This is a genomic window from Bradyrhizobium sp. AZCC 2262, from assembly GCF_036924535.1.
In the GTDB taxonomy this organism is placed as follows: Bacteria; Pseudomonadota; Alphaproteobacteria; order Rhizobiales; family Xanthobacteraceae; genus Bradyrhizobium.
Genome location: NZ_JAZHRT010000001.1, coordinates 5,252,758 through 5,309,958, shown reverse-complemented (window position 1 = coordinate 5,309,958; position 57,201 = coordinate 5,252,758). Strand labels below are relative to the sequence as shown.

At 59.7% G+C, this 57,201-nt stretch carries 50 protein-coding genes, 1 tRNA gene and 2 pseudogenes (2 of these 53 cut by a window edge); 25 read left to right on the top strand and 28 right to left on the bottom strand.

Going from position 1 to position 57,201, the window contains the following annotated elements; genetic code table 11:
* The 6 genes from dxs to V1283_RS24985 all read right to left on the bottom strand — a co-directional run.
* Positions 1-1,683, bottom strand: partial view of a 1-deoxy-D-xylulose-5-phosphate synthase gene (gene dxs, locus V1283_RS25010; RefSeq protein WP_334389167.1) — the 5' portion only. Its footprint begins 243 nt before the window's first position; 1,683 of the gene's 1,926 nt are visible here — the first part of the coding sequence; the start codon lies at positions 1,681-1,683; the stop codon falls past the left edge of the window.
* Between the two features lie 351 nt (positions 1,684-2,034).
* Positions 2,035-3,321, bottom strand: coding sequence for a hypothetical protein (locus V1283_RS25005; RefSeq protein WP_334389165.1), 1,287 nt, complete (start codon positions 3,319-3,321; stop codon positions 2,035-2,037).
* A gap of 179 nt (positions 3,322-3,500) precedes the next feature.
* Positions 3,501-3,752 (bottom strand): exodeoxyribonuclease VII small subunit, encoded by a 252-nt coding sequence (locus V1283_RS25000; RefSeq protein ID WP_334389164.1) that lies wholly within the window; start codon positions 3,750-3,752, stop codon positions 3,501-3,503.
* 73 nt (positions 3,753-3,825) lie between these two features.
* Complete coding sequence (locus V1283_RS24995; RefSeq protein ID WP_334389163.1) at positions 3,826-4,752, bottom strand: histone deacetylase family protein; 927 nt, start codon at positions 4,750-4,752, stop codon at positions 3,826-3,828.
* 90 nt (positions 4,753-4,842) lie between these two features.
* Positions 4,843-6,504, bottom strand: coding sequence for a bifunctional metallophosphatase/5'-nucleotidase (locus V1283_RS24990; RefSeq protein ID WP_334393166.1), 1,662 nt, complete (start codon positions 6,502-6,504; stop codon positions 4,843-4,845).
* 197 nt (positions 6,505-6,701) lie between these two features.
* Complete coding sequence (locus tag V1283_RS24985; protein ID WP_334389162.1) at positions 6,702-7,466, bottom strand: crotonase/enoyl-CoA hydratase family protein; 765 nt, start codon at positions 7,464-7,466, stop codon at positions 6,702-6,704.
* Between the two features lie 130 nt (positions 7,467-7,596).
* On the opposite strand from V1283_RS24985, the gene V1283_RS24980 reads away from it, so the two are divergent.
* Entirely contained in the window at positions 7,597-8,550 is a 954-nt protein-coding gene (locus V1283_RS24980; protein ID WP_334389161.1) for a ring-cleaving dioxygenase, read from the top strand.
* A gap of 1,232 nt (positions 8,551-9,782) precedes the next feature.
* On the top strand, positions 9,783-9,947 hold the full coding sequence (locus V1283_RS24975) for a hypothetical protein (protein WP_334389160.1): 165 nt from the start codon (positions 9,783-9,785) through the stop codon (positions 9,945-9,947).
* A gap of 535 nt (positions 9,948-10,482) precedes the next feature.
* Here the strand turns inward: V1283_RS24975 and V1283_RS24970 are convergent.
* From V1283_RS24970 to V1283_RS24960, 3 genes are all read right to left on the bottom strand, one after another.
* Positions 10,483-11,868 carry a radical SAM protein gene (locus tag V1283_RS24970; protein WP_334389158.1) on the bottom strand — a complete coding sequence of 462 codons (1,386 nt, stop codon included), beginning with the start codon at positions 11,866-11,868 and terminating at the stop codon, positions 10,483-10,485.
* Between the two features lie 126 nt (positions 11,869-11,994).
* Positions 11,995-12,267, bottom strand: a complete 273-nt coding sequence (locus V1283_RS24965) for a hypothetical protein (protein WP_334389157.1) — start codon at positions 12,265-12,267, stop codon at positions 11,995-11,997.
* Between the two features lie 67 nt (positions 12,268-12,334).
* The gene (locus V1283_RS24960) at positions 12,335-12,643 is read right to left on the bottom strand and encodes a hypothetical protein (RefSeq protein WP_334389156.1); all 309 of its coding nucleotides are present in this window, start codon (positions 12,641-12,643) and stop codon (positions 12,335-12,337) included.
* Positions 12,644-12,959: 316 nt separating this feature from the next.
* On the opposite strand from V1283_RS24960, the gene V1283_RS24955 reads away from it, so the two are divergent.
* Positions 12,960-13,361: a helix-turn-helix domain-containing protein gene (locus V1283_RS24955; protein ID WP_334389155.1), complete on the top strand. Its 402-nt coding sequence runs from the start codon at positions 12,960-12,962 to the stop codon at positions 13,359-13,361.
* Positions 13,362-14,346: 985 nt separating this feature from the next.
* On the opposite strand, the gene V1283_RS24950 is transcribed toward V1283_RS24955, so the two are convergent.
* Entirely contained in the window at positions 14,347-14,562 is a 216-nt protein-coding gene (locus V1283_RS24950; RefSeq protein ID WP_334389154.1) for a hypothetical protein, read from the bottom strand.
* Between the two features lie 632 nt (positions 14,563-15,194).
* On the opposite strand from V1283_RS24950, the gene V1283_RS24945 reads away from it, so the two are divergent.
* The 3 genes from V1283_RS24945 to V1283_RS24935 all read left to right on the top strand — a co-directional run bounded on the left by V1283_RS24945 (position 15,195) and on the right by V1283_RS24935 (position 16,987).
* Positions 15,195-15,386, top strand: coding sequence for a hypothetical protein (locus tag V1283_RS24945; protein ID WP_213256063.1), 192 nt, complete (start codon positions 15,195-15,197; stop codon positions 15,384-15,386).
* The gene (locus V1283_RS24940; protein WP_334389153.1) at positions 15,383-16,567 is read left to right on the top strand and encodes a hypothetical protein; all 1,185 of its coding nucleotides are present in this window, start codon (positions 15,383-15,385) and stop codon (positions 16,565-16,567) included. Before V1283_RS24945 ends, V1283_RS24940 begins: the two co-directional genes overlap by 4 nt.
* 90 nt (positions 16,568-16,657) lie before the next feature.
* Entirely contained in the window at positions 16,658-16,987 is a 330-nt protein-coding gene (locus V1283_RS24935; protein WP_334389152.1) for a GcrA family cell cycle regulator, read from the top strand.
* 117 nt (positions 16,988-17,104) lie between these two features.
* On the opposite strand, the gene V1283_RS24930 is transcribed toward V1283_RS24935, so the two are convergent.
* From V1283_RS24930 to V1283_RS24920, 3 genes are all read right to left on the bottom strand, one after another.
* Positions 17,105-18,472 carry a hypothetical protein gene (locus V1283_RS24930; RefSeq protein ID WP_334389151.1) on the bottom strand — a complete coding sequence of 456 codons (1,368 nt, stop codon included), beginning with the start codon at positions 18,470-18,472 and terminating at the stop codon, positions 17,105-17,107.
* Between the two features lie 279 nt (positions 18,473-18,751).
* Positions 18,752-19,933: a MalY/PatB family protein gene (locus V1283_RS24925; protein ID WP_334389150.1), complete on the bottom strand. Its 1,182-nt coding sequence runs from the start codon at positions 19,931-19,933 to the stop codon at positions 18,752-18,754.
* A gap of 91 nt (positions 19,934-20,024) precedes the next feature.
* On the bottom strand, positions 20,025-21,806 hold the full coding sequence (locus V1283_RS24920; RefSeq protein ID WP_334389149.1) for an acyl-CoA dehydrogenase: 1,782 nt from the start codon (positions 21,804-21,806) through the stop codon (positions 20,025-20,027).
* 276 nt (positions 21,807-22,082) lie between these two features.
* On the opposite strand from V1283_RS24920, the gene V1283_RS24915 reads away from it, so the two are divergent.
* Positions 22,083-22,157: transfer RNA gene (locus V1283_RS24915), tRNA-Gln, on the top strand.
* A 426-nt stretch (positions 22,158-22,583) separates the two neighbouring features.
* Here V1283_RS24915 and V1283_RS24910 read toward each other — a convergent pair.
* Positions 22,584-23,294, bottom strand: coding sequence for a hypothetical protein (locus V1283_RS24910; protein ID WP_334389148.1), 711 nt, complete (start codon positions 23,292-23,294; stop codon positions 22,584-22,586).
* A gap of 900 nt (positions 23,295-24,194) precedes the next feature.
* Entirely contained in the window at positions 24,195-25,064 is an 870-nt protein-coding gene (locus tag V1283_RS24905; RefSeq protein ID WP_334389147.1) for a serine hydrolase domain-containing protein, read from the bottom strand.
* 645 nt (positions 25,065-25,709) lie between these two features.
* On the opposite strand from V1283_RS24905, the gene V1283_RS24900 reads away from it, so the two are divergent.
* Positions 25,710-26,936 carry a CaiB/BaiF CoA transferase family protein gene (locus V1283_RS24900; RefSeq protein ID WP_334389146.1) on the top strand — a complete coding sequence of 409 codons (1,227 nt, stop codon included), beginning with the start codon at positions 25,710-25,712 and terminating at the stop codon, positions 26,934-26,936.
* Positions 26,937-27,711: 775 nt separating this feature from the next.
* On the opposite strand, the gene V1283_RS24895 is transcribed toward V1283_RS24900, so the two are convergent.
* Together V1283_RS24895 and V1283_RS24890 are read right to left on the bottom strand one after the other, a co-directional pair.
* Positions 27,712-28,614 carry an AraC family transcriptional regulator gene (locus V1283_RS24895; protein WP_334389145.1) on the bottom strand — a complete coding sequence of 301 codons (903 nt, stop codon included), beginning with the start codon at positions 28,612-28,614 and terminating at the stop codon, positions 27,712-27,714.
* A gap of 715 nt (positions 28,615-29,329) precedes the next feature.
* A complete protein-coding gene (locus tag V1283_RS24890; protein ID WP_334389144.1) occupies positions 29,330-29,764 on the bottom strand; it encodes a hypothetical protein in 435 nt (144 codons plus the stop codon).
* A 73-nt stretch (positions 29,765-29,837) separates the two neighbouring features.
* Here V1283_RS24890 and V1283_RS24885 point away from each other — a divergent pair, with 73 nt between their 5' ends.
* Together V1283_RS24885 and V1283_RS24880 are read left to right on the top strand one after the other, a co-directional pair.
* Positions 29,838-31,217, top strand: a complete 1,380-nt coding sequence (locus V1283_RS24885; protein ID WP_334389142.1) for a sensor histidine kinase — start codon at positions 29,838-29,840, stop codon at positions 31,215-31,217.
* 164 nt (positions 31,218-31,381) lie between these two features.
* Positions 31,382-31,537 (top strand): hypothetical protein, encoded by a 156-nt coding sequence (locus tag V1283_RS24880; protein ID WP_334389141.1) that lies wholly within the window; start codon positions 31,382-31,384, stop codon positions 31,535-31,537.
* Positions 31,538-31,819: 282 nt separating this feature from the next.
* Here the strand turns inward: V1283_RS24880 and V1283_RS24875 are convergent, their stop codons facing one another.
* Positions 31,820-32,752: a LysR family transcriptional regulator gene (locus V1283_RS24875; protein ID WP_334393165.1), complete on the bottom strand. Its 933-nt coding sequence runs from the start codon at positions 32,750-32,752 to the stop codon at positions 31,820-31,822.
* A gap of 149 nt (positions 32,753-32,901) precedes the next feature.
* Between V1283_RS24875 and V1283_RS24870 the strand changes: the two genes are divergently transcribed.
* The 6 genes from V1283_RS24870 (at position 32,902) to V1283_RS24845 (ending at position 41,366) form a co-directional block, all read left to right on the top strand.
* A complete protein-coding gene (locus V1283_RS24870; RefSeq protein ID WP_334393164.1) occupies positions 32,902-33,747 on the top strand; it encodes an SDR family NAD(P)-dependent oxidoreductase in 846 nt (281 codons plus the stop codon).
* Entirely contained in the window at positions 33,744-35,096 is a 1,353-nt protein-coding gene (locus V1283_RS24865; RefSeq protein ID WP_334389139.1) for an NAD(P)-binding domain-containing protein, read from the top strand. The genes V1283_RS24870 and V1283_RS24865 overlap by 4 nt, the downstream gene beginning before the upstream one ends.
* A 252-nt stretch (positions 35,097-35,348) precedes the next feature.
* Positions 35,349-36,377 (top strand): IS110 family transposase, encoded by a 1,029-nt coding sequence (locus V1283_RS24860; RefSeq protein ID WP_334389138.1) that lies wholly within the window; start codon positions 35,349-35,351, stop codon positions 36,375-36,377.
* Between the two features lie 1,558 nt (positions 36,378-37,935).
* Positions 37,936-39,438 carry an ATP-binding protein gene (locus V1283_RS24855; RefSeq protein WP_334393163.1) on the top strand — a complete coding sequence of 501 codons (1,503 nt, stop codon included), beginning with the start codon at positions 37,936-37,938 and terminating at the stop codon, positions 39,436-39,438.
* Between the two features lie 205 nt (positions 39,439-39,643).
* Positions 39,644-40,111: an MAPEG family protein gene (locus tag V1283_RS24850; RefSeq protein ID WP_334389136.1), complete on the top strand. Its 468-nt coding sequence runs from the start codon at positions 39,644-39,646 to the stop codon at positions 40,109-40,111.
* A 289-nt stretch (positions 40,112-40,400) separates the two neighbouring features.
* Positions 40,401-41,366 carry a c-type cytochrome gene (locus tag V1283_RS24845; RefSeq protein WP_334389135.1) on the top strand — a complete coding sequence of 322 codons (966 nt, stop codon included), beginning with the start codon at positions 40,401-40,403 and terminating at the stop codon, positions 41,364-41,366.
* Positions 41,367-41,640: 274 nt separating this feature from the next.
* Here the strand turns inward: V1283_RS24845 and aroE are convergent, their stop codons facing one another.
* The 7 genes and pseudogenes from aroE to V1283_RS24815 all read right to left on the bottom strand — a co-directional run.
* Positions 41,641-42,465, bottom strand: coding sequence for a shikimate dehydrogenase (gene aroE / locus V1283_RS24840; RefSeq protein ID WP_334393162.1), 825 nt, complete (start codon positions 42,463-42,465; stop codon positions 41,641-41,643).
* A 218-nt stretch (positions 42,466-42,683) separates the two neighbouring features.
* Positions 42,684-42,869: pseudogene (locus V1283_RS24835) on the bottom strand (hypothetical protein); the annotation flags it as partial.
* Positions 42,870-42,915: 46 nt separating this feature from the next.
* Positions 42,916-43,221 (bottom strand): hypothetical protein, encoded by a 306-nt coding sequence (locus tag V1283_RS24830; protein WP_334389133.1) that lies wholly within the window; start codon positions 43,219-43,221, stop codon positions 42,916-42,918.
* On the bottom strand, positions 43,169-43,435 hold the full coding sequence (locus tag V1283_RS44785) for a DUF5681 domain-containing protein (protein ID WP_442895780.1): 267 nt from the start codon (positions 43,433-43,435) through the stop codon (positions 43,169-43,171). Before V1283_RS44785 ends, V1283_RS24830 begins: the two co-directional genes overlap by 53 nt.
* Positions 43,432-44,895: a site-specific DNA-methyltransferase gene (locus V1283_RS24825; protein ID WP_334389131.1), complete on the bottom strand. Its 1,464-nt coding sequence runs from the start codon at positions 44,893-44,895 to the stop codon at positions 43,432-43,434. Before V1283_RS24825 ends, V1283_RS44785 begins: the two co-directional genes overlap by 4 nt.
* Positions 44,896-44,920: 25 nt before the next feature.
* The gene (locus V1283_RS24820; protein WP_334389130.1) at positions 44,921-45,571 is read right to left on the bottom strand and encodes a hypothetical protein; all 651 of its coding nucleotides are present in this window, start codon (positions 45,569-45,571) and stop codon (positions 44,921-44,923) included.
* A gap of 540 nt (positions 45,572-46,111) precedes the next feature.
* A pseudogene (locus V1283_RS24815) lies at positions 46,112-46,549 on the bottom strand (Dps family protein); the annotation flags it as partial.
* Between the two features lie 670 nt (positions 46,550-47,219).
* Between V1283_RS24815 and V1283_RS24810 the strand changes: the two are divergent.
* Positions 47,220-47,552, top strand: coding sequence for a DUF3551 domain-containing protein (locus V1283_RS24810; protein ID WP_334389129.1), 333 nt, complete (start codon positions 47,220-47,222; stop codon positions 47,550-47,552).
* A 91-nt stretch (positions 47,553-47,643) separates the two neighbouring features.
* Here V1283_RS24810 and V1283_RS24805 read toward each other — a convergent pair whose 3' ends face one another.
* Together V1283_RS24805 and V1283_RS24800 are read right to left on the bottom strand one after the other, a co-directional pair.
* Positions 47,644-48,015: a response regulator transcription factor gene (locus tag V1283_RS24805; RefSeq protein WP_334389128.1), complete on the bottom strand. Its 372-nt coding sequence runs from the start codon at positions 48,013-48,015 to the stop codon at positions 47,644-47,646.
* A gap of 70 nt (positions 48,016-48,085) precedes the next feature.
* A complete protein-coding gene (locus V1283_RS24800) occupies positions 48,086-48,715 on the bottom strand; it encodes a response regulator transcription factor (protein WP_334389127.1) in 630 nt (209 codons plus the stop codon).
* Between the two features lie 279 nt (positions 48,716-48,994).
* Between V1283_RS24800 and V1283_RS24795 the strand changes: the two genes are divergently transcribed.
* Positions 48,995-49,420, top strand: coding sequence for an AraC family transcriptional regulator (locus V1283_RS24795; protein ID WP_334389126.1), 426 nt, complete (start codon positions 48,995-48,997; stop codon positions 49,418-49,420).
* On the opposite strand, the gene V1283_RS24790 is transcribed toward V1283_RS24795, so the two are convergent.
* Entirely contained in the window at positions 49,417-50,886 is a 1,470-nt protein-coding gene (locus V1283_RS24790; RefSeq protein ID WP_334389125.1) for an ATP-binding protein, read from the bottom strand. The genes V1283_RS24795 and V1283_RS24790 overlap by 4 nt on opposite strands.
* A gap of 270 nt (positions 50,887-51,156) precedes the next feature.
* Between V1283_RS24790 and V1283_RS24785 the strand changes: the two genes are divergently transcribed.
* The 7 genes from V1283_RS24785 to V1283_RS24760 all read left to right on the top strand — a co-directional run.
* Positions 51,157-51,957, top strand: coding sequence for an acetoacetate decarboxylase family protein (locus tag V1283_RS24785; RefSeq protein ID WP_334389124.1), 801 nt, complete (start codon positions 51,157-51,159; stop codon positions 51,955-51,957).
* A 139-nt stretch (positions 51,958-52,096) separates the two neighbouring features.
* A complete protein-coding gene (locus V1283_RS24780; protein ID WP_334389123.1) occupies positions 52,097-52,900 on the top strand; it encodes an acetoacetate decarboxylase family protein in 804 nt (267 codons plus the stop codon).
* 181 nt (positions 52,901-53,081) lie between these two features.
* Entirely contained in the window at positions 53,082-55,037 is a 1,956-nt protein-coding gene (locus V1283_RS24775; protein WP_334389121.1) for an FUSC family protein, read from the top strand.
* Entirely contained in the window at positions 55,034-55,987 is a 954-nt protein-coding gene (locus tag V1283_RS24770; RefSeq protein ID WP_334389120.1) for an HlyD family secretion protein, read from the top strand. Before V1283_RS24775 ends, V1283_RS24770 begins: the two co-directional genes overlap by 4 nt.
* 5 nt (positions 55,988-55,992) lie before the next feature.
* Entirely contained in the window at positions 55,993-56,196 is a 204-nt protein-coding gene (locus tag V1283_RS24765; protein WP_334389119.1) for a DUF1656 domain-containing protein, read from the top strand.
* A 145-nt stretch (positions 56,197-56,341) separates the two neighbouring features.
* Positions 56,342-56,917 (top strand): helix-turn-helix domain-containing protein, encoded by a 576-nt coding sequence (locus tag V1283_RS44780; RefSeq protein WP_442895779.1) that lies wholly within the window; start codon positions 56,342-56,344, stop codon positions 56,915-56,917.
* Between the two features lie 78 nt (positions 56,918-56,995).
* Positions 56,996-57,201, top strand: the 5' end (the start) of a protein-coding gene (locus tag V1283_RS24760; protein WP_334389118.1) for an ATP-binding protein. Its footprint extends 2,629 nt past the window's final position; only the first 206 of its 2,835 coding nucleotides appear in the window; the start codon lies at positions 56,996-56,998; its stop codon lies beyond the right edge, outside the window.

Genomic DNA, 57,201 nt, shown 5'->3' with positions numbered 1-57,201 from the left:
CAGCACCTCGTGGTCGCGCGCCAGCTTGAGTACCAGATCGACGTCGAGCGGCTTCATGAAGCGCGCGTCGGCAATGGTGGTGGAGAGGCCGTGGGCGGCGAGTTCATCGGCGGCCTTTTCGCATTCGGCCATGCGGGTGCCGAACGAGAGCAGGGCGATCTTGTTGCCCTGGCGGACGACGCGGCCCTTGCCGATTTCGAAGGGGATGCCGACCTCGGGCATTTCGACGCCGCGGCCTTCGCCGCGCGGATAGCGCACCGCGCTCGGGCGATCGTTGATCGCGACCTGCGTCGCAACCATGTGCACCAGTTCGGCCTCGTCGGACGCCGCCATGATGACGAAGTTCGGCAGGCAGCCGAGATAGGCGCAGTCGAACGAACCGGCATGGGTGGCGCCGTCGGCGCCGACCAGGCCGGCGCGGTCGATCGCAAAACGGACCGGCAGGCTCTGGATCGCGACGTCATGGACCACCTGGTCGTAGCCGCGCTGCAGGAAGGTCGAGTAGATCGCACAGAACGGCTTGTAGCCTTCGGTGGCGAGGCCGGCCGCAAAGGTCACGGCATGCTGCTCGGCGATGCCGACGTCGAAGGTCCGGTTGGGGAAGGCCTTGTTGAAGATATCGACGCCGGTGCCCGACGGCATCGCCGCGGTGATGGCGACGATCTTGTCGTCCTTCTCGGCTTCCTTGACGAGGCTCTGGCCGAACACGTTCTGGTAGGCCGGCGCATTCGGTTTTGCCTTGGCCTGCGCGCCGGTGGCGACGTCGAACTTGACCACGGCGTGATACTTGTCGGCGGAAGCCTCCGCCGGGCCGTAACCCTTGCCCTTCTGCGTCACGACGTGAACCAGGATCGGGCCGGTTTCCATGTCGCGGACGTTCTTCAGAACCGGCAGCAGATGGTCGAGGTTGTGGCCGTCGATCGGGCCGACGTAATAGAAGCCGAGTTCCTCGAACAGCGTGCCGCCGTCCATCATGAAGCCGCGGGAATATTCCTCGACGCGGTTGGCGCGGTTGGCGAGGATTTTTGGCAGACGCTTGTTGATCTGCTTGGCCGCCTCGCGCAGCGAACGGTAGGTCTTGCCGGAATAGAGGCGGGACAGATACGCGCTCATCGCGCCGACGGGCGGGGCGATCGACATGTCATTGTCGTTGAGAATCACGATCAGGCGCGAGTTCATCGCACCGGCATTGTTCATGGCTTCATAAGCCATGCCCGCGGACATCGAGCCGTCGCCAATCACGGCGATGACGTTGTTCTTGCCGCCGGAGAGGTCGCGCGCCACCGCCATGCCGAGGCCGGCGGAGATCGAGGTCGAGGAATGCGCGGCGCCGAACGGATCGTAGTCGCTCTCGGTGCGCTTGGTGAAGCCGGAGAGGCCGCCACCGGTGCGCAGCGTGCGGATGCGGTCGCGGCGTCCAGTCAGGATCTTGTGCGGGTAGGCCTGGTGGCCGACGTCCCAGATCAGGCGGTCGCGCGGCGTGTCGAAGATGTAGTGGATCGCGGTGGTGAGTTCGACGACGCCGAGGCCGGCGCCGAAGTGACCGCCGGTCACCGAAACGGCATCGATGGTTTCCTGGCGGAGTTCGTCCGCGACCTGACGCACCTGCTCGATCTTGAGCTTGCGAAGATCGTCGGGCGTGCGGATGGTATCGAGAAGTGGCGTTTTGCTATATGTGGTCACAGCGATATTCCAATTTTGCAGGTCAGGGCGAGTGGCCCGACGCGAGATGGGAAAGCGCGGTAACCGCGCCGTGAAAATCCAGACCCCGGTGCCATCGCGGCGGGCCGGTACCTGATTTGAAAGCCTAGATGCACTCCGATCTTAACCACGTGATATGCATCACGTTGGTAGCGTCTAACCCTTCCCGGTTCGTTTTCTTTAGCCATTTGAAGCACTTGCGGCGGCAAAAAGTCTGCCGGCAAGCTGCTCTCGCAGCCCATCGAACCGAAACCTTTACACCAAAGCCGCCGCCAAAGCCAACCCGCAGAGCCGATTCGGTTCCACGATGCGGGTCGGAAAAGGCCTGATTTTTCAACCGCTGCGGCGGGCAGATGGTTCCAATTTGCTCAAATCGGCGGCACTTGTGGCCGCTTCGATGCTTTTCCAGGCCCGATCGCGCGCTACGGAATCGCCGGTGGCGACTTCAAGCGCGGCGTCGGGCAGCGCCATGCGTTCACTGAGCGGGACCGGTCCACAGACAATCATGAAGAAGTCGTAGGCATTGGGCAGTTCGTTGGCCATCACGAACTGGAAATGCACGCGGAAGAACTGCCAGCGAAATTTTTCGTAGTGTTCGGGCCGGATGATGTCGCGGAAACGAACCGGCACGATCTTCGGATTGCGTCTGGCGGCGCCGACGTCGATGCCGTGGCCCGTGATCGGATCGAACTGGTAGAAATTCATCACGTCCTTGCGGGCCTGGCAGTCGATCCAGTCGATCGAAGGCTCGATGGCGAGCTGCCGCAGATGGTCGCGGAACTGTTTCGACACGGCGTGATAGCCGACGATCGGGAAATTGCCGCCGATGGTCAAAAGCACGATTCGCGGACCGTGGCGGCCGAGCGCGGGGTCGAGCTTCAGTGCGCGCGCCAGCATTTCCGTCGACAGGAACGATCCGGAGCTATGGCCGACGATGACGATTTCTTCGGCGTCGGTGCGCTTGGCTGTCTTGACCAGATGCTGCGCGAAGCGGTCGATGCGCTGGTCCCACTCGGAGCGTTCGCGGTGCGAGAACTCCCAGGTCCAGATCGTGTCGCACAGCAGATAGAGCACGTAAGTGGCGTTCTCGGTGTATTTCAGCACGATGCCGAGCAGGGCGACGAACAGGGCGGTCGCGATCGTGATGCTGAAAATGTCGGGAATGCCGAGTGCATTCAGCCCCTTCTCGAAGACAAAAGCGACGGCTGCGACGCACGCGGCTTCCAGCAGCAGCAGCAAATGCGGATAGGTGATGAACGTCGCGAAACGCCAGTTCGCACTTCCGAAGCGGGCGATGGTGCCGGCGAAGACCAGCCGCCAGTAGATCCACACCGCGCTGAAGACGGTGCGCCAGATCGGCGCCGCCAGGTCCTGCTGGATGAAATCCTCGAACCGGAGGAAATCGTAGGCCGTGCGGGTCTGCCAGTCGTCCGCCTTGGTATCGATGGTCCAGGACGCGATCTCGTCGTCGGCCGCGACCTTGGGGCGGCTGATGGTGGCCTGGAGCTGGTAAAGCCGGCTGAACTTGCGCAGTTCGGTCCGGAACATGCGGTAATATTGCGCCAGCCCGCGCGGATCGTAGCCCTGAATGTAGATGATATGGCGGTGCTGGACGCGCACGTACTGTCCCCGGATGATGGCCGACTATAACAGGCTGGGCAGGGCGCCAAGTACTAATTAGGCAACTATCGGCTACCAAATTGACCGGCGGTTCAGCCTTTCGGTGGGGAGGCGAGCGCCGAATTCGCCCGATCATGCCAGGCGCGGCTCTCGTGGTCCGATATTCTGGCCGTCCGGGATCACTGCACGTCGAGCGGCTCGGTCCCGGTGACCTGGCCGTTGGCGTCGGTGGTGATCTTGTCCACACGGGCCTCGGCCTGCCGCAAAAGTTCTTCGCAGCGGCGCTTCAGCGCCTCGCCGCGCTCATAGATCGCGACCGATTCTTCCAGCGGCACCTTGCCGTCCTCGAGCCGCTTCACGATCGATTCGAGCTCCTCCATCGCGCGCTCGAAGGAGAGTTTTTTGACGTCCGCTTGCGTATTTTCGGCCATATCAAGTTCCCGAATGCGCCCCTTAAGAGCGCAGAATCAAATAACAATTTTGAGCGCCTATTGTGGCGGGGATTTACGCGCCCATCAATGCGGTGACGTGCGCCGCAACCGACTCTTTCAGCCCCTGCAGGTCGTAGCCGCCCTCCAGCACCGAGACAACCCGGCCACCTGCGCTTGCCTCGGCCTGGTCCATCAGCTTGCGCGTGACCCAGTTGAAATCATCCGCCTTCACGTTGAGCGAGGCCAGCGGATCGCGGTAATGCGCGTCGAAGCCGGCGGAGATGATGACCAGTTCCGGCGCGAACTTCTGCAACTGCGGCAGGATCAGGTTTTCGAACGCGGCACGGAACTTGGCGCTGCCGTCCTCGGAAGCCAGCGGCGCATTGACGATGGTGTCATGCTCGCCGCGCTCGCCGCTGGCGCCGGTACCGGGAAACAACGGCATCTGGTGCGTCGAGCAATACATCACTGTCGGATCGTGCCAGAAGATATCCTGCGTGCCGTTGCCGTGATGAACGTCGAAATCGACGATCGCCGCGCGGCCGATGCCGTATTTGCGCTGGGCGTGACGGGCGGCAATGGCGACATTGTCGAAGAAGCAGAAGCCCATCGGCTTGGAGACCTCGGCATGGTGACCGGGCGGGCGCACCGCGACGAAGGCATTCTGATGCGTGCCGGACATCACCGCGTCGGTTGCCGCCACCGCGCCGCCGACGCCGCGCATCACCGCTTCCCAGGTGCCCGGCGACATCGAGGTGTCGCCGTCGATGTAGATCATGCCGCTCTGCGGGGCGATATGCCGGAGCTCGCCGATATAATGCTCGCCATGGCACAGCGTGACGGAATCCAGATTGCCTTCCGGCGCCTCGCTGCGCGTGAGCGGCTTGAAGCGATCTTCTCCCAGCACCTCGGCGACCGCGCGCAGCCGGTCGGGACGTTCCGGATGCCCCGGAGGCGTCACATGGTCGAGACAGGCGGGATGGGTCAGAAGGAGTGTCATGCAGGATCCTGGCGTAGAGGCGCGCGCCGGCAACGGGATCGGCTAATCTAGGCCGTTAGGAGCCGCTCGGAAAGGCCCACGGCATCAGGCTTAGTTGATCCTGATAATGCGATCGGCGGCGGTCGGGCTGACCGGGCTGTTCGCTCCAAAATAGGCATGCAGCGCGTCGGAATCATAGACGCCGATAAGCGCTGCGGTTCCCTGGGTGAGCACGGAAAAGCCGTCGCCGCCGACGACGAGGAAATTGTTGACGGTGACGCGATAGCTCGCCGCGGGATCGAGCGGTTGCCCGTTCAGCGACATCCGTTCCGCCAGCACGCGCTCGCCATCCGGCTTCGACCCGTCCCATGTATAGCCAAAACCTTTCGATACCTGCAGGATCCGCGGCCGCTTCGGATCGAGCCATTGCTGCTCCAGCATGTCCTTGATCTGTTTTCCGGTCAGCGTGATCGTCACCAGTTGATTGCGGAACGGCTGGCTGGCGAACAGGTCGGCATAGGTCACCGCGCCGTCCTCTCGGCGTGTTACGTCGGCGCGCACGCCGCCGGGATTGGTGAAGGCGATGACCGCAGCGCCTTTCGCCTTCGTGCTGGTCGCGGCGAGTTGCGCGTCCGCGATGATGTCGCCGAGCGGACTTTCGCCGGCATTGTTGGGCACGCGCGACAGCGTAGCCGTCACCGAACCCGCCGGACGGTTGGCGATCGGCGCAGCCAGCCTGTCGTAGGATTCGATCAGCGCGGTTTGCTCGGCGTTCTTCGCAAGCGTCGCTGATCGAACGATGCTGTTGTCTGCCTTGGCGCTGATGACGTCGCGCGTGACGGGATCGAGCTTGAGATCGATCGCGGTGACGAGCGTGCCGTATTTGTCGCCTGACGTGACGAGCCGCCCGTCGATCTCGCAGACATAAGCGCGATGGGTGTGGCCGGAGACCACGACGTCCACCGCGTGATCGAACTTCTTGACGATGTCGACGATCGGGCCCGAAATGCCCTTGCATTCATTGTAGTCGCCGGCCGGCAATCCGCCTTCATGGATCAGGACGACGATGGCCTCGACGCCGCGTGCCTTCAGTTCCGGGATCAGCGCGTTTACCGTTTCGGCTTCGTCGCGGAATTCGAGTCCGGCAACGCCGACCGGCGAGACGAGGCCCGGCGTACCCTTCAGCGTGAGGCCGATGAAGGCAACCTGAATGCCGTCGAAGCTGCGGATTTCGTAAGGAGGAAACACGGTCTTGCCGCTGCTCTTCTCGAACGTGCTGGCGGCGAGATAGCGAAACTTCGCACCCGTAAACGGATGCGGGCCCTGGCATTTATCGACCGGGTGGCAGCCGCCGTTCTGCATCCGCAGCAGCTCGTCCTTGCCCTCGTCGAATTCGTGATTGCCGACCGAGGAAATATTCAAGCCCATCATCGACAGCGCCTCGATCGTCGGCTCATCATGGAACATCGCCGACAGGAATGGGCTGGCGCCGATCAGATCGCCGGCCGCGACGAAGATCGTATTCTTGTGTCCCTCGCGAAGCTGGCCCACCAGCGTCGCCATGTGTTCGGCGCCGCCGGCAGGGACGGTGATCTTCCTGGTCTTGTCCTCGGGGTCAGTGATCGTAATGCCGCCCGGCGGCGCGCGCAGGTAGCCGTGAAAATCGTTGATCGCGAGAATGCGCAGGTCGACGGGGGCGGGCGTCTGGGCGAGCGACACGGCAGGCGCCAGCATGATCGCGAACGCAAGGACAGGACGGAAAAGAACTCTCATGGATACCGACATGGTAGCCCGCATGAGCGCAGCGACATGCGGGACCGGAGGGAGTTGAAAACCCCGGATGTCGCTGCGCTCATCCGGGCTACGATTCATGTTTCAGCGTCATTGCGAGGAGCGAAGCGACGAAGCAATCCATTCTTTCTTGATGTGGCGCGATGGATTGCTTCGCTGCGCTCGCAATGACGGTTGGGCTACCCCTTCTTCCGCGCAAAGAACGCCTCGAACGCGGCGACTGCTTCCTTGGAGTGCAACCGTTCGCCGAACAGGTGGCCTTCCTGGTCGATCCGGCGCGTCATGTCCTCCGGCGGCAGTCTGAGCAATTTGCGCGAGATCGCGACGGCTTCGGCCGGCAGCGCGCAAATCTCGCGGGCCACCTTGCGCGCCTCGGCTTCGGTGTGCCCGGGGGCCACCACCACGTTGACGAAGCCGGCCTCGCGCGCCTCCTCGGCAGAAAACTTGCGCCCCATCACCAGCATGGCGAAGGCGCGCTGGTGACCCATGGTGCGCGGCATCAACAGGCTGGAGGCGCCCTCCGGCACCAGTCCGAGATTGATGAACGGCGTCGAAAAGGTGGCGGTCGTGCTGGCCAGCACATAGTCGCAATGGAACAGCATCGTGGTGCCGATGCCGATCGCGACGCCGTCGACGGCGGCGATGATCGGCTTGACGTTATGCGCCAGCGAATAAAGCAGCTTTACGGCGTTGGAGGCGCCGCGTGGCACGTCGGTATTCGTGGTACTCTCCTTGAGAAAATCCTCGAGATCGTTGCCGGCGGTGAACACGCCCGAGCCGCCTGTGATGATGATGCAGCGAATATCTGGATTGTTCTGCGCCTTGTCGATCGCATCGCTCATCCCGCGATACATGTCCTGGGTGAATGCGTTCTTTTTCTCGGGCCGCCGCAGCTTGATCACGCGCGTCGCGTCTTCGTCGGATACTATGAGGTGCCCGGTCATCAACCTGTTCCTGGATCGCAGCCGGCAACGGTGCCGCTGGCCAATTATCCGGCCACATCCTACATGATCCGGCAAGGGACCAAACTGTTTCGGCCGATTTTTCCTCCCAAGGTAGTACGAGGATAACGCAATGCAGCTAGGCGGAATTCATCATCTGACCGCGGTCTCGGCGAAACCCCGGGATAATCTGGCCTTCTACACCGGCCTGCTTGGCATGCGGCTGGTCAAGAAGACCGTCAACCAGGACGACGTCAGCGCCTATCACCTGTTCTACGCCGACGGCAAAGCCAATCCCGGCACCGATCTTACCTTCTTCGATTTCCCGGCAGCCCCCGAACGGCGCGGAACCAATTCGATCTCGCGCACCGGCCTGCGCGTTGCGGGCGAAAAGACCCTCGGCTACTGGCGGGATCGCCTGAAACAGGCCGGCGCCGCGATCCGGGATATCGTCGAGGTCGACGGCCGGCTGACGCTGCCGTTCGAGGACGGCGAGGGCCAGCGCCTGGTGCTGATCGACGATGGCGGCGAGGGCGCGGCCTCGCCATGGGAGCGCAGCCCGGTTCCGGCAGAGCACCAGATCCGCGGCCTCGGCCCGATCGTGCTGACCGTGCACGAGCTGTCGCGGACGGCGTACGTGCTGACCGAGGTCATGAACATGCGCCGCGTGCGCGACTATGTGGCTCACGGTGCGCCGATTCATGTGTTCGCAATGGGCGAGGGTGGGGGAGAGAGTAGCCCCGCCGCCGAACTGCACGTGCTCGAAGACAAGGATTCGCCCGTCGCGCGCCAAGGCGCCGGCGGCGTCCACCACGTCGCGTTCCGCACGCCGGACGAAGCGCAGTATCACGCCTGGACCCAGCGCCTGAACGAGCTCCGCGTCCCCAACAGCGGCGAGATCGACCGCTTCTATTTCCGCAGCCTCTATTTCCGCGAGCCCAATGGCATTTTGTTCGAGATCGCGACGGATGGACCAGGCTTTGCGACGGATGAGCCGATGGAGACGCTGGGTGAGAAACTGGCGCTGCCGCCGTTTCTGGAACCGCGAAGGGCTGCGATCGAGGCGGGACTGAAGCCAATTTCGTAGGTTCGTAGAATGGGTATCGTTGCGCCCCACCCATCCTACCGGCACCGGTGGTAGACGGACATTATTAGCTCGGCGCGGCCGCCCATGAGCTTCCAGGAGGGTACAGGATCAACCGCGGCCCTCTGCCGACAACAGCCCAATGCTCTGTGCTGGAAAACCTGGTGCGGAGATTTTGACGGGTTAGCTCGAAGGTGGTGTTGTTACCCATGTCGCTGTGCCTCATCCCCAACATGAGCACGTTGTTGGTCAAAAGACGCTGGTGCTCCTTAAAGATCTGGAGGTCCGCAGGTGAGCCATAGTCCACCTAAACCAATGCATCGGTACCTTTCGGTCACTCTCTGCCTGATCTTGTCGCGGACTTATCCAATGATTGCTACAACTGGCTTTGGCGATGACCTCGATTACGTCGGCGAATGGTCCCGCTGCTATAGATGCAGAGGAAGGACGACGCTTCAACCGGTCGCACCCCCGCTAGCCGATGGCGCGCTTGAAACAGTTAGCTAAGGGCGTTACACTCTCAGAGTGTTATACTTGGAAATGCATCTGGTGCGATTGGAAACTTCGTGGGGTGTTGGCTCAACACAAAGCAGCGTGAGTAAGAATATGCTTTCCGCGGTGCAGGTCCCAATACGCGGCTGTGGCGCGCCCTAACGGCAACGGCTGCAATAATGGTTGGCTGATGCCTGAAATCGCAGCGCTCTGGGTGAGGAGGTAAGACTATGGCCGATAATTTAAGTATTGATGCTCTTCGCGGGTCAGGTACCCGCCTGCTGGCCAAGATGGCCTTGGGAATGATTAGCCGAGAGCTGAGCAGCGATCCCAAGGCACGGACTGCATTCATCCGGGACCCGACTGGATTCATCAGGCAATATTACGGTTCTGCGGCCAGCCCCAACGAAGAGCAGTTTTTCCGAAGCCTGGCTAAATTTTACGAGGTCGGAAACTGTTGCGGGAACCAGTGTTGCTGCTCACGCAACGCATGAAGCTCTTAAAGCTCGCCGCCGTCAGTTTCCGCCTGATACATGCGACATGTTTGACCTTGGGTTGAGTTCGGGTGTGTTGCCCGGCAAGAAATGCGATTCCAGGGCTTCCGCCTCGATGCTACTTGCGCGGGGGTTAGGCGCGATGTAACGGCAGTTCGTTGGAAATCAGCACCAACAGCGTGTCTTTTGTCCGTAGCTGGTCCGCGATCTGTGTCCAACCAGGAAGACCGACGAACACAGCGCACGCTAATGTCGCCCGCCCGCCAGATGTACTCGACGGCGTCGCCGAGGTCCAAGAACCAGATGCGCTATCCCAGCGAATACCGCGACTTCGTCGTCAGATCTGCGAGCGGCGCGGTGATCCTGCTCGACTCGATCGCGACCATCGAGCAGTCGACGCGCAACGGCCGCTAGGCGGCAATGGTTCAACCGACAGCCTGCATCTCCATGAGGCGTCAACGCGATCGAAACGGTAGACCGCATTCAGGCCCCGCTGCCGGAACTTAAGCGCCGGGCGACGCGACATCGCGCGGCTTATTCGTTCGCAACAGGCGGCTCGCGGAAGGGTGCAAGCCTCTCGCCCCATCGGTTCAATTCGGGGTTGCTTGAATCCTGATCTGGGCAGGTTTCCGAAGCCAGTCGTGCCTTGTGGGCGATGATGCAGCCGCAAAGTACGCACATTCGTGCGTCAGCGTCGCCACTGCTCGTGGCCCGGTAGATAAGTCGTTTTGGTACCTTCATCATATTGGGGCAGGCGAGGCAAACAGCGAGGCGTCTTTGGAAGACCTCGTCGTCGACTGTGGCGAATCCAGTCCTGCTCCATTTCCAGATCGCTTTGGCAGCCCGCTCCACCAAGTCTGAATTCGAAGGCTCTGAATCGTCCATGCGTCCTCAAATTACGTGCAGCCCTTGCGGCAATCTCGCCGATTTTCCTAGCTGTTGAAGAACCTTATTCCCCTGGTGCATCGACGTAGAGTTTGAACAGATTTAGGGCCATAGGAAGATACTTCCATTGGAGTTCGTCGGATTTCAAGTGCGCCAGCTCGACGACGGCCGCACTGACCATCGCTTCCACGAAGCGGACCTCGTCCTCCGCGACGACGCCGTGGTCGTCATTCTTAAAGTAGTTTCCACCGGCACAGCCTTGGAGAAAGCGCCAAGCCCACGACCTCGCTAAGGTTGGAATCGATTCGGGCCGCAGGCCTTCCACAAAGGACTTTTGCGCGGCATCTTCGAGGACTTCCGCACCGCGTTGGGTTACCGAGCCAAGGCGGAACTTCGATTTCCGGTAGAACATGAAGCACGGATAAACCGTACCATTGGAGTCGACAGCAATGGTACCATTGCCTGCAGGGCAAATGAATATTGACGGGTGCTCCGCGGGGTGGACTAGCGTGTCCACCATCTCGACCACCGCGCTCAGGAAGCAGAGCTTGTCGACGGGTTTGGTTACAACGTCGCGGATGGAACGTATAACCGCCGCTGCGTAGTATGAATTCACGATGTCGAAGTCTTCCGGTCGTACCGCCAGTGGATCATGCCGGTTTGATTTTCCCAAGACGTTGATCGGCATGTGCAGCAGATGAATTCCCAGCTCATTGAGAACATAGTCCATGACGTCAGCGACGCTGACACGTTCCTCAACGTGGAGTCGCGTGTAGGTGCCCTCAATTTGGCCGGGCTGGCCGGTCTCCTCTTTGAGAATGCGAATGTTTTCCGCAACACGTTGCGTTATGGGTTTTCCCGAACGCGCGATCCGAAGTCTGTCGTTAATCTCCGGTGGGCCATCGAGGCTAACCGTCATTTTTATTTCATAGCGCTTTATGAGGTCGATAATCTTGGGCGTCAGGATCGTCCCGTTTGAAATCATTGTGTAGACGGGCCGCATGCGTCCAAGCTCATCGGCTGTCGCCCAGCCGAACTCGCAGAGGCGTTCGATAACATCCGCGTTCAGCAGTGGTTCACCGCCAAAGAACATCACCCGCGATATTTGGTCGTAGGTCTCGTAGAACCGCTTGAACGCCGTTCTACCGACCTCAAAAGTCATCTTTTCCTGCGGGCCTCCATAGTCTCCCCCCTGCGCATAACAGTAAACGCAATCGAGATTGCAATAATTGGCGACGTTCAGTACCAGCCGGTCGAGCCAGCGGCCACGTTTCCAAGGGCGCGACTTTGCGCTCCCCGGCAGCCCGACTGCCCCCAAGTCACCGAATTGTGGGGAAAGGTGGTGCAATGCGTCGACCACCCCCGCCGCTTCCTCAATGGTCGAGATTGGCTCGAAGGCAAGGGTCCTCGGGTCAAACGATGCGCGGCGTTCCTGATAGGAAACGATCATGGGACAACTCCCTTGAGCATGAACCGACACGTACGTCTTTTGGCAGGGCAGAAGGTTCTGTCACGGTTGCGGCGCCTAGCGAGGCGTGCCTTTCGCTAGACCGGCAACGACCTCCGCCGACCCATGCTACATTTCGGCGCTGTGACCGCACCCGCAGCCGCCACCGCAGCAATTGCCATTCTCGTAAATCTTAGCCAAGCTTCGGAAAAACTGCTCTTCGTTGGGGCTGGCCGCAGAACCGTAATATTGCCTGATGAATCCAGTCGGGTCCCGGGTGAATGCAGCCCGTGCCTTGGGATCGCTGCTCAGCTCTTGGCTAATCATTCCCAGGGCCATCTTGGCCAGCAGGGGGGTACCTGACCCGCGTAGCGTATCTAAACTACTATAAGCTTCAGCCATGGCCGACCTCTTCGTTAGCCTCGAACTTTTTCAATTGGACGATGCTGTTCGCACGACGCCGCCAGCGTTATTCACGCTGCTGAATGCCCAGGCGGGCTGTGCATCCGGAACCTTGGCCGCCGCCGCCACAACCGCAACCGCCTCCGCAGCAGTTGCCGTCCTCGTACATCTTGGCCAAGCCCTGAAAAAACGCCTCTTCATTGGCTCCTGCAACGGTTCCATAGTTGGATTTGATGAAGCCGGAAGGATCGCTAATGAACGCAGCGCGTGCTTTGGGATCGCTGCTCAAATCCTGGCTGATCATTCCCAAAGCCATTTTGGCCAGTAACGGCGTACCTGAACCGCGCAGGGTATCAAAATTGAAGGTCTCCGCCATGGTGATATCTCCTTTTGAAACCTTTTGGCCGCTAGCACGAACACCTTAGCTTCCGGGAACCCAGTGTGGGTCTTGGGATGTGGCTCTGCCCTTAAGCAGTTTGAGCTAAGGGAGAGAATTGTGCCAGTCGCCCAAATTAGCTACCTCAGTTGCACGACATGATGTTGCAGCGTAAGGTTGGTCGGCTTTACCTTTGATTTGGTAACGCGTGTTCGATCGGCGCTTGAAGAATGATGAGCAATCATTCGATCGGTCTATCTCTTCAAGTCTTACAACGCTTTCGTTCTTTGTCCTCTCTTCCGCAGAGGAGTCGGTGATGGTCGCACCAGCCATCGAGAATGATTGGGGGCAAGACAAAGAGCAAGAGCTCGTCAATGAGCTGGTGCGTCGCCTCGTTGCTCTAGTCGCGGTCGACGACAGGTCCGAAGTTCATTCGCACCCGGATTCTGAGCAAATCATTTTGGATCTCAACGTGGACGGAGTTCATTATGTTTTGGTCAGGACGGCATCGTTGTCCTCGCCTCGGGATACTCTAACTTCGCGCGAACGAGAAATTGCGGGCATGGTCGCGAAGGGTTATCATAACAAGACCATTGCAGCCGCTCTGAAAATCAGCTCTTGGACAGTCTGTACCCATCTACGCCGAATCTTCGCAAAGCTCGGCGTTACGTCGCGCGCTGCCATGGTTGCCCGACTACTGGACGAACACAAAGTGTAAATTCGCGCGCAATAGCACGCCGCCGGCGCTCTTTGGGCGCCCGCCTGTCATCAGGCTTGCAATAGCCACGCCATGCGCCTTCCGGTCTCTTCAACCCACGCTTGACCGTTGCTCCAAAACACCAAATTCTCTAGCTAATTCAGCGTGATTTGCTCAGTCCAGTCCCTCCCGCAAAAACAATTCCCTTCGCGATCACCCCAAATCAGCACTATCAATTCCGCCGTCTCATCCCTCATGAGGGGCGGATCGCGAGTCGTCACGGACGCGGGGTGGGATGCGGTGGACGCAGCAGCGTCGGCGTGAAGCGTGTTCGCAGGGCGGCTTTGCCGTGAGTGAACAACAGCGCGCAGACGAACGACGCTTCCGCCTTCGCGAAAACTTCGACGGGCTTTACTTGAGTCCGGCGAAGCCTCTTGGCGAAGACGGATGTTGCGTACGGCAAAACCGTGTGGTCCTGGCATCCGTGGCTGATGCTAAGCCTTGCGGAGACGCGTCGGCCCAACCGGGCTTGGACAAGTCTTCAATCCGCGAGGCGACGGTGGCAAAAGGAATTCGTCGCCGGGGAGAGCGCGGCATAAGCCGTCAACCCATTGCGCAGGGAATGCCGGAGTGCTCCGGCTGTACCTGTATGCTCGTGTGCGCACTCTTACGCAAACATTGCACACGAGACCGCGGGTGCAGCAAGCACCCGGCATTCCCTGCTCCCTCTGTTTTGAGGGAAACGGCTCATGCAAACCTCGGGCGTAAGTCGCGCCGCGAGAAGGTGAAGTCATATTCAGTCGTCATCACCCGCGCATGCGGGTGATCCAGTATTCCAGAGATGTCAGTGATTGAAACGATAGGCCGCAGCGTACTGGATACCCCGCATTCGCGGAGTATGACAGCGTTGTGTGTGGCCGCCGACCTGCGCGGTAAATGCCTCCGCGACGAGCGGGGCCGGCGTGACGTAGCGCTGCGGATCCGCAGCAGCTTCGCGGCTAGTCGCTCAGGCTTCGTTCTTCGGAACGTATTTTCCGAGCACGCATTTGTAGCCCTGCAAATGCCATTCGCGATACGGCCCCTTGGCGAGCCAGTCGGCAATGCCGATCTGCGCGTTGACCGCGCAGGCGCTCATGGTGATGCCGGACTGGTCACTGGTGGTGACGACCTTTTCGAGACACAGCTGGCTGTTGCAGAGAACGGCGACGAGAGTGACGAGCATGGCGACCTTCGTTGATAAGGAATATCCAGTTCGTTCAGCCAATGCAGGGTTCATGCCAACATTGGTGCACGCCGTTTTTTTGGACGCTCCCTTACGCGAATTGCCCTGCAAAAATGCACTCTGCCGTAGCCGTGCTCTTTTTTGCGCGGGACGGATACCGGCAATGCCAGGGAATGCAAACTGCGCTGAGCCTAAGGGCGGGCGTGGACGATTCGCAAAGCGTAGAACTACGGGACCGCGGCGGAATGGCGATGACTGTCTTAACGCTGCAACAGTTCTGATTGCGCCGCCTGAGCCAGCGATGACGCCGGCAGCGGCAGAAATCGTATGCCCCGCAGCATGAGTAGAGCGACTTGTCCGCCTTCGCTCGGCACGGCTGTGAAGAACGAGGACGTAAACCAGCAAATTCGGATTGTCCGGTTGATTTCGTCCTCGACGCGTATTTCAGACTCAATCCGGACATCGCGCCATGTTCGTTTCGCGCTCCGCGTGCAGAGCGGTTCCCTCCCGCGAGCAGGATGAGACATTAGTGCAACAACCATCGTCCTAAATTTCGGAAGGCGCATCGTTAAGAAGCGGCGGCGCGCGCGTGGAGATATAATCGCGTCGACGAATCCGAAAAGGAGTTTTCGATGTCGAAGTTTGCGATTGGCGAGCAAGTCGAAAACGTTGCCAACGATCACGAGTCGGGCACGGTTGTCGCCGTGTTTCCGACCGTTGATGGAAGCTTTAGATATGCCGTCGATACGGAAGGTTACGGCACGCTCCAGTTCTTCGCCGAGGAGAAGCTGGCATTTGCCGTTACGAGGCAGGGGGCCACATGACAGGCCGTGCAACCACGCAAGCGATCTCCGCGACCGAACTGACGGAGGGCGACAGTGATGCTGTGCGCATCAGGCATCAGCTTGACGCCTGGGCCAATGCCTCAAATCGCACGCCCCGATTGGTGGCGGCGCCTGCGGAAGACGTAAGCGCGGAATCATCCGGCGAGGCGCCGTTGCCGGCGACGAAACGCAGCCGCGCCTCCCCGGCATCCGGTCGCACCAGGGCGGCCAAGGGCACCAAGTCCAAGGCAGCCAGGACGACCAAGGCCAAGACGACCGAGGCCAAGACGACCGAGGCCAGGACAGACGAGGCCGATGGCGAGCCGGAGGTGCCCAACGCGCCGCTCGAGCCGCTGACGGTTTCCGTCGTACCCGCCGTGCCGGAGGCCGTTCCCGCCACGCCGGAACGCGCCCGCACCAGCCGCGCCTTTGCCCTTGTTGCGGCGCTCGCCCTGGCGACGGTTGCTGCCTATTTTTCAGTCGCAGGCATGGCCGAGATATTTCCCGGCGCGCCGGTTGCGGTGATGGTGCTCGCCGCCACGATGGAAGCCGGCAAGCTCGTGATCGCCGGATGGCTGGCCGCGCATTGGCGCCGGACCAACTGGAAAATGCGCTCGGTCATGGCGGCCCTCGTTGCCGGCCTCGCGCTCATTAATGCCGCCGGGGTGTTCGGCAAGCTGGTCGAGGCGCATGTCAGCGTCGCGGCCTCGTCGCGTTCCGGCGTCACCGAGCGCCTTGAAGCGCTCGACGCCCGCGTGACGGCACAAACGGCTGTCGTTGCCGACCTCGACAGCCGCATTGCGCAAATCGACCGGGCCGTGGATGAATCGACGAAGCGCGGCCGGGTGACGCGGGCCATCAACATCGCCACGCAGCAGCGCGTGACGCGGGATGGCCTCGATACGCAGCGGCAGGCGGCGACCGCCACGCTGGTCGGCCTGCAGACGCAGCGCGCAGCGCTGGCCGGCGAACGTTCCCGCATCGAGGCATCCGCAGGCCCGATCCAGTATCTTGCGATGATGGTCGGCGCCGCGCCCGAAGTCGCGGTGCGATGGCTGATATTGTTGATGGTGCTCTGCTGCGATCCCGCAGCGATCGCCTTGACGGTCGCGGCGGCCGGCTCGCGCGCTCGCGACCCGAGGCGAGAGTCGATCGCGGTAGCCAATTCGCCGAGCTCTTGATGGCTGCGTTAACGACGAGATGAATCATCGGACGAGGCATCATCAGCAACGACTTTCCTGAATCCGATATTCGGTGTATAAGCATCTCCCATGAGTTGGGATGCGAAAGACGTAGCACTGCTCAAAGAACTCTGGGCCGCGGGCTACAGTGCCGGTCAGATCGCAAGTCGATTGGGCCATAGCCGCAACGCAGTGAGCGCCAAGCTGAAACGCATGGGCCACAAGCGGGGTCACAAGCCACCGACGGCCAACCCCAGGATCGTGGCGGTGCCGACGCGAAGACCAGCGCTCGCGGCAGCCTGCGAGCGGCCGGTGGACAGGGTGGTGTCCAAGCCCAAGCCGGTCGCGAAGCAGGCCAGGGAGCTCACCAAGCGTGAGCTTTACGCCATGCTGGCCAATGCGGTCAGGAATACGAGCTGACGGTTACTGCGGCGCTGTCTAGATCAGAGGGTATGATCGATCCGCTCCTGACCGGAGCGGAGGCAAGGCACGCTTGCAACCTTCCCGCCATGTGCGGGAAGGGCGTGCTCGAACCGGCTACATGGTTCTGCCCTTCGACAATCTTGCGGTTTTGGCGATTTTGGCCTGTGCGGTTTTGACCTTTGCGGCTTTGGCCTTTGCGGCTTTGGCCTGTTTCGCCTTGCTGCGGTCGTCCCGTGCCGCGAGCCGCTTGCCCTTCGTGACCACCTTTGCTTCCGCCTCTTGCGTTTTTTTTGCTCCGCCGCGGCGAGAAACATATTCCTGGCCGTCGATCGGCGCCACATGGGGCGGATCTCTATCGAGATAGGGACGCCCGACGCCAAACTCCTTGCCGCGCTCGTCGATCCATTTCCAGAGCTTTTCGGTGGAGACCCATCGCTGCGCCCGGGTCGCGCCCTTGACGCTCACGATGTCGGCCGCAAGCCCGCGGCCGTAGCCGCCGCGGTAACTGCCGCCATGGTAGGATCTGTCGGTTGCGGCCTTCAGGCCGGTTGCGATCGACTGACGGTAGTCGTCGCGGAACGCGCTGGTGATGCCGGGTTGCAGTCCGGCCTGCTCCGCCGCGTAGAGCGTATAAAAGAGTTTTAGCTTGAAACTCCGGTCCATGCCGCCGATCACATAGTCCATCATCGCCATGCCGACTTTGTCGGCCGCCTTCGGGTCCTTCCACCCAAACTCCTCGTCGACACGCCTGGTAAAGGTCCGGGTGACGGTCACCTTCTTGCCCCGTCGTTTGACCGTCACTTTCCTCCGTTCCTCCACCTTGATGGCGTCGATCTTGGGCGCCCGTTCGTAGAGCGCCCACAGGTATCGATCGATGCAGATCTCCGCGACCAGGCACTCCTCGTTGATTTCGATGGTGGTCACAGCCGGCAGGGCGGCGTCAGGCGCCGGCTCGGCCGTGGACAGCGCTTCGGGTGGAAACACCTGCGAGGAATCGGTCAGCGAGGCCACAACAAAAGATTTCTCGTCCACACTGGCCGTCGCGTCGGCGACTTTCTCCGGCACGGGATCAGGCGTGCTCGCCGTCGCGCTTTTGGCGGGCGGTGCTTCGGGCGGCAGCGCTTGCGACGAATCCGGCAACGACGCCACGACAGAAGGTTTCGGCTCATCCAGGCTTGCCGCCCTGTCGGTGGCTTTCTCTGGCGAGGATGGGGTGGCCATCGCCAGCTCGAGGTTGTCGACGGCGGCGCTTGCCACGACGATCGCCTGCGGCGTGGCCGTAGGCGCAGTGCTTGCGACGAGAGATGGTTCGCGGCGTTCCAGGATTGAGACCGCACGGGCGTTCTCGACGGAAGCGCTGACGTTTCCGACGGGGGCCGAACCGAAGCCTGCAAGCCACGCAAACACACAGCTCGCGAGGGCTGTGCCCGCGAGAAGGTTGATTCGACGCTGCGCCTTCGTCGCCAATCGCCATGGGTCCATGATCCGGCCTCCCAAGGCTCCGCATGAGCCTGATTGCACAAGCACGCGACCGCGCTCATTCTTCGGATTGCGAAATGAATGCGCAACGGCCGGAGACTAAGATCATCCATTTTTTCTAAGGTGTTGCTTCAATACCACGCGCTGCAGCATGGAACTTGCTGTGCCATTCTGTGACGGATGCAGTTGTCATCACCCGCCTTGTGCGCAATTGCGCACTGGAGCGGGTGATCCAGCATTCCAGAGACAGCAGTGAGCAGCCGCCAATACCGCGACCGGAATTTACGTTCGCAGTTCTCTAAAAGCGTCATCGAGGCGATCGAGCGCCTCCTCGAGAATCGGCCGCGGAGTGGCAAAGTTGAAGCGCAGCCAGGTTTCGCCGCCTGGCCCAAATTGCTCACCTGGGCTTGCGAAAATGCGTGCCCGATCCTTGACCCTTGTTGCAACGTCTTTGGCCGGCAATCCGGTGCCGGAGAAGTCGACCCACGCAAGATAGGTTGCATCGAGCCGCATCGACCGTGCGCCCGGCGCCGCGCGCTCGATCCTGTTGTCGAGGATATCGCGACTGCCGGCGAGATATGGCAGCAATGCATCGAGCCAGCTATCGCCGGTTCGCCAGGCCGCCTCGGTGGCGACCATGCCGAAGGCGTTGTAGGAGGCAAGCCCGCTCGCCGCGATCCGCGCGTCGAGCCGCTGTTTCAGCACCGGATTCGAAGTGAAGCATGCGCCGACGTGGGCGCCTGCGAGATTGAAGGTCTTGGTAGCGGCCACGCAGGTGATCAAGCGATCCGCGATCTCGGGAGCGGCTGACAGGGTCGGCGTATGCCTGGCGCCGCCCAGCAGGAGATCACAGTGGATTTCGTCGGAAACCAGAATCAGGTTGCGTTCGGCGCAGAAGAGGGCGAGCGCGCGGATCTCCTCGACCGACCAGACGGTCCCACCCGGATTATGCGGGCTGCAGAAAAACACGATTCTGGTTCGCGGCGTGAGTTTCGCGGCGAGTGCATCGAGGTCCATCGTGTAGCGACCCTGACGCAAGGACAGTTGCGCGTCGAGGATGCGTCGCTCATTGGCGAGAATGATCTTTCGGAAGGCATGATAGGCCGGTGGAAACACGACGACTTCATCGCCGGTCTCGGTGACGGCTTGAAGGATGAGGCCCAATCCCGAGACGACACCGGGCGTTGGGCTTACCCAGGCCGGGTCGATCGACAGGCCGTGACGGCGCATCATCCATTCGGCAAGCGAGATCGCCCAACTCCCGGTGTCGGCATAATAGCCATGGACGGCACGGGTCACGTCGGCGGTCAGTGCTTCCGTCACGCCTGGAGGCGCCGCAAAATCCATGTCGGCGACCCACATCGGGATCCCGTCCGCTGCCGCGATCCCTGAAAGCTTGGCCATCATGTCCCACTTCGACGCGTGCGTGCCGCGGCGGTCAATTACGCGATCGAAATCAAACATCGGGACGGTGGCTCCTGCGCTCACATGTGGCGCGTCAAATGCGCGTTGGATTCAAGAACTTGTTGGTCAGGTCAGGACAGCACGAGACGCGTTACCCCAGCAGCACCGTGTCCGCGCCGTTCACGGCGTCTGAGCTCTCGGTCACCGTCTTCTCCAGCGATCCCGCCTGCACGGTGATGTTCTCGGCAAAGAACCGCGCCACCGTCACGTAGCGCTGCGGATCGCCGGCATCGCCACTACCCTTGGCGGCCAGCGCTTCGCCGGCCAGCATGCAGCCGCCGAGCGTCGAGCCGAACAGGCGCAGATAGGGCGTGGCGCCGGCGAGCGCGTCGTTTGGCGCAGACGTCACGCGCTCCAGCAGCCACTTGCTGGCGCGCTCCAGCGAGCCGAGCGCATCGCGCAGTTTTGGTCCCGTGGTACCAAACGCCGGATCGTTCGAGGCTTCCACCTGCTTGACGATGCCGTTGAGCTCATCGAGCAGGGTCCACACCGACGCACCACCGCTCGCTGCGAGTTTACGCGTCACCAGGTCGATCGACTGAATGCCGTTGGTGCCCTCATAGATCGGGGTGATGCGGGCGTCGCGATAATGCTGCGCGGCGCCGGTTTCCTCGATGAATCCCATGCCGCCGTGAATCTGCACGCCGAGATACGCCACCTCGTTGCCGATATCGGTGGAGAACGCCTTTGCGATCGGCGTCAGCAGCGCGCCACGCGCGGCGGCATCGGCCCGCACTTTCGCATCCTTGGCGCGCACGGAGACATCCATCGCGACGGCGGTGGCGTAGCAGATCGAGCGCGCGGCTGCGGTCATCGCGCGCATCTGCAACAGCATGCGCTTGACGTCGGGATGCACGATGATCGGGTCGAGCCCGTCGCCCTTCTTGCCGACGGCGCGGCCCTGCTTGCGTTCCTGCGCGAAGGCCAGCGCCTGCTGATAGGCGCGGTCGGCAATGCCGACGCCCTCGAGGCCGACGCCGAGGCGGGCCTGGTTCATCATCGTGAACATGCAGAGCATGCCGCGATTTTCCTCGCCGATCAGGTAACCGATCGCGCCGCCATGATCGCCCATTGTCATGGTGCAGGTGGGGGAGGCGTGCATACCGAGTTTGTGCTCGACGCCGGACGGATAGATGTCGTTGCGCTGCCCCAGCGAGCCGTCGGCATTGACCATGAATTTCGGAATCAGGAACAGCGAAATGCCCTTGGTGCCCGCGGGCGCATCGGGCAGGCGTGCGAGAACGAAATGCACGATGTTATCGGTCATGTCGTGGTCGCCATAGGTGATGAAGATTTTCGTGCCCTTGATGCGGTAGGTGCCGTCGTCAGCGCGCTCGGCGCGGGTGCGCAGCGCGCCGACGTCGGAGCCGGCCTGCGGCTCGGTGAGCTGCATGGTGCCGGTCCATTCGCCGGAGACGAGCTTTTCCAGATAGATCTGCTTCAGTTCATCGCTGCCATGGGCATCGAGCGCCTCGATGGCGGAGAGCGTCAACAGCGGGCAGAGGCCGAAGGCGATGTTCGAGGCGCTCCAGATTTCGGTGCAGGCCGCGTTGATCGCCATCGGCAGGCCCTGGCCGCCAAAAGCTTCCGGGCCGGACACCGCGTTCCACCCGGCGGCGATCCAGCGCTGATAGGCATCGGGCCAGCCGGGCGCGGTCGTCACCTTGTCGTCGGCGAGCTTGATGCCGTGTTCGTCGCCCACCCGGTTCAGCGGAGCCAGCACGTCGCCGGCGAATTTGCCGGCTTCCTCCAGCACGGCCGAGGTGATGTCGCCGTCGAAGTCGCCGTAATGGCCGGCCTTCACGGCCGCCTGCAGCCCGGCGCCATGGTTGAGCGCGAGCAGGATGTCGGAGATCGGCGCGCGGTAAGTCATGTCGAAAATCTCGCTTTTTCGGATAGGCTGCTGTCGTCTTCCCACGAAACCGGAGTTCTCTCAACTCTCCGCTGGGCGGTATTAGTCCGCCCGGGGGCGCGCAAACCGGCCCGGCGGCATCCACAGCAATGACCCATTATATACAGGGACATGCCCACGGGCCCGATTTTGGGATGAAATTCGGCCCTGCGGCTGTTGAAATGACGTGACTCCCTCTATAGACCGGCGGTGCCGGAAGCGTCGCGCTGGTCGATCCCGTGTTCCGGCCCGGCCTGTTGGGGCGTAGCCAAGCGGTAAGGCAGCGGATTTTGATTCCGCCATTCGGAGGTTCGATCCCTCCCGCCCCAGCCAGGCACTCCTGCGGTCGGGCAGGCTCCACGAGAGACGCGCGAATGGGCCGGAAGTCCGGGCTTTTCGCGCATTCAATTTTGTCTCCGGACTCCCGGTTTGCAGATATCGAGGTGGAAATCGGCGAAAGTCTCCGGCCTTGTCCGGGAATATTCCCGTTTTGGGGAGACTATGGGCGGAGACCGGTTTGATCAGCACTGCCGCCCGACCGTGGCACTCCATTTTGGTCAATTCTCCCGTACCGACCGCGCGGATTCGGTAATCTCTCATTGGACGGCTACGCGACCATGGCACTCTAATGTAGGATAGCCAGACGCGCCGAAAGCCGCACGCGTGAGCAATACAGCGAGAACGGTTGCGAAACCGAGTGGAGATCCGCAAAATTCGGCGAGCGCGCAATAAATGCTGTCGTGTAACAAAGTACGCCGATTATGCAGCCCTACGACCAAGGCGAGCCGCTGCAACAGCCCGACCTAAGCTCGAAGATAGCCGACTGTCGAGGAGTTGAAGGTGACGAAGCGAGTCATGCAGATCATTGAGCGCTTGAGGAGGCGCGAGAAACGCTACGTTTTCAAGACGACCCGCAAGCGCCACCATAGCCTGATCACGGTCACAATTTGCGCTGGCGCATTCTACAAGTCTGCAAACGATATCAAGGGTAGACCCATCGACTGGTAATTCGCGCACTTTTTCCACGCAAAACTCAGCGACAGAATTAGCCAGTCCGACATCCCTTGTTTGAATCGCTACGAATGAAAGAACTTGGAGTACATACTGCGTATCATCGTCGTCCCAACGAATTGCGTCCTTCTGTAGTCGATTTACAATCGAATGGCAGGCACCAAGACTCTTCTCGGTCACACCAGCGGTATAAAAACCGGCGCCGCAACGTAAAAGGTTAGTCGTTGTAGGCTCCGCGACAAGCCTGTCGTAAGCGGGACGAAATATGTAAAGCTCGTCGTCGGATGGCATCTTTCGTGGAGCGCTCTCGCCAATCGCGGGAAGGACTGTAAATAACTCAACACCGTTTTTAGTGATCCACTCGCGGGCTTTTGCAAGCCGTTCAAGCCAGGCTTCAGGTTTCGACCCATCAGGGATCTTATTAATTGCGTTTTCAACGCGACCAAAGGCGTCGGCCACGAGATGTTTTCCAGTTAGCCAATCGGCTTTCCATCGTGGCTCCCGATCCATTTCGAGCAAGACTGAGAAAAGGAAAGCCTTACCAGAATGCTCCATCGTCCACTTAAAGAGAGTATCGGTATTACTAAACCCGCATGCTCGGAGGATTAGCGACGAATGAGCGGACGTGGTCACGCGTCTCCAGAATGTGGGCCTCAATGATAGAGTTGAGTGTTGTGCCAAACGAGCTGATGTCAATACAAAAGCGCTAGCATACGAGAGGCAGCGATGTCGCAACGTCTCCATGTCAAGAAGGCGATCCAACAATTTCAAACCCGCGACTTCAAGGTGCTCATCTTTTTCGAACGCCGATGCGCAAATTTCGAATGCGCCTACTTGGGCAAAATGATCTGGCAAAGAGGCCGCACTCTGTAGGATCTTCAAGAGCCCGGTTTTTGGGAGTGCTTTGAATCTGTCAATTGGAACCAGTGCCGGCGCGCAGAAAGACAAGGATATGGAACGAAAAGCACGAATGGGATCCCCAGCCCGCAAACGGGCTCTTTCAGCCTTACATTCAGTGGTCAGGAAGGTTTCAAGAGTCTGAGAATCAATTGGGGGGGCGACTAAGTTGTCCCAGTGGCGGAGGTCGTTCGGAAGAAGGTCTGAATTTGTCGACTCACGAGCGGCGAGTGCTGCTTTCACGGATTGAACGAAGCTCTCCTGCGATGTGAGAAGGACTTCGACGACGGATAGAAAATCTTCATCAGAAAATGCCGATTCCGAGCTATTTTCAGCCTAGCTGATCGACCATTGCCGACCATAGGGCCCATGGCTCGTCTCGATGTACCGGGTCCTCAATTGCAGTGTGCACCATGACGACCTTTGAGGCCGGATCAACGCAAATATACTGGCCCTTGTATCCTAACAACGCGAACTGCCGCCTCTCGCCGGGAAACAGCCACAAGAGATAACCGTAGCCAAATCTTTTCGTCGCCGCGCCCGGTAGCCATCCGAAGCTCGAACGGTTGTTGCATCGATCATCCATTGCGTCGGGACGATCTGCTTGCCATCCCATGCGCCATCATGCGCCAGCAAACGCCCAAGTCGGGCGTAATCGCGCAGAACGGCATTGAAGCCGAAGTGCCCCAGTTCAAATCCTTCTGCGTCTATCAACCAATTAGCATCGGCTTCCGCGCCGATCGGATCCCATACTTTCTCGCGCAGGTAGCCGGAGGCTGACTTGTTGACAGCACTGTGAAGCACCATGCCGAGCACGTCGGCTTCTATGCTGGCGTAGTAAAATCTCGTTCCCGATGGGGCGATACGCTGATTGAATTGCACGATGCTCTTAACCGTGCCCAACCTCCATTCCGGGAACGCGATCCCCATGCCGTTCCACAGGCGATTGAGGTCGCGTCCTCCGTCTCTCGTTTCACCGAAATCGACGCCTGAGGACATGTGCAGCAGATCGCGGATTGGCGTCCTGCCGTACTCGCTGCCCATAAAGCCCGGCACATAAGTTTCGGGGATATCATCGACCGACTTAATCGCACCTTCGGAGATGGCGATCCCGATCAACAGTTCGGTTATCGACTTGACCATCGACTGGGATACGAACCGATCTTGATCAGTTCGCGCGTACTGATAGCGCTCGAAGATAATCTGGTCGTCCTTGGCGATCAGCAGGCCAGTGACTGGATTGCGCGACATGTAGTCGAGGGGCGAAAACTTGCTTCCCTGAAAATTGTAGTAAACTTCTGCCCTTGAGCACTTGAACGTCCAAGGCGTCACAGCTCGCTCGATGAGCCGCGTTCGATAGATGTGATCGATATGGGTGAATGCGCCGACGCGGTATTTTGGCTCCTAAGGGTTGCCTTGCCTCCGCGCCTCTGTAATGTCGGGAAGAGGATAGCCATCTTTTGCGCCGTAAAGCTCGGCGTTTGGACCTGTTCCGGAGAAAATCGGACCGGCGCAGTCTTGCGTCTCGCCGGGGGAAACTGGTTCTGCGGTTGCGGGGATGGGGCCGGCCAACGCACAGGCGACCGTAGCAGCCAGCGATGAAACAGCCTTACGACGGGAATATTGCTGCGCCGACATGTAGTCCCCCAAGGGCTCCTGTAAGTAGAGACCAAATTGAGGGGAAACTTCAAGGCGTATGTCTCTTATTGGCACATCGCGTCACTTATTGCGGTGCAACGATATGTCCGAAGTTGGGGGTACACCGGAAGTGGTCGGCGCAAGGTCAAGCCGACGCGATTGACCCAAACCGGACGCGGTAGCACGAACATTCCAGTTACGACATTTTCATTCAATCTGGTGGTAGGTCTTCGCGGCACAATCGCGATCCGAGTTGATCGCCCCCGCGATGAGGCTCCTCGATGAGGCGATCAAAAAGCCGAGGACGCTGGTACGGGTGCGCATATTGAGGTGGTGACAATGCCGGACGACAACATCTTTTCCGGACTCAAGGTGGTGGATCTCGCGAGCTTTATCGCAGGCCCGAGTGCTGCCGTGATTCTGTCGGACTTCGGCGCCGACGTCATCAAGGTGGAGCCGCCGAACGGCGAGCTATTGCGAATTGCGAACCACGTGCCGCCGCAGCCGCTCTCCGAGGACGCTTACCCCTGGCACCTCGCGAATCGCAACAAGCGGGGTATGGAGCTTAATCTGAAAGCCCCGAGCGCGCAGCAAGTTCTCGAAAAGCTCGTCAAATGGGCCGACGTGCTCATCGTCAACACGCCGCACCCGGCGCGTGCGCGACTGAAACTTGAATATCAAGACGTGGTGCAGTGGAATCCACGGCTGGTCTACGCCGACATCACCGGCTTCGGCGACAAGGGGCCGGATGCGAATCTCCCCGGCTTTGACATAACGTCTTACTGGGCCCGCAGCGGATTGCTGTCGATGACGCGCGATGCCGGCTCGTCGCCAACCTGGCCGGTGGCCGGCAGCGGCGACAATGCAACCGCCGTCGGGCTCTATTCGGCGATCGTCACTGCCTTGTACCGTCGCGAGCGCACCGGCGAGGGGGCGCATGTCACGACCTCGTTGCTTGCAGAAGGCGTATGGTCCGCCAGCGTTTCGATCCAGGCCGCGTTGTGCGATGCTAAATTCTTCGGGCTGCACGATCGCAAGAATCCTGCGAATGCGGCCATGAACGTCTGGCGCACCAAGGATGACACCTGGTTCGTTCTCATCATCACGCCCGACAAGCTGGCACCCGTCGCCAAGGCCATCGGCCGCCCTGATCTTCTCACCGATCCGCGGTTCTCCAATCCGGCGAAGCTGATGGCGAATATGCCGCAGCTCACGGCAATCCTCGACGAGATCTTCTGTGCCGAGCCGATGGCGCATTGGTACGAGGTGTTCAATGGCGTTCACGTGACGTTCGGAGCGGTGCGCGGGCCGCAAGAGGTGATCAAGGATCCGCAGCTCCAGGCGAACGACATCATCGTTCCGCTCAATGGTGCCGGCGGCAAGCTGACGTCCACCATCTCTAGCCCGCTTCAGGTGCATGGCGTCGCCAAGGTACCCGCGAAGCGCGGCCCAAAGATTGGCGAACACAACGAGGAAGTTCTCCGGCAGCTGGGATTCAGCGCGACCGAAATCGATGGTTTGCGTGCGAGTGGTGCCATTCCGAAAGCAAAGGAACATGCCGCTTAACGCGACGAACTGTCGGGGGCGGTAGGGGTGGCCCCGACACCTCGACTTGCAGCGAGATTCACCAAAGGCAACAGGACTTCGACGATGGCTTATTGTTACCGAACATGCAGGAAGCGTTTTGCGGGGTCCAGTTTAACCGGCCGACAAAGCGAAATGCGATGACGTCAGCTATGTACGTGGCTCTCGCAGGCATCTTCAACGAGGCGGCGAATGACGAGAACACGCGCAAGCCGGCCGCAGCGCTGCGGCTCCACGCCAAGTCGGGGAACGCTCAAATTTTTTTTAGCTTCACACAGGGTAGACCCGATGCGGACATCAGCCTACGCGCCATAGGACGCCGCCCTCACACGGCAAAGGCGGAGCATTGGCCTACACTGAGGTCTAGCCTCTGATGGGTCTGTGGGTTCACACAGATTCGCCTGCTGATCGCGAAGCCGAGACCATGGTCCAGTTGGCGGAAAGCTAGCTGTTGCTGAACAATGCATCACCCGATCAAGCATCGATATTCAAGTTTTTTAGCTTCGACACAGGGTAAAGCCCGGGATGACCGCGAACTGATATTCTAAGTCCATGGTCATCGTCGAGTCGAACTGCTTCAATTGTGCCGGTGGTCCCGTCGGTAAAAATCGCTCCGATTCCGATGAGTTTGTGGGCCTCGAAAAAACGGTCGAGAATGGCTATAGCCAGCTGATGAGGATGATCCATCCCGCCTTGTTAGACGCCGCTGGCGTCTCCCTCTTGGAGCAACGTATCACGATTTGTGGATTCTGCGCCCTCAGTGCTGTCGCGCCCGACGCCATACACCCGGACTTACGCCAACCGTCTGTCTGAAAACTCGCGAGAGGTGACTCTGGTCGCTGAAGCCGCAGGCCGCGGCCACATCAGTCAGCGACATCCGACCATCGTGCAGCTTTTCCTTTGCTACCTCGATACGGCGCTTCATTAGCCATCGGTGCGGCGGCATTCCTACGGAACGGTGAAACGCGCGCGAAAAATGGGACATTGACAACCGGCATTCCCGCGCCAGCTCCTTTAGCCGTATATCACCGAGGTCGGCGGTGATCATCTCCTTCGCGCGTCGCTCCTGCCATGGCGCGAGCCCACCCTTGGGAAGGCGCGACATTGGCTGCATGCCTCCATAGGTCTGAGCGATATGCACCCCGACCGCCGACAGGACGTGGTCGACAAACAATCGGCGAGCTTGGTCGGGATGGTTGAGGGCGGGCAGCAGCAAACTCCCGAGTCGGGAAATCGCAACGTCGTTGACGCCTACTCCGGGCTTATAGCTCAGATCGCGAACTCTGGGCGCGTTAGCCTCGTCAGCGATCGCGTCCAGCGCCGCACGCGGCAGATAAAAAACCAGAGAGTGATAGGGCTTGTCGAGGCGGACGGTGGGGTCTCGCTTCAGGTCCTGGAGGCAAGTCTCGCCAGCACGCAAGTCGTACAGCGGCGTTCGTCGGCCACCCTCCCAATATTCGCGATTGGGAATATCGCGAAAGTGCAAAGTGAGGAGAAACGCATCCTCCAGCCGAATCGAATCGCTCATTTCCGACGACGGGCGATCACATCGAAGCTCGGTGACGGCTATCTCACCTTTGCAAAATGCTCGGGTGACCATCGCCGGTGCGTTTTCGACTCGGAATCGCTCGCCAAGCCGTTGTCCATAAGCCTCGGTCACGGTCCATCCTTTCTAGCGTGCGTGCTCCACGCCGTTCGCGGTGTATTGTTTCCCGCTGTACACGGTGGTCGCGGGGCCGACATGCGCGAGCTCTCGAGCATGCCGGATGTGGTCGACACGGCCGATGTCGCGCCTATTCCCTACCTACTGGTTATGCGACCCGGCAGACCGTCGCGCAAAATGTCGGTGGTTCGACCACCGTCGACGTGAACGCGTTCAATCCAGACGGCAGCCTCGCCAACGAGACCGTGTCCAGCACCAGCCTGTTGGGCTGGAAGTGACGATGGTCCGGTCCACCATGGAACCGCTGGCGTTGAGGTCGGTGACAGTTCGCATGTAGGCTCAATTCGAGTTTGAGGTAGGCACAATTCGCAGAATTTAACTATTTTTTCAAAATCGTGATCAGATTGGACAAGTTCAGCGATTTAAATGCTCGTCCCGCTGCCGGCGGCATTTTCATGATCTCAGCGGAACGCCCAATAGCCGACAGTTTCTTAAAAGAAGCGCGGCTCGTTCAATAGCGTGTCCAGCGATGACGGCGATGGCAGGCGGATGTGCGATAGTCCGCTTTGCACAGCGAGCAGTCGCATTTGGCAGGCCGGGTATTGGCACCTTTCGGACGAGCCGCGCCACGCTGACGATGACCGTTGATAGGGGCGAAAGCGGACCTTGCGGTTGGGCGCATCGAGGTACGGAAGTGACCCGGAGCGGACATCTATCCTTCCGGGACACCCGCCATGAGCATGCCGCGAATGATGCGCTTGCGCTTGGCGAGGAGCACCGGATTGTCGTTCGATGTCTGGCGAAAGCGGCGGATGGTGACGCAAAGCGAAATTCCTGCCTTCGCGGCGACCCTCGCCTCATCCAACGAACCGAGCTGCGCTAGTGCAGCGGCGTGCTCAAAATTCGTAAGGGGCGGTTGGCTTCGGTGCTGCGGCGAACCAATCGACTGCGCTATCGTCTTCTGCAACTTGGCGAAACCAACCAGCATCAGCCGGTGGCCATGTTTTCTATTGGAGCAAGCGGCTGCGATGCAGGCCGTGCAAATGAACCCAGACAGCGCAAAGCACGCAAGGAGGCTTGGCTTGCCAGCAAAAAAACTCGCCCTGGGAGATCGAGCCTTGACAAGTGGAATTTCTGGGCTGAACATGTGCTCATTCCGTGGGCATATACTCAAGCCCTGGGGCCAACAGCGCCGAGGCGTCATCCTAAGGGAGCGCGCGATGTCCACCGCCCAGTACGGCCTCGAAACGCTCGCCGGCGACGTCGCCGCGGTGAAAAGCAGTTCTAAGCCCGAGGAACTGCTCCGCATGAACGGGAGTATCCACGAAGAGAGGACCACGTCTGAGCCGCAAGATCGGGTGACCGAACTCATCGAGCAACAGACGGCCATCTCGGAAGTGTTGCACGCCATTGCGAACTCGCCGCACGACTTGCAGCCCATCTTCGACGCCATCCTTGATAGCGCCACACGTCTCTGTCGAGCAGACGCAGGCAGCCTGCGTCTCTCCGAAGAAAGCGGCCTCCGTCGCGTGGCGATGCGAGGGGACCCTCTTTTTATTGGTCGGGCGTTGTCATCAGTCCCAGTGCTCGCAGAAAAGGGGGGCTGTCTGGGTCGATTAGCCACAAGCAGGTTACCCACCCACATCCCCGACATGCCAGCACTTAAAGGCGATCCTCGGGATGATTTTTGGATCACGGCGGCGGCGAACACAGGTCTTCGAACGGTGCTGGTTGTGCCGTTGCTCAATGACAATGAAATAGTCGGGATAATTAGTCTGAGCCGCAAACAGGTGCAGCCGTTCACCGACAGGCAGACTTCCTTATTCAGGGATTTCGCTGCGCAAGCCACCATTGCCTTGGAGAGCACCCGTCGCGAGCGGCAATATCGCGAGATGCAGAGCGAGCTGGCGCATGCCAACCGCGTCGCTACCATGGGCCAGCTCACCGCCTCGATTGCTCATGAAACCAAGCAGCCCATTACGGCAGCGCGCACATACGCCGCTGCTGCACTGCGGTTTTTAGACAAAAGCCCACCCGATGTGGCGGAGGTGAGGGGGGCGCTCACCTGCATCGTGGACCAGACCGCTCGAGCCTGCGACGTCGTCGACCGCACCGGGTCTCTGATCAAAAAGGCGCCACCCCGGAAAGAGGTCGTCGACCTCAATGCGGCGATCCTGGAAGTGACCGCCCTAACCCGCAGCGAAGCGATCAAAACCGGTGTCACGATGGGTACGCAACTGGCGGACGAGTTGCCACGCATCCAATGTGATCGGGTACAACTGCAACAAGTGATGTTGAACTTAATCCTCAACGCCATCCAGTCGATGAGTGGCGTTGAGGACGGCAACCGCGAATTACACATCAGCACCGTGAGCATCGAGCCGGAGGGCATGTGCGTTTCGGTGCGGGATACCGGCCATGGACTGCGCCCGGAGAGCCTGCCGCGTCTCTTTGAACCCTTCTACACGACGAAGCCCGACGGCATGGGCATGGGCCTCTCGATCTGCCGCTCGATCATCGAAGCCCATGGTGGGCGGCTGTGGGCGACCGGATGCGAGCCGCGGGGCGCTCTCTTTCAATTTACGATCCCCGCTGACTGAGCCGCTATCAGTAATCGATGTCCGTATGTGGCACTTTTGAGACATGCTCCCTGGCCCTGATGACGTCCGTTTACAGGGGAAGACCGGATGTAGTCGGCTGACGGCCAAAGTGAAGCGATTGACCCATTGGCGACGTCGACAATGACGGCGTCAAGAAGCGCGTGATGGTCGAATCCGATGAGGGATACCTCGGGTTCGTGGCCAACGCATCGATCAAGGAGATCCTCAAGGGGGGCATGAAAGCGCAGTGGTTCTTCGCAAATCCTTGGGGACACAAATCCGTCTCTGTCCCCTTCGATACGGGGCCGCTAATGCTCTGAATTTACTTGGCAGCTGAATAATGGACATAGCCGGATTTGGGGCTGGCTATTTCGGCAGCTGGTTATGACTCTGCCGCAAGTCGGACTATGCCGCATGATCGACCTTTATGGTCGGCATACCTCGTGTCGGCATGCGGCAATTCGGCATAATCTACCAGCTTCGCAAGAATCCACGACGGAGTCACAGCTTCCGAACTCGTCTCGGCCGTAGACGGTGCTGTTGCCTATGCCCGAAAGCAGACAGCACTGACGCCAGGCGGCCAGTTGATATTCGGCCTTGTGCTAGCCTGCTCTTCGTGGGCTTGTCCGCACAAAATCAATGAAGGCTCGCATGCCTGCGCTCAAATGCCGGTTCCGCGGATAATAGATTGCCAAACCGGGATAGGGCGGGGTCCAGTCCGCCAGAAGCTGGACAAGGCTTCCGGTCTCTAGATCACGAGCGGCCAGTGACCGTGTGATATAGCCCACGCCAAACCCGGCGCGCGCGGCACCCAAAATAAGGCGCGTGCTGTCAAACACCAGCCGCCCTTCGGTGGCAACGCTGAAGGCTTCTCCCCGGCGCTCAAATTCCCACCGGTATCGCGCGGCACCGGATAGACGGAGCTGAATGCATTCATGCGCATGCAGATCGGCCGGGGAGGAAAGATCCGGTGTGTCTTGCAGATATAAGGGCGCGGCAACGACGATATGTTGCTGCTCGGGGCCGACCGGAATGGCCACCATGTCTTCTGGCACGAGTTCCATCAGCCGCAGGCCGCAGTCAAATCCCCCGCTGGCGATATCGACCAAAGCGTCGTCGGCCCGGATATCGAGCCGCATATCCGGATGCTGCCTGAGGAATTCAATGAGCATGGGTTCCAGAATCTGCTCAGCAGCTCCTATGGAGGCATCGATGCGGATCGTCCCCGCGGGCCGGTCGCTATATCCTTCCAGCGCATCGAATGCCCTACCGATCTGACCAAGTGCAGGCTCCAAGGCTTCCGCAAAGCGCTCGCCCGCCTCGGTCAGCGAAACGTTGCGGGTCGTGCGAATGAAGAGTTGAACCTTGAGCCTAGCCTCCAGACCCGCAACCGAATGGCTGAGCGCCGAAGGACTGCTGCCGACTGACCGGGCCGCTGCACGAAAGCCACCATACTCGACCACGGCAAGGAACGCGGCAAGCTCCGCGGGAGCGAGGTTAGAGACTGTTCGATAAAGCTCACCATTACGTACCATATTCAACGACTACACCATACAGAATGGCACCGCTACCCTTTCTCAACACAGAGAAAGGAGACGTGAGAATGACCCGCATCAAAACGAGGTTTGGATTTTCCACGACAGCCGCCGAGGTTCTGGATGGCGTCGACCTGACCGGCAAGACGATGATCGTGACGGGCGGTGCCAGCGGCATCGGTATTGAAACCGTGCGGGCCCTATCGCAGGCCGGGGCTGCGGTGACCATCGCCGCCCGGCGTCCTGACGCGGCCGAGACGGTCGCAGCCGAACTGCGCGAGTCGACCGGCAACACCCCCATCGATGTCCGCGAACTTGATATTGCCGACCTGGCCTCGGTTCGCCGGTTCGTGTCGAATTGGAACCGACCGCTACACGGTCTCATCAACAACGCCGGGATCATGGCGCTGCCCGAGCTCGAGCGCAACAAGGATGGACGCGAACTTCAGTTCGCCACCAACTTTATCGGCCACTTCGCTTTGACGTTCGGCCTGCATCCGTGGCTCAAAGCTGCCAATGGGGCACGGGTGGTATCGGTATCTTCAACCGGTAGCCTCTGGAGCCCAATACTCTGGGACGATCCCGATTTCCGATTTATCCCCTACCATCCGTTCGTTGGCTACGGGCAATCGAAAACGGCCTGCATCCTGCTTTCCGTCGGGATTGCCCGCAAATGGAGCGTCGACAACATCGCTTCGAACTCACTCAACCCTGGCGCCATTGCCACTAATCTTCAGCGCCACACGGGAGGTCTCAAGACGCCCGAGCCCTACAGGAAGACACCGCAGCAGGGGGCCGCGACGTCTATTTTGCTGGCCGCATCGCCGGAGTTTGAAGGCGTTACAGGGCGCTATTTTGACGATTGCAACGAAGCCGAGATCGTCGATGAACGCCGCGAGCAACCCATCGGAACGGTTGCAGGCTATGCGCTCAATCCGAGCAACGCCGACCGGCTTTGGGCGATGGCGGAAAAGATGATCGGAGCGAATCAATGAGCAGGGCAGATGTCGGATTTATCGGCTTGGGAGATCAGGGTGCCCCAATGGCCGAGGCCCTTATCGGGGCGCATAGTCTCTATTTATGGGCGCGCCGCCCCGAGACGGTGCAACCCTTCGCCGGAACCGAGGCGCACGTTATGGAGACGGCGCAGGACGTTGCCCGCAAGGTCGAGGTCCTGTGCCTCTGCTTGCCAGGCGACGAGCAACTAATTTCCCTGCTGTTCGATCAGGGGCTGGCCAGCGAATTGCCGCATGGCGCGACCGTCATCAATCACGCCACCGGTGATCCAAAGGAAGCCGAGGCAGTTGCACAACGGCTGGCGGACTACGATCTAAATTACCTCGATGCTCCGGTCAGTGGCGGACGCCCCGGTGCGATTGCTCGCACCCTGACCTGCTTCATTGGGGGTGATGCAGCAACGCTCGCGGCGTGTGAGCCAGTTCTTTCCTGCTACAGCAATGCCGTTCGCCTCATGGGCAGTCCGGGCGCTGGGCAGATGACGAAGCTGCTCAACAACGCGCTCACCGTTTCAAACCTGCGCAACGTGGTCGAGGTGTTCGGTCTCGCACGCCAGGCGGGGGTCGATCTCGCGGCTTTGCAGGTGGCATTGGCAACTAGCAGCGGCGGCAGCTTCATCGTTCAGGCCGTCGGCAAACACGTTACGCCCGAGAAGGCCGAGCACATCGCGGAACTCAACCGCAAGGACGTTCGTGAGTTTGCCGAGGCCATGCGCCGTCAGGAGCTGGATCCCGACACCATCCTCGATTGGGCGATTGCCGGAGCTGATGGGCTGGCAGACTTGGTGGAATTACTCGCGGCTCGTTCAATGGCGTGTCCAGCGCAACGCCCACCGCGACCAGCAAGGAACTCCCTCCGTCAATTCCATCTTCACCCCCGTGCGCTTCGCCCAGCGCGTTCCGGCCCGGAGGACTGCAACGGTACAAGCCAAATGGAGCATAAGCAGACTATGTCTAGCAGTGATCTTCATAGAACGCTGAGATTTGGTCCGTTTGAGCTTTTGAGTAGCGAGAGGGTGCTGCGGCGCGCCGGTGTCACGCTTTCCCTTGGCAGTCGGGCGTTCGATATTTTGGTCTATCTCGCCGAACGTCCAGGCAAAGTCATCGGAAAGAAGGAGCTTATCGATCATGTCTGGTCGGACGTCACCGTGGAGGAGGTCAGCCTCCGGGTTCACGTGGCCGCCATCCGCAAAGCGCTCGAGGATGGCCAATTCGGCAACCGATATATAGCAAGCGTTAAAGGAAGAGGCTACTCGTTCATAGAATCGGTCGTCGTCTCGAAGACAGCGCGGAACAGAGGCCCGATCAGCGGTGATCTTGGCCGCTGACGTGTTCGGCTACTCTCCCTTGTTGCAACACGCTGACGAAGTGACCTACGTCGAGTTCGAGCGTCTCAAACGAGAATTGATTTGTGCCTAGCCTGTCCCGTCACGAAGGACGACTCATCAACGGGTGACGGCGCCCTCGCTGAGTTCGCGAGTCCTTGTCTGCTGTTGATGCTGTGGACGGCTCCTCCACCGGCACATCGGTGCCATGGATGTGGGCGCTGTTAAGGCTCCCACGATTCAGAGGAGCGAGCCATGCAGACGATGACGACAATCGGTTTAGATATCGCCAAGTCGGTTTTCCAGGTTCACGGCGTTGACGCTGGCGGACAGGTGATTGTTCGCCGGCAACTGAAACGTCGCTATGTCTTGACGTTCTTCCAGAAGCTGTCGCCATGTCTTGTCGGTATCGAAGCCTGCGGCTCGGCGCACCATTGGTCGCGCGAGCTCCAGGCACTGGGTCATACCGTGCGGTTGATGCCGCCGGCCTATGTGAAGCCCTACGCCAAGCGGCAGAAGAATGACGCGACTGACGCAGAGGCCATTTGTGAGGCGGTCACCAGGGCCAACATGCGGTTCGTGCCGACCAAGACCGCCGAGCAGCAGAGCGGTCTGGTGCTGCACCGCGCCCGCCATTTGTTCGTCCGCCAGCAGACCTCGGTGATTAATGCAATCCGGGCCCATCTTGCCGAGTTCGGGATCGTTGCGCCGGGTCGTCACGGTGTCGAGGAACTGCTCAATGTCGTCACCGATCCGAACGACAAGCGAGTTCCGGACATAGCTCGTGCGTGTCTTTCGGCACTCGGGGATCAACTGCAAAGCAACAAGCAGCAGATACTGGAGTTCGACCGGTTGATCAGGGCCTGGCACCGATCCAACGAGATGAGCATGAGGCTCGAGGCAGCCCCCGGCCTCGGTCCGGTACTGGCCACCGCTTTGGTCGCTGCCGTTGCTGATCCAAAGTCCTTCCGATCAGGGCGCAACTTCTCGGCCTGGATCGGTATGGTGCCGAAACAGCACTCCAGTGGAGGCAAGAACAGGCTCGGCAATATAAGCAAGCAAGGTGACCGCTATCTGCGCGGCCTGTTCGTGGCCGGCGCGCTTTCTGTCATCCGCTACGCCAAGGTCCATGGCACCAAACATCGGCCCTGGCTTACGGCGTTGCTGGCCAGGCGGCCGACCAAGGTTGCGGCTATCGCGCTCGCCAACAAGATCGCGCGGATGGTCTGGGCCATGATGGCCACGGGCGAGCGATGCAACGAACCCGTCGCGCTTGCGCGATAAACGAGATCGCTCCGGGCAACTGGCGCGATGTGAAGGTTGGGAGGGCGAACAGCACGTAATGCAGAGCCGGTCGATCGGCGATCAGGACAACCCACATGTGCCAAGGCATTCTTGAATGCGAGTTGTTGGTAGGGACCTGATCCGCGGAGGGCATTATGGCCAGCGGTCAAGTGAACCGCATCAAAAGGCCGAACACATGGCTGCAACGACCAATGCTGCAAAACCGTGAAGAAAGCTCTTGCCAAACCGGAGCCGTCCACACATGGCACATCGCGTCATTTCGCTGCGCCGCAGGATTTGGTCGCTATCGGGGCATAGCGGACATTGAGTAGGACACACCGCAATCTCGATCTATGAGAACGGTGGCACGGCTCATCGCTAAAGTTTAGGCTAAGAGCTTGAGACTTTTGCTGCCCTTGGGGACAGGTCGCGGGTGATCTTACTCTTTCTGATCGGGCGTGATTGATCCGGTCGCTTCCTCAGGCAAGGCTTGCTTTTCCGTCGTGGTTGTCGAGCCCCTAAGCTCTGACCCTACGCAATCACCAGCCCAAAGCTTTGTGCCCCGGACCGTTCCAACGAGTTTGCAGCCCATCGGCGCTCCAGGCTTTACCTGAGCCAGCGGCTTACCTACTTTGGGCGGCGCACTCTGAGCGAATACAGTGCCCGAAAAGCAGATAGCAACGAGAATGATTAGCGACCTCATCGTCAATTCACCTGTTTTGCCTCACGACAGCCCCGGCTGATTTCAGAAAGTATCCCGCAGAGCATTCGCGCTCTGCGGGCCGCGCCGCCGGGGTCCTCAAAATTGATTGTTTACCGAATGACCCAGCCCCGGTCTTTCACAAGCTTGCATCGAGCGGGTCGGAGTGCGTGCGCAAAATTGCGTTCCCTCAAAAGGAACAAAAAAGATGTTGCCGGGAGAGCACGGCGGGCCATGTTCGCGCGGATCGGTACGGTTACGGATTTCACAGCCGGGACGTTAAGAGAAAGCGCGAATTAAGTCGGACGTGTTGCTTCCCCTGCAACTGCAACCACAGATTTTTTTGCACCTGATATCCTCGATAAGTGCGGTCGCGCGGTCCCCGCAGGAACTCACGCCCTCTAAAGGACCCTGCGCCCGATTACGGAGGGACCGCCATCCTTCGACGGTCCACGCCAGTGCTCGCGCCGCCTCGCACCGACTTCGACGCGACCGTGTCAGCGTCACCCGGACACCGACCCGTGACGATGCCCGCTTACGGGGGAAGATCGGAAGTCGCGGGCAGACCGTCAAAATGGCGCGAATGACCCACAGCGGAAGTTGGATGTTTGGCCGCACCTTCGGTTTGGACGGCCGTGAGAGCTATCGCAAGCTGCGGTTGGTTCCGTTATGTTGCCCTCACCGTCAAAGCCGAGGAACCGTTCCGCATGAACGAGAGCATCCACGGAGAATGTGCCGCTTCTGAGCTGCAAGATCAGTTAACCGAGCTCCGAGGTCGGGTGACCGGACTCATCGAGCAACAGACGGCCATCTCGGAAGTGCTGCGCGCTGGCTCATGAATGAGGCAAGTCATGGAGCATCGGGACCCTCCATCGCCGACAACCATGCCGACAATTCTCGCGGTGCGGCATTGCAGTTCTGTCCGTAGCAATCGCAATCGGGTTGGATTTCTTCCTGCTCCGGCATTTCGAGGCTATTTTGACGCCGTTCCTGCTCGCGGTCGCCGCGACCGTTTGGTACGCGGGGACCGGGCCGGGCGTGCTCGCCATTGTCCTTTCAGTCCTCAGCCTTAATTACTTCTTCCTGCTTCCGTTTTTTTCCTTCAGCCCGATCAGCTATACCGATCTGGTCTATCTGACCTTTTGCATATTTTGCGCCCTGGCGGTCGGCTGGGTCAGCGGCGTGCGACGACGGGCAGAGCAGGAGCTTCGTCAGGCCCGCGAAGAGTTGGAGGCCACAGTAGCGGAACGGACCGCCAGCTTACAGCGGAGCGAGCGATATTTGGCAGAAGCACAGAGGCTGACTCACTGCGGTGTGACGGCCTACAAGGGCTCGAGAATTTTCTTTGGGTCGGAAGAGATTTACCGCATCTGGGGGTTTGATCCGGCGCAGGGTGTTCCAAGCCGCAAAGATGCGCTGCAACGGATTCACCCCGACGACCGTGATCGATTAAACGCAGAGGTTGCGTGCGCGGTGGGGGAGAAGAAACGTTACTCGACCGCGTTCAGAATCGTGCTGCCCGATGGAACGGTGAAACACCTCGAATCAATCGGCCAACCAGTGTTCTCAACAAATGGGGAACTGGTCGAGGTGGTCGATACAGAGATCGACGTGACAGAACGCAAGCGGGCCGAAGAAGCATATCGCGAGGCGCAACTGGAACTCGCGCACGCCAACCGCGTCGCGTCGATGGGCCAGTTGACGGCCTCGATCACCCATGAAGTGAATCAGCCGATCACCGCGGCAATCACCTACGCGCTGGCCGCTCGGCGTTTCCTAAAAGCGGAGCCACCAAATTTTCATGAGGTCGATGACGCGCTCTCTCTGATTGTCAAGGAAGGGAATCGCGCAGGCGAGGTCGTCGAGCGAGTTCGTGCGCTCATTAAAAAGGCGCCCGCACGAAAGGACGCCGTCGCGATTGACGATGCTATCCTTGAGGTTATTGCTCTCACCCGTGCGGAGGCCGCAAACAATAGCGTGTCGGTGCGGACGCAATTTGCGGAGGGCATGCCGCCTGTCCAGGGTGATCGGGTGCAACTGCAACAAGTGATGTTGAATTTGATCCTCAATGCCATCCAGTCGATGAGTGGCGTTGCGGACGGCAACCGCGAATTGCAGATCAGCATCGATGCCGTTCCGTCCGAAGGTAGCGTGCGCGTCGGGGTGCGGGACACCGGCCCGGGCCTGAGCCCGGAGAGCATCCCGCGTCTGTTCGAGCCATTCTACACTACCAAACCCGAGGGCATGGGCATGGGCTTATCAATATGCCGCTCGATCATCGAGGCTCATGGTGGGCGGCTGTGCGCGATCCCGTGCGAACCGCAAGGTGCTCTCTTTCAGTTTACGATCCCCGCTGACTGAACCGCCATCCGTGATCGATGTCGCCTATTGGCACTTTTCGGACGTCACAACTGGCCGCAGAAATGTCTGCTGTTGGGGGAAGAGCGGAAGTCGCGATTGCGTCGCCGGACTTCCGAGTCTGACCCACAGCGGACATTCGGACCCTAGCCGACGCGCCCTTTCGTGTGATTGAATAGTCGGGATCGTCGGAACGCGAAGGCGGCCTATGGACAAACTCAGCTTTCAAAATGCCCTTTTCAATACCTATGCAATCGCTGCCTGTATAATGATTCTCAAAGCCGTCATGATGTCGTGGTTGACGGTTGCTCGGATGATGCAGGTAAACGGCGGGTTTCGCTCGCCGGAGGACATCAAGAAGACGATCCTCAACCCCAATCCGAATGCTGAACAACTGGCGCCCAATGAATATGTGGATCGCATCCGGAGGATTCAGCTGAACGATCTTGAAAATCTGCCGTTCTTCTTGGCGGCTGGATTTCTCTTCATCTTGACCGAGCCATCCATAACGCTCGCCCAATGGCTGCTGTATGGCTACGTCACTTCTCGGCTGTTGCATTTTGCCGCCTATTTCACAGCAAGGACTCACGATACACGCGCAACGCTCTGGACGGTCGGGTCTCTGATCCTGATCTTTATGAGTTGCTGGACGCTGTTTGTTGCATTCCGTCAGTGACTTTGGCAGCTTTTGGCACTTTCCGGCCATGCCGGGCGAGCCGATGAATGTCGGCTCCTGACGCTACAACGGACCTGCCGTTCAAACGGGCCAACTTCGGCTTGTGACCCAACCCAGACATACTTGGTGTCGTGCTTGACCGAATAGATGAATGACCCTGGTCGCGTCGAACGCGGCGGGGGTTCACAGCAACGCCGAGATCAAACGTCGCAGTTGAATGGCTTGCCCGGAGTTCATGGGTGAGGCAAGCTCCCCTTAGCTGCCGGCTCGGACAGTCGGGGAACTGAAAATGAGGATTGTTCCCGCGCTGCTCTCGTCTGTGATCGTTTGTGGCTTGCTCGCGATGCGGATGGCGACCGCCGCAGACGGTCCTCCCGCTTGGGCCTATACGCCGAACAATCCCGACTACAAGCCTCCCGTCGATGACGGAAAGCCAGTTCGCGTGCCAGACAGCACGGCCGGCTATACCTGGAGCCAGTTGCGTGATCGTTTCATTGCGCCGGTTTGGCACCCCAGCGACCACGGCGCGCTGCCGGACATCGTCGCGAACGGCCGCAAACCCGGTGTGTTCGCATGCGGATATTGTCACCGCGCCACCGGGCCTGGTGGCCCGGAAAACGCGGACCTTGCAGGGCTGCCGAAGAGCTACATCATCCAGCAGATGGCCGACTACAAGAGCGGGGCGCGTGGTACAGCCCTCCCCGAGCGAATTCCGCCAAAGCTAATGATCGAGCTTTCTAAGCCGATCACTGACGCCGAAATCGAAGCCGCGGCAGCCTACTTTTCGGCCTTGCAGCCGCGCAAACGCATCAAGGTGGTCGAGAGCGACACCGCGCCGAAAAGTTACATCGCGGCGTTCCTCTGGGCAGCGGTGGAGGGCGGTGAACGTGAGCCGCTTGGGCAACGCATTCTCGAAATCCCCGACGACCTGCACCGTTTCGAGAGCCGCGATCCGCGTTCGACCTTCACTGCCTATGTGCCGGTCGGCAGCCTAGCGAAAGGCGAGGCACTGGTGAAAGGCGAGTCGGGAAAGACGATCGTATGCGGCACGTGCCACGGGCCGGAGCTCAAGGGGCTCGGGCCATTGCCGAGCATCGCCGGCCGCTCACCGAGCTACATGTTCCGGCAGCTCTATGACTTCCAGCACGGCGCCCGAACGGGAGAATGGAGCCCGTTAATGGCCCAAGTCGTAGCCAATCTCGACGAGCAGGACCTTCTCGCGATTGTAGCGTACCTTGCATCTCGCGATCCGTGAGCGGGCATGAAACCGCGCCACGCCATCACCGGGACAAGGTCATGCTTAGGAGCGTCGGCCCCAACGCCTGAATGTGCTTTGAGTAGGCATCGGAGGCGCCGGCCGTATAGTCTGGCGGCTCGCGTCGCATCGCTCTCTTCATAGAGGGGCATGTGCGGTCCGGTTCTGGCACTTTTCGGACGTGCTGCGGCAGTCTTCCGGTGTCCGCTGTTGGGGGTTGAACAGACCTAAATCAGCTGCGCTCGAAGGTCGCCTTTTGACCCAAAGCCGACATTCACGTCAACGGGACAGTCAGTTTAGCAATAACCTCGGCTGTTGCCGGCCTTACCCCGCGCCACCAAGCGAAAGCCTCGGCGGCTTGCTCGACGAGCATGCCGACGCCGTCGCAAACTCGGGCGACGCCCGATTCGCGGGCAAGGCGCAAGAATGGGGTCAACCCCTTGCCATAGGCGAGTTCGTAGGCGAGCGAGGCATTACTGAAGAGGTTTGCTGAGACCGGGAGAGCTTCGCCCCGCAAGCTCGCCGACGTGGCGTTGATCACGACATCATAGCGTTCCGCATCCTTTAGTCTGTCATAACCGCTCGCGATGACCGAGCCATACGAGCCAAAGGCTTCAGCGAGCGACCGCGCTTTCTCAAACGTCCGATTTATGATCACAAGCTCTGCCGGTCTGGCTTCCAAAAAGGGCAGCAAGGCGCCGCGCGCCGCACCACCTGACCCCAACAGTAAGACGCGCTTGCCTTGCAGGGGAATGCCTTGGTTGTATTCGATATCACGCAACAGGCCGACGCCGTCAAAGTTGTCAGCCTCGACCACATCGCCAACGAAGGACATCGCATTGGTGGCACCCGCAAGACGCGCGCGGTCGAGCAACTTGGTTGCATAGGAAAAGGCATCGAGCTTGAACGGTGCGGTGATGTTCAAGCCGCGTGCGCCCTTGTGGCGGAAGGCGTCTACAGCTGCCGCGAAGCCCCCTTCGGGGGCCTCGATCGCCGTATATTCGAGCTCTTGGCCGGTCTGCTGTGCGAATGCACGATGGATCAGAGGCGACTTGGAGTGGCCGATGGGATTGCCGATGACGGCGTATCGATCAGTCATGGTCAAGTTGCCTTTCTGCCAAAGTGCTTGGCGACGGCCGGTTCCGCGTACAGCACGCCGTCGGGAACACGTTCATATCATGCGAAATCAAGGATGTCGGCTTCTGGCACTTTTGAGACGTGCCGACGGTCCGCGACTATGTCTGCTTGTGGGGTTAGACCGGAAGCGAGCTGCACGCGGTCAATACGACGCGAATGCCAACAAGCGACATAGTGCGATCAAAAACGACCCGCCAACGTGAGGCGAACCGCCAGCGGTTCGGCGGGATGAACGTGACGGTCGGCAACACCGTCAATCGGCTCGCCCGGTAATCGCGACAGATAGTAATATTCGATTTGGTTGGTCTTCGCGTTGAAGAGGTTGAGCACATCGAGCTGCAGCCGTAGGCCGTTGTCGAACCGGTAGCTGCAGAGGCACAACGCTCAAATGCGCCCATCACCGAGCACCGCCCTAGCTGCTCGCCAATTCTCTCTGCACCGCCTGCAGGAGCCTGTCGGCAAGAGCGGTATTGATGCCCTGCTCCGGTCGTCCTGCTGCCAGCGTCTTGATCAGTTCGGCCTGCCGCTGCTCAGAAACCGGCCCATAGCTGGAAAACGTTGTAAGCACCCCCTCATGCCCCAGGTTCTGCCAGGCTTTGAACTCCTCCGGGTTTCGACAAGTCCGCTCCCCCAAAACCGCAAGCGCGTGACGAAAGCTGTGCGGATTAAAGCCGTGCATGCCCACGCCCTCGAATAGCCGCTTGAAGATCTTTTGCACGGCGTCTGCGCTGGCCCAATGCGTGCGCGCCAACCCGAATTTTCTGCCGAAGAGCTTCGCTCAGCAGTGCGAACATGGCAGGCATGGGTTTTGAGCGCCGCGACGGCCTGCCGTTCGGGTTTCCGCTTTGGCCTGGCTTAAAACGCCCGGCCACAGGGGGGCGCCCATAGCCAACCTCGTACCGGCCTTGGATAGGCTTTGATCGTTTTTTCATCTTGAATCCCGGCTCTTCCTTGTTACCTCACCGTTGCGGGACCGAGCCAGTTCGTCAAAAGTTTGCCCGCTCTCATCTAAAATGGCGTCCTTTTTCGTCGAGCGCTGCCACCGGCGTATCGCCACATCGGCATAACGCGGGTCGATCTCAATGCAGTAAGCCCTTCGTCCGACCTGTTCGGCAGCCATGATTGTGCTGCCCGAGCCACAAAAGCTGTCAAGTATAATCGAACCTCGCCGCGAACAGTCCTTCATTGCGTCGGCGATCATGTCGACGGGCTTGACAGTCGGGTGCATCTTTAGATCGTCCATCCGACCCGCTCGAAAGGAGTTGACCCCTGCATAGTTCCAGACGTTCGTCCGTGTTCGGCCGTTCTGTCCCAATCCAAACGTATTGATATGAGGGGCTTTGCCCTTCTTGTAAACAAAGACAAATTCGTGAGCGCTTCTGTAGAAACTGCCTTGCCCGCCGTTGGACTTGACCCAAACGCAGATGTTCTTCAGCTCGCCAAAAACAGCGGCCCCCGCATCCAACATTTCCGGGCTGTGCCGCCAATCCATGCAGACGTAGACGATGCCTCCATCCCGAACAAAGCCCCCGCAGCTGCCAAGCGAATCCTTCAGGAATTGAACGAATTGAGGAGACGTCAATTCGCCCGACGCTTGCGTGAATTCTCGGTACTTGATCTTGCCGTGACCCGCGGCGTTGCCTTGAAGGGGTACATTGTAGGGCGGATCGAGAAAGGCCATTTCGGCGATTTCAGATCCCATGAGCCGGCCATAGACATTCTTCTCGCGAGCATCGCCAACGATGAGGCGGTGTTTTCCGAGGTGATACAGATCGCCAACTCTTGCCGTCGCATCCGGTGCAATTTCGGGGATTTCGTCTTTGGAATTTTGGGTTTTAGTGAAGTCGCCGAAAATGGCGTCTACTTCATCCGGCTCAAAGCCGGTGATGCTCAAGTCAAGGCCGATCTCCGGGAGCGCGATCTGTAGTTCGTTGAGTTCGATCGCCAGAAGCTCTTTGTCCCAGCCCGCACTTTCCGCGATTCGATTGTCGGCTAACATATAGGCGCGCAGCTCGATTTCGCTGAGATCCGTAATTCGGAGAACGGGAACAGCCTTCAAACCAAGCAGCTTGGCAGCCGCGAAACGGCCATGACCGGCGACAATCCGATTGCGGCTGTCGATAGCGATTGGAAAAGTGAATCCAAATCGCACAATTGAATTTGCCACGCTCTCGATCTGCTTCTTTGAATGCGTTCGCGCGTTCCGGTTCGCAGACTTGAGACAGCTCAGCGGAAGCATTTCGATCTGGCGCGCGCCAGATCGTTCCACGACCTTCCCGTCGTCGCCGGGGCCATGTGAGACAGTTCGGTCCTCTGCCGCCGCCATCGTATTTGAAACCTTTGAAAAGGTTTCATTAACTCGCAGTTCTGGAAACTCTTTATTCGCGTTCATATTCATACGACACCGTGGATTTGCTTCAGCTTTTGCGGCCGCGACTTTGCGGGGTTGTTCGCGCGAGGGCTTGCGCCAGGTCGTGCGCGAGAACGGTCAGTTCAAACATGCTCGAACCGCCTCCTTTGCCCTTGGTCTTATCGCGAACCCATCGGATTGCGGAGCTGAGATCAGACTGGACAGAGCACGCATAGGGCTCCGTTTCCTGTGCTGCTCCGAGCCCGTGATGGGACACGATGACCAGAAAAGAGGGCCTGGAGGTGTCGAACGCCGGAGATCCGAGTAGCTGCGTGCGTTTGATTTCCTTGGGATCGAGAAGGGTTTTTCGATCGATTCGCAGGATACGATCATGTTCTTTCTCCAGGGCCGGCCTGACTTGCCGCAAAATTGAAACCGCAAAGCGCTGTGGCCAATTGTGCTGCATCAGCTGTAAGCCAAGCGCCAACGCGAATGTCTCGTACCCAGAAAACCAGACTTCGAACCCGCTGCCTGGTGTGGCATCCCTGAAAAAGGCGAAGTTTGTCTTCCCGGGATCGTTGGCGCGTGGATTACGCCCGAGCCCCCGGTCAGTTTCGAGGAGGCGTTTCATGCGCGTCTTCAATCCCGAACTCGGAGCACCGCGGTCCGGTTCGACCAAATGCGCGATCGCCAGCTCAGCCTGGTTACGCTTGTACATTGAGACCTTCTTACAGGTTTCAATAAAGCTCTGTCAATGTCGTTTCGAATGCACTTGTCAATATGCCTTCAACGATGGTCAAAAGCGCGACACGGTCCAGGCGCAGACACCGAATATTTTGGGAAACTGCGCGCTTCCAGATTCCTTGGACTATCCGCGACATTTGAGAGTTTTGAAATCTTGAACTTGAGTACTTGAAAAGAGGGTTTTCAAGTTAGCGTTGCAGCATTGGCACAATTTGAATTCGGCTCTTTGAAATTTCAATTCAAAAGAAATCAAACGGGTGTTTGGGGCTGAGCAATATCGGAGAAACTTCAGGAACCTCCCGCTGATTTTCCGTTGATTTGTTTGAACTCCGTTTGATTTCCCAAAAATCAAAGGGGATTTCAAAGTCGCAGCTTGGATGTGCGGATTCGCGGAATGAGCGGTTATGGAATAGTCCGTGGCTGCAATCGACGATGGATCCTGAAGCCCAATGATTGTCTTCATTGCGTCTGTAGGCCGACTGACAATTGCGCCGCGCTCGCGGCACGGTGGCGCTCAGCCGCCGTACCCGGTCGTCTCGAATAGAAACCATACTCTCTGTTCGCCTTCGTCGATCCAATTCTCGAGAAGGCTCGCGCCGGCAAGATCTCCCTTCTCGTCGCAGAGCGCGTGCGCCTCGCGCATGTTTGCCACAAGAAACTCGTTGTCCTTGCGCAGTTCTTCCAGCATGTCGGCAGGTCGGACGCAGGCCTCATCGTTGTCGCGCACACGCTGGCATCCCGCGATATGGCCTATCGATCTGATCGTGGCTCCGCCCACCTTTCTGACTCGCTCGGCGATCGCGTCCGTCATCGCGAAAATCTGTTCGCCCTGGTCGTCCAGCAGCAAGTGATAATCGCGAAAGTGCGGCCCCGAAACGTGCCAATGAAAGTTCTTCGTCTTGATGTAGAGGGCGAACGTGTCCGCCAAAAGCCGCGTGAAGGACGCGGAAAGCGCCTAAACGGCATCGTCGGAGAAGCCGGCCGAGGTCTCGCGTGCGGCAGGTGCGGCCGCTTTGGATCCGTTTCTGTTCATTTCGTCGATATTCCATGGCTCTACGGGAAGACGCTAGTTCCGCTGAGCGGTCCAGTATCCTGCGCAGCGCGAACCTCCCGAATAACCGCTCCATGTCCCGCGGCCGGAATTACTCGAGAGGCGGCCTGAACCGGACGCGTACTTATCATGAACGGTCACCGAGGCGCGAACGGCACCCGAGCGCGCCACATGGCCGCTGAATTTCACCAGATTTGGATGGGTAACGATTCCATCAGTGATGTTGACAGAGAAGTTATAGGTGGGGTCGCACGTGCCTCTCTGCGTCACGAAGAGCAAGTCCCAGGGTCCGTCGTAGGCCGAGCGAGCCTGCGCCACGGAGGTCAAGGCAACAAGTGAGACTGCGGCTGTCAAGCCAAGCAAGGTATTCTTCATCATCATATCTCCGAAGCGTTGTCAGCGTTGCCACGGATATATGGGAGAGCAGATGCCAGCGCTTGTTCAAAACTGCTTCAATCGTTTGCGATTGCAGTGATGCTTCATGGCGGTTCGCGTCGGTGGCCCGCACTCATACTTCAATCTGATCGCGACCACATCTTAAGGCAATAGTATCACGACACCCCCTCACTTCATGTTGAAGCGGGCTGATGGCCCAGATTCAACACAGAGAGGGACGAGCATGACGCTGTCATTTCGATCGACTATCGTATCCATCCTGGTACGCGCAGTTGCTTACGCCGCCATCGCGACTCCGGCTTCGGCGCACACCTATGAATGCTGCCTCAGGGACGTTGAGTCGTTGGCGCAGTCCTGCGACTTTGACACCCTGGCCCAGTGTCAGGCCACGTCCTCGGGCCGCGGAGGCGATTGTTACCGTGATCCGTTTCTCCGCGGCGCGAGCGGTGCCCATGCCTACGCGCCTATTCATACCCCTGCGCAGGCCGTGCCGGGCGAGGACAACTAAGCCTCCACTGCAGACGCAGATATCAAATTGCGACACCCGCGACCTTTGCAGGAGGTGGCGGGCGCTGTCGTTTTCTCCGGTAGCGAGGACTTCAAACGCCCCTGAGAATTCGCTGGAGGCAATTCGCCAATGTTTCCGCCTCAAACGGCTTGCGGAGAAGGCAGGTCGCCCCGCTGGACATCGCTTTCTCCTCGGTGCCGGGTTCGGCGCGAGCGGTGATCATGATCACCGGCAGTGAAGAATGCCGAGTGCTGAGCTCGTGTTTCAGCTCGAAGCCGTCCATCCCGGGCATCTGGATGTCGGTGATGGCGCAGGTAAATTGTCCAAGGTCGTTCGATGCGAGAAAATCCTCGGCCGACGCAAAGTCGCGCACTTCGTAACCTAGCGAACGAACGAGCTCAACCAGCGCCTCGCGCATGGAAGCGTCGTCATCGACGATCGAAATCAGCTGCTCGGCCGTCATTCGCTGACCTTCTTGCGACCTGGCCACTGAAATTTTCCATGGAAGTGACGAATGCACATGGATGAACCTCTCAACGTGTCCGGTTCTTCAATGTATCCGCCATGCGGACCAGATCCGCCAGCGAACGAGCTTCCATCTTTCGCACCGCTGCGCCGCGATGAATTTTGACCGTTACCTCACTCAAGCCCAGTTCACCCGCAATCTGCTTGTTCATCTTGCCCGCGGTCACCAGCGCCATCACCTCGCGCTCGCGTGGGGACAGCGTAGCGTACCGATCGACGATGGCGACCGCTTGCTGCTCACTGGCGCGTTGCAGCCGGTCGCGGTTGATCGCGGCGGTCACAGCGTCAATCATGTCCTGGTCGCGGAACGGCTTTGACAGGAAGTCGACCGCGCCGGCCTTCATGGCACGCACCGACATCGGAATGTCCCCGTGTCCCGTCATCAGGATCACCGGCAAGCGTACCCCGAGCCCGACGAGTTCCTCCTGAAAGTCCAGGCCATTGGTCCCGGGCAGGCGGATATCGAGAACGATGCATCCCGGAGCATCCAGGTCGTCGGCCCTGAGAAAGTCCTGGGTTGAACGGTGTGTTTTCGCGTTCAGTCCCACCGAGCGCAGCACGCTGCTGAGCCCATCACCAAGATCCGCATCGTCGTCGACGATGTGCACAACGGGAGAGTCGTCGGGCGCGTGGGGCATGCAGCATTCCAGCGAGTAGTGAGAGTAGGTCTCCATAGCACGGCAAAAGCCGCCAATGTCATCACACGAAGGTATGGTCGACGAGGGCAGGCCGCTTTCCTGCAGCAGTCTGCCGCCGGCGTCGAATCCTGACCCTGCTCACACCAAGGTGTCAGGTGATGACACGCATGCACAATTGGCGCCGCGTGAGGCTGCAGCCATCCTTAGTCTCAAGGCAGGGCGCTTCGCATTGCGCCGGTCACTGCCAGGTAGGCACGACAAGACAATCCAGGAGCAACGATGTTGAGGAATATGGATGAGTTGGAAAGTGAAGCGGATTTGCCGGTGCAGTACCTGATGCCGCCCGGCTCGATGGTGCCAGCAGGCTTTGCCCGAGGCGGATTGCCTCCAAGGGTGCTGCGGCGGATTCGCGAATACATCGAAGGCAATATCGACCAGCGGATCAGCGTTGAGTTGCTGGCGGGACTGGCAAACCTGTCGGTCTGCTACTTCGTGCGGGCCTTCAAGCACTCCATGGGTACCACCCCTCACGACTACCTGATACGGCAGCGCGTGGAGAGGACCAAGCATCTGCTTTCGGGTGGCGACATGCCTTTGTCGGAAATCGCACTTGCTGCGGGTTTTGCAGATCAGAGCCATTTTTCCCGACGCTTTCGTCAGCATGTTGGAATGTCGCCGCGCGATTATCGCTGGTCGAGTCCCTAGCAAGGGCGGTCGGTGGCCGCTATCGCCTCGACTTGCTGCAGGACAGGAAGACGGACTTTGAACAAGGCCCCGCAACTGTCGCCCGACGTCACCGAGATCGATCCGCCATGGCTGTCCACGATGGTACGGCTGATCGAAAGTCCCACACCCATTCCGTCAGCCTTTGTCGTATGGAAGGCGGTAAAGAGATTGTTGGCTATCTTCGGATCTATTCCAGTCCCCGTGTCCTCGACCTCGAGGACGGCCAGTTGCGAGTTTGAATCCTCCGATAACCTCTTGGAAGTGATCGACAATAGCCGTCTCCGATCGCCGATTTGCGACATCGCTTGTATAGCATTGACAACGAGATTGATGACGACCTGCGCAAGCTGCACACGGTCGCCGAGCACGAGCGGCGCGGGTGCCTGAAGATCAAGCCTGAGCGCTACATTGTTGCTAAGCATCTCGCGCTCGACGAGCGGAATAACGTCAGCAACGATATCGTTCAAGGTGAGCACCGTGTGGGACGGATTACTCTTCCGCGCCAAGGCACGAAGACGGCTGATGACTTCGCTCGCACGCCGACCGTTACTGATCATCCGCTCCACCGCCAAACGCACTTCCTTAAGGTTGGGTTCGTCTCGCAGCAGCCATCGCAAGCCGGCTTCGCCGTTGGTCACAATTGCCGCGAGCGGCTGGTTGACCTCGTGAGCAATCGACGCGGTCAGCTCGCCCAGCGTACTGATGCGCGTGACGTGCTCGAGCTGGCTGCGCGTGTGATGCAGTGCGTCCTCCGTTTGCTTCTGCTCTGTGATGTCGCTGTTGGTCTCCATCGTGGCGATTGGACGCCCGCGTTCGTCGCGTTGCACCGCCCAACGGCTTACGACGCATACTTCACGGCTGTCGCGTCGCGTGTGAATGAGCTCTCCCTGCCAACGGCTTGAGTCGCCGAGTTGCTCCGTGGTGCCGGCCGACGGTAGATACTTGGTCTTCAGCAGAGCGTTGGCTTTCTGTCCCAGCGCCTCTTTTCGTGGCCAGCCGTAGAGTTCCTCAGCCCCGGCATTCCAAAAGGTGATGACATCGTTTCTGTCGCGCACGAAGATCGCATCGTGGGTCAGATCGAGAAGCGCCGCCTGGTCGCTCAGGCTTTCTGCCGCTTTCCGGTTCCTGAGCGCGGCAAGGGTCGCAATGCCTATCGCGCAAAGGCCGATCAAGGCGCGCAGCACCGGCCCGCTTTGAAGCGAGTCGAAGTGAACGATTGCATAGCTCAGAAGGGTCTGCAGGACGCAGACGGCGCAAACAAGCAGGATACCGCGCCGCCCTAGAAAATCTGCTGATGCAATCAACACGACGGCGTACAGCGCCGCGATCGCGATATCGAGCGGGGCGAACGTATCGATCGCAAAAATGACCGCCACCCCAGCGAGCATCAGGACGACGTGGAGACCGGTTGGCCTGCTTATCATTCGAGATGGTCGTTCTGACATCGGCTCCTTTCGAGCGGTGGTGTCTCTGAAGTCCGCCTCGGCGGCGTATCCAGTCTAGCTGGCGGCGCAGGGCGACCCCTTGTCGTTGCAAGCTCCGATTTGCACGTTCGTGCGGCAATTGGGTTGCATTCCCGCAAGCAGCGAAGTCGCGTGGGCAAGAATCTTCCAGTTGCCGCATGCGCTTACAAGCGACAGGAACCTGCTGCGCCTATGCTTTTCCGGGGCAATGCGGGCGGCGTCGCCACAACGCTGTCGGGGAAGGGTCTTCAGATGCTCAAGGGCTTTACAGTCCCGCGGTCACCTTTGGGGACAGCGGCGTTAACGCCGCCGCCTCCATGGCACTACGCCGGTAACGTTCTGGCCGTGGAGTTCTGGAACGACCCGGATCTGTCGGCTGACATTCTTCCCAGAGGCGTCAAGCTGGATTCTCGGTGCCGGGGGCGCTCTGTTGCGCTCTTCGCCGATTGCCAGTTCACAGCGAACAGCGACGAGCATCTTGATCCCGCGCGCTATCAGTGCCGCGAATTCTTCGTGTTCCTCGATGCAACGTGGCAGGGGTCACGAATAGCCTGGTGCCCGTACGCCTACGCCGACAACGACGCGGCGATCATGAGAGGCTGGGTCGAGGGTTACCCGAAAAAGCTCGGCGCCGTGCACCAGACGCGCACTTTTGCCGCTACCAGCGCGGCTTCGGCACCGCTCGCCAACAAGAGCAGATTTGCCGGTTGCGTATCTGCCCATGGGCAGCTGTTGGCGGAAGCTCGCGTGATACTGCGTGAAAGGGCAGATCATCTTGTCGGCCTGCTCGACCGGCCGGTTGTGGCGCGTCGATACTTTCCGCAGCTCTGCGCAGGCGTGCACCACAAGGCGGTCGTGGATGAACTCGTTCGGTGCACAATGAACAATCTCCTGATCGCGAACTTATGGGTCGGTGAAGGAGAGCTGATTTTTCCCGAAACTCACGGCGAAGAGCTCGACATGTTGGGGCCGATCAAGGTCGGTCGTGGCTTCCGGTTCTCGTTTTCCTGCTCGATCTCCGATTGCACGATTCTGGCCGACTTGACCGTCTAGCGATCGCTCGCCAGCCAAAACCGGAAATGCGCGGAAGTTCCTCCTCTAACCGCAAGAACAGACAAGCCGACGCAAGCCGATGAAATCAATTGCGGCCGGGTTCGATAGACTTGACGATGAAAGTGCGCAGGAGTCGACGATGCTGAAGGGCTTTACCGTTCCCAAGTCGCCGTTCGGTCAGGCGGCGCTAACTCCACCACCACCCTGGCACTACTCCAGCGACGTTGTAGGAGTTGAGTTCTGGACCGATCCCGAGGCAACGGCCGCGACATTGCCGAGCGGTCTTTCTCCCGATCCGAAGTCGAACGGCCATGCCGTCATGAAGTTTCTGGATTGGCAGTTCACCGCACAGGACGACGAACTTCTCGATCCGGCCCGCTACCAATATCGCGAGGCGTTGGTGCTGCTCGACGCAATGTATCGCGACACACCCGTGATGTGGTGCCCCTACATCTATGTCGACAACGATGCCGCGCTGGCGCGAGGATGGACGCAAGGCTTTCCCAAGAAGATGGGTAGCATTTTTCAAACGCGCACATTTGCGGCGGCAAGCCCTGCCGCTGCACCGATTGTGCCGGGTGGCCGGTTCGGCGCGAGCCTTTCCGCGCACGGCCAGCGTCTGGCGGAGGCTTGCGTCACCCTGCGGAAGCCTGTCGAGAACGGATTGTCGCTCCTCAGCCGCCCGACGGTCCTGTTGCGATATTTCCCGAGGCTTGCCGCCGGATATCAGGACAAGCCGGCGGTCAACGAGCTGGCGATGTCGATCACCGAAAATATAACCGTCGCCGACGCATGGATCGGGGAAGGCGAATTGAATATTCCGGACGCGCAAGGCGAAGAACTGCACGCCCTCGCGCCAAGCCGCATTGCGTCCGGCTTCCGCTATTCGCTCGCCTACTCGGTCACGGATCTGAAGATCCTGGAGGACCACACTCGCAAATAGCCCTGAACGACACTCCCGCCGCTGCGGCGAAGCGTGCAGTCCCTCGCTTCGCCGAGAGGGCCTCCGCGGACCCCCCGTCCCACGGAGGCCCTCTGCGAGGGAGGGAGTGTTCCAGAAACGAGGAACTAGTGCGAACGCCGTCCGAATACCTGGTCGACGGTTCGTTCACGAAAGATCGCAGATGGTGATACCGCTTCACATATGGGGACACGCGCTGCGCATCTGGCTGGCAGCGGTAGCCGCGCTGTATGTGGCGTTCTGGCTGCAGCTTGGAGGAGCATCATCGGCTGCAGTGACTGTCGCTATCCTGGCGCAGCCGACTCGCGGGGCTGCGCTGGCGAAAGCCGTCAACAGGATCGCTGCGACGTTTATCGGCGCCACGATGTCCATCGTGATCGCTGGTCTCTTCCCCGGCGAGCGTGTCGGCCTGCTCGGGGCATTCATTCTCTGGATGTGTGTTTGCGTCTTCATCGCGAGCTACTTCCGCGGTTTTCGGGCCTATGCCGCCGTGTTGTCCGGCTACACCGTCGGAATAATCACGGTCGTCAATATCGATGCGCCGCAAAAGGTGTTCGCAACAATGACCGATCGCGTGGCCGCGATCACGATAGGTATCCTTTGCGTGACTCTCATTAACGATCTCTTCGGTTCGCCGCCGGTGTGGCCTGGGCTGGAGCGTCGGATAACCCAAACCTGGCACGACGTGCGCGACTACGCGCGCGGCGTGTTGGGTGGAGCCAGGGACGATGTGGAAAGAGCAGGGATGCTCTTCGCAGCGATTGTCGGCTTGAGGGATGAGGTGGATATCGTCGCTCACGACATGGCAGATGGGCGGCATCGGGCCGGTGGCGCGCGGAGCGCGATGCTGGCACTGGTAGAGATTGTCCAACAGGTTCGATTGTTGAACTTGCTTAAGCGCGGCGATCCCCTGGCCGTAACCATCAGGGACCAATGTCTTGCTGCGCTCGATGGCAACCGCTCGGAGGCGCTGGCGTTCCTCGCCAGGCTGCGCGATGATGAATTGTCGCGTCCTGACGCGACCGTTGCAGCCATAGGGCAGATTCAGCAGGCCTTTCGCTGCGTGGAATCCATGTCTCAGCTCGAGGACGGGCTATTATCACTGCGCGAAGGAAGCGAGCCGGCTCGGGATGTGCGATTGCCACACCGCAAGGAGTTCTTCTTTGCGCTGCAAAATGCGATTCGTATCGGGATTGCGCTTTCGGCGGGCGCCCTTTTTCTCGTTCTTGCAGGATGGCCGGCGTCCGCTTTGGCTTTGACGATCACCGCGATCGTGTGTGCTTTGAGCACCACAATGCCAGATCCTTCGAAGGTTGCGGCCGTCGCCATGGCAAGCTTCGCGCTGGCCGCGTTGAGTGCCGATATTGTCCACTTCTATCTCCTAACCGACTCACAGGACTTTATCCGGCTTGCGATTGCGATCGCGCCGATGATGATTTTTGGCTGCTTGTTCAGCGTTAATCCGAAAATCGCCGGCATCGGGCTGATGATGAACGTCATTTTCCTTTTCTTGTTGGCGCCGTCTAACCCTCAAACGTTCAACGCGCTGACCTTCTTTTCGCAATGCATGTTCGTGGCGTTTGCTATCGGTGTCCTATTTCTGGCGTCCCGCCTGGTGTGGCCGGTATTGGGGCTCGACAAACAATGGGCCGTCGTCAGGGCGACGGAGGAAACATTGGCGGCATCGGTGACCGGCAGGAAATATAGCCGGCCAGCGCTGAGCATCGCGCTGGCCTCCAGGATCTCCGACTACGTTGCCGCGGCCACTGATAAACATGGGTCGCATCCGGAGGTGCTTAAGGGCCTTCTCGCGGCCAACGACCTGTCGCTCGCGTCGGCTGCGGCCTACGCTCACCTGGAGGAGATCTCAGACGATCCGGCCAATTGCTCCAGGCTTGGCCCGTTGCAACGAGCTCTTCAGTCAGGGAATAGCCGGCGGCTTTACGCCGGCGCCAGATCAATTCTTCGACGCATGCAGGAAGTCAAGGCCGGGCTGCATGAAGCACAGTTAGCCGCGGTAACCGATCTATCCTCCGCGGGCCTGGTGCTGGAGCGCGAGAGGCGCAGGATCCGGCATTTCACCGATCAGGGTTTCATTAACAAGGAAAAGGGGCGATGAGCGTAGCGCTGGCGAAAAAAAAGCGATCAGTGGTCAAGCTGCTCCGATATCTTGCGACCGGCGTGCTTGTCGTGGCAGCGCTTATTGCTGCGCGCTATGGCTGGCTCGTTTATGTGACGTCGCCATGGACGCGCGACGGCATGGTCCGTGTGCAGGTCGCAAATGTGGCGCCGCAGATTTCCGGCCAGATTGTTGAGGTGCGAACTTACGACAACCAGCATGTCCGCAAGGGGGACATACTCTACGTCATCGAAAAATTTGATTTCGAGGTGGCGCTGGACAACGCGAAAGCGACCATCCTGAGCCGTCAGGCCGATCTCGAAGTCAAGAAGGCACAGAACGCCCGGCGGGCGATTCTTACGACGCTTTCCACCTCGATTGAGGAGAAGCAGGTGTTCGACGGTAACGCGAAGATGGCGGAGGCCGCAGTTGCGAGCGCCAAAGCCGCGCTTGCGCAAGCCGAGATCAATCTCCAGAGGACGGAGGTTCGTTCGCCTGTCGACGGCTACGTCACGAACCTCTTGATGCGGGTCGGCGACTTTGCGCGGGCTGGCACTCCCAATGTCTCGGTGATCGACGAGCATTCCTATTGGATTGACGCTTACTTTGAGGAAACGAAACTCACCAACGTCCATGTCGGAGACGACGTCGAGGCGACGTTGCTTGGCTATGAGATGCCGATCAAGGGCAGGATCGAGAGCATCACGGGCGGTATCAGTGCCGCGAACGCCGCAAGCAGTACCCAGGGCCTGCCGAACGTCGATCCGATATTCACTTGGGTTCGTCTCGCGCAGCGCATTCCGGTGCGGATCAGGATCGACCAGGTCCCGCAAGATGTGCCGTTCATCGCCGGAATGACCTGCAGCGTTTCGGTTGTAGGCGGGAACCTAGCTCCAGCACCGAAGCGCGACCAGGGAATCTTCGACCGGCTCATAAGCCGACTTGGGTGAAGCCGATGCGTGCGCCAAGGGACATTGATCTGCAAGGCGTCCTGATTGACCCCTTTGTGAGGTACCTATTCCTCGCTTTGGTCATCCTGATCGCAATCCGGTTTGTTATTGGCCGCCTCGGATTGAGGTCGATGTTCGTCAATCCGCCCCTTGCGGGGGCCGCCCTCTACGTCGGCATCCTGGTCGGCCTTATAGCGTTCTGGATCTGAGTGCCAGCCGGCAAGACGTCCAAAATAGCCTCTCGACTTTGCGACTACCGTCGTACGTAATTGATATTTCGATGTTATCTCATTGTTGCGCTGCAATTAATACTTCAGAACGCTACTTAACAAGCCAACTGGGACCGTTTGCACCATGCTCTCCTGCGCCGGGCTGCTCTTCGAGGGATTGACATGGACGCGTCTCAAAGCACTGCACCGAATTACCCGCCAGCCGGTCTTCAGTTCGGCCATTTGGCGGGCAGCCTGGCGCAGCTTCTCGAAGTGGTTAGGCGCGAGTTCGAGCACGACCGCGAGGCGGCGAAGGCCTCGCTGGCCAAGGCCGCCACTATCTTGCGGTCGGAGATTGAACGCTGTTCTGGCGCGAAGCGATCCAGGACAGGGGGGCTGGCAGGTCGCGCGGGTGCGAACTTTTATCGACAAGAACTTGCACCGGACCATTCACACGCAGGACCTCAGCGCCGAAGCGCGGCGAACCCCGGCGCACTTCTCGCGGTCGTTCAAGCTAAGCTTCGGAGAACCGCCACACGCTTACGTGGTCAAGAGGCGGCTGGAGAAGGCTTGCCATCTGATGATAACCGGTTCAGCTTCGTTGAGCGAAATCGCGCTGAGCGTTGGATTTTCGGATCAGGCACATCTGTGCAGACTATTCAGGCAAGCCTTTGGGCAAAGTCCAGCGAACTGGCGGCGTGAGCACGAGACACAGCAGTAAGGTGATTGAACCAGCGCGGATAAGGAACATCCCATGAGCGGTCAAAACGGGAAAGTTCTGAGCTTCGGTCCGTTTGAGTTGTCGATCGGCAACAGGCTCCCGACCAATGGCACAAAGGTCGTGCCTCTCGGAGCGCGGGCGATGGACATCCTTATCGTCCTGGTGGAGCAAGCGAACAAGGTCGTCAGCAGAAGAACCTTGATTGAGCGCGTTTGGCCAAAGCGGGGCGCTGATGACGTTAGCCTCCGCGTGCACATCTCGGCGCTGCGCAAGGCGCTGGCTCA

Bases quoted from the DNA above. Each gene is read 5' to 3' on its own strand.
- aroE (WP_334393162.1), bottom strand. From the start codon at position 42,465: ATGACTGATCGATACGCCGTCATCGGCAATCCCATCGGCCACTCCAAG.
- V1283_RS24870 (WP_334393164.1), top strand. From the start codon at position 32,902: ATGATCGTGACGGGCGGTGCCAGCGGCATCGGTATTGAAACCGTGCGG.
- V1283_RS24935 (WP_334389152.1), top strand. From the start codon at position 16,658: ATGAGTTGGGATGCGAAAGACGTAGCACTGCTCAAAGAACTCTGGGCC.
- V1283_RS24980 (WP_334389161.1), top strand. From the start codon at position 7,597: ATGCAGCTAGGCGGAATTCATCATCTGACCGCGGTCTCGGCGAAACCC.
- V1283_RS24890 (WP_334389144.1), bottom strand. From the start codon at position 29,764: ATGTTCAGCCCAGAAATTCCACTTGTCAAGGCTCGATCTCCCAGGGCG.
- V1283_RS24900 (WP_334389146.1), top strand. From the start codon at position 25,710: ATGCCGGACGACAACATCTTTTCCGGACTCAAGGTGGTGGATCTCGCG.
- V1283_RS24795 (WP_334389126.1), top strand. From the start codon at position 48,995: ATGTTGAGGAATATGGATGAGTTGGAAAGTGAAGCGGATTTGCCGGTG.
- V1283_RS24765 (WP_334389119.1), top strand. From the start codon at position 55,993: ATGCGTGCGCCAAGGGACATTGATCTGCAAGGCGTCCTGATTGACCCC.
- V1283_RS24825 (WP_334389131.1), bottom strand. From the start codon at position 44,895: ATGAACGCGAATAAAGAGTTTCCAGAACTGCGAGTTAATGAAACCTTT.
- V1283_RS24885 (WP_334389142.1), top strand. From the start codon at position 29,838: ATGTCCACCGCCCAGTACGGCCTCGAAACGCTCGCCGGCGACGTCGCC.
- V1283_RS24810 (WP_334389129.1), top strand. From the start codon at position 47,220: ATGTTGAAGCGGGCTGATGGCCCAGATTCAACACAGAGAGGGACGAGC.
- V1283_RS24805 (WP_334389128.1), bottom strand. From the start codon at position 48,015: ATGACGGCCGAGCAGCTGATTTCGATCGTCGATGACGACGCTTCCATG.
- V1283_RS44785 (WP_442895780.1), bottom strand. From the start codon at position 43,435: ATGAAAAAACGATCAAAGCCTATCCAAGGCCGGTACGAGGTTGGCTAT.
- V1283_RS24965 (WP_334389157.1), bottom strand. From the start codon at position 12,267: ATGGCTGAAGCTTATAGTAGTTTAGATACGCTACGCGGGTCAGGTACC.
- V1283_RS24920 (WP_334389149.1), bottom strand. From the start codon at position 21,806: ATGACTTACCGCGCGCCGATCTCCGACATCCTGCTCGCGCTCAACCAT.
- V1283_RS24780 (WP_334389123.1), top strand. From the start codon at position 52,097: ATGCTGAAGGGCTTTACCGTTCCCAAGTCGCCGTTCGGTCAGGCGGCG.
- V1283_RS24865 (WP_334389139.1), top strand. From the start codon at position 33,744: ATGAGCAGGGCAGATGTCGGATTTATCGGCTTGGGAGATCAGGGTGCC.
- V1283_RS25000 (WP_334389164.1), bottom strand. From the start codon at position 3,752: ATGGCCGAAAATACGCAAGCGGACGTCAAAAAACTCTCCTTCGAGCGC.
- V1283_RS24880 (WP_334389141.1), top strand. From the start codon at position 31,382: ATGGTCGAATCCGATGAGGGATACCTCGGGTTCGTGGCCAACGCATCG.
- V1283_RS24775 (WP_334389121.1), top strand. From the start codon at position 53,082: ATGGTGATACCGCTTCACATATGGGGACACGCGCTGCGCATCTGGCTG.
- V1283_RS24785 (WP_334389124.1), top strand. From the start codon at position 51,157: ATGCTCAAGGGCTTTACAGTCCCGCGGTCACCTTTGGGGACAGCGGCG.
- V1283_RS24985 (WP_334389162.1), bottom strand. From the start codon at position 7,466: ATGACCGGGCACCTCATAGTATCCGACGAAGACGCGACGCGCGTGATC.
- V1283_RS24950 (WP_334389154.1), bottom strand. From the start codon at position 14,562: ATGCTCGTCACTCTCGTCGCCGTTCTCTGCAACAGCCAGCTGTGTCTC.
- V1283_RS24970 (WP_334389158.1), bottom strand. From the start codon at position 11,868: ATGATCGTTTCCTATCAGGAACGCCGCGCATCGTTTGACCCGAGGACC.
- V1283_RS24790 (WP_334389125.1), bottom strand. From the start codon at position 50,886: ATGTCAGAACGACCATCTCGAATGATAAGCAGGCCAACCGGTCTCCAC.
- V1283_RS24875 (WP_334393165.1), bottom strand. From the start codon at position 32,752: ATGGTACGTAATGGTGAGCTTTATCGAACAGTCTCTAACCTCGCTCCC.
- V1283_RS24860 (WP_334389138.1), top strand. From the start codon at position 35,349: ATGCAGACGATGACGACAATCGGTTTAGATATCGCCAAGTCGGTTTTC.
- V1283_RS24955 (WP_334389155.1), top strand. From the start codon at position 12,960: ATGGTCGCACCAGCCATCGAGAATGATTGGGGGCAAGACAAAGAGCAA.
- V1283_RS44780 (WP_442895779.1), top strand. From the start codon at position 56,342: ATGCTCTCCTGCGCCGGGCTGCTCTTCGAGGGATTGACATGGACGCGT.
- V1283_RS24925 (WP_334389150.1), bottom strand. From the start codon at position 19,933: ATGTTTGATTTCGATCGCGTAATTGACCGCCGCGGCACGCACGCGTCG.
- V1283_RS24770 (WP_334389120.1), top strand. From the start codon at position 55,034: ATGAGCGTAGCGCTGGCGAAAAAAAAGCGATCAGTGGTCAAGCTGCTC.
- V1283_RS24945 (WP_213256063.1), top strand. From the start codon at position 15,195: ATGTCGAAGTTTGCGATTGGCGAGCAAGTCGAAAACGTTGCCAACGAT.
- V1283_RS24845 (WP_334389135.1), top strand. From the start codon at position 40,401: ATGAGGATTGTTCCCGCGCTGCTCTCGTCTGTGATCGTTTGTGGCTTG.
- V1283_RS24990 (WP_334393166.1), bottom strand. From the start codon at position 6,504: ATGAGAGTTCTTTTCCGTCCTGTCCTTGCGTTCGCGATCATGCTGGCG.
- V1283_RS24800 (WP_334389127.1), bottom strand. From the start codon at position 48,715: ATGCCCCACGCGCCCGACGACTCTCCCGTTGTGCACATCGTCGACGAC.
- V1283_RS24960 (WP_334389156.1), bottom strand. From the start codon at position 12,643: ATGGCGGAGACCTTCAATTTTGATACCCTGCGCGGTTCAGGTACGCCG.
- V1283_RS24930 (WP_334389151.1), bottom strand. From the start codon at position 18,472: ATGGACCCATGGCGATTGGCGACGAAGGCGCAGCGTCGAATCAACCTT.
- V1283_RS24940 (WP_334389153.1), top strand. From the start codon at position 15,383: ATGACAGGCCGTGCAACCACGCAAGCGATCTCCGCGACCGAACTGACG.
- V1283_RS24850 (WP_334389136.1), top strand. From the start codon at position 39,644: ATGGACAAACTCAGCTTTCAAAATGCCCTTTTCAATACCTATGCAATC.
- V1283_RS24975 (WP_334389160.1), top strand. From the start codon at position 9,783: ATGTCGCCCGCCCGCCAGATGTACTCGACGGCGTCGCCGAGGTCCAAG.
- V1283_RS24995 (WP_334389163.1), bottom strand. From the start codon at position 4,752: ATGACACTCCTTCTGACCCATCCCGCCTGTCTCGACCATGTGACGCCT.
- V1283_RS24820 (WP_334389130.1), bottom strand. From the start codon at position 45,571: ATGTACAAGCGTAACCAGGCTGAGCTGGCGATCGCGCATTTGGTCGAA.